54 protein-coding genes and 1 tRNA gene (2 of these 55 only partly in view) are annotated in these 55,934 nt (G+C 68.6%); 23 read left to right on the forward strand and 32 right to left on the reverse strand.

Features of this window, described 5'->3' with window-relative positions; all coding sequences use genetic code 11:
• The 3 genes from ABD255_RS13940 to ABD255_RS13950 all read right to left on the reverse strand — a co-directional run.
• Positions 1–1,038: the 5' portion of an ABC transporter substrate-binding protein gene (locus ABD255_RS13940; RefSeq protein ID WP_344213685.1), read on the reverse strand. 234 nt of this gene lie to the left of the window's left edge; only the first 1,038 of its 1,272 coding nucleotides appear in the window; the start codon lies at positions 1,036–1,038; its stop codon lies off the left edge, out of view.
• On the reverse strand, positions 1,035–1,769 hold the full coding sequence (locus tag ABD255_RS13945; RefSeq protein WP_344213687.1) for a carbohydrate ABC transporter permease: 735 nt from the start codon (positions 1,767–1,769) through the stop codon (positions 1,035–1,037). Before ABD255_RS13945 ends, ABD255_RS13940 begins: the two co-directional genes overlap by 4 nt.
• A gap of 115 nt (positions 1,770–1,884) precedes the next feature.
• Complete coding sequence (locus ABD255_RS13950; RefSeq protein ID WP_344213689.1) at positions 1,885–4,215, reverse strand: WD40/YVTN/BNR-like repeat-containing protein; 2,331 nt, start codon at positions 4,213–4,215, stop codon at positions 1,885–1,887.
• Between the two features lie 156 nt (positions 4,216–4,371).
• On the opposite strand from ABD255_RS13950, the gene ABD255_RS13955 reads away from it, so the two are divergent.
• The 7 genes from ABD255_RS13955 to glpK (ABD255_RS13985) all read left to right on the forward strand — a co-directional run bounded on the left by ABD255_RS13955 (position 4,372) and on the right by glpK (ABD255_RS13985) (position 13,532).
• Positions 4,372–4,851, forward strand: coding sequence for a hypothetical protein (locus ABD255_RS13955; RefSeq protein WP_344213692.1), 480 nt, complete (start codon positions 4,372–4,374; stop codon positions 4,849–4,851).
• Between the two features lie 77 nt (positions 4,852–4,928).
• Complete coding sequence (locus ABD255_RS13960) at positions 4,929–5,816, forward strand: RecB family exonuclease (RefSeq protein ID WP_344213694.1); 888 nt, start codon at positions 4,929–4,931, stop codon at positions 5,814–5,816.
• An 82-nt stretch (positions 5,817–5,898) separates the two neighbouring features.
• A complete protein-coding gene (locus ABD255_RS13965) occupies positions 5,899–7,584 on the forward strand; it encodes a ribonuclease J (RefSeq protein WP_344213696.1) in 1,686 nt (561 codons plus the stop codon).
• A 209-nt stretch (positions 7,585–7,793) separates the two neighbouring features.
• Positions 7,794–8,552, forward strand: coding sequence for an ABC transporter ATP-binding protein (locus tag ABD255_RS13970; protein ID WP_344213698.1), 759 nt, complete (start codon positions 7,794–7,796; stop codon positions 8,550–8,552).
• Positions 8,552–11,083: an ABC transporter permease gene (locus ABD255_RS13975; protein WP_344213700.1), complete on the forward strand. Its 2,532-nt coding sequence runs from the start codon at positions 8,552–8,554 to the stop codon at positions 11,081–11,083. Before ABD255_RS13970 ends, ABD255_RS13975 begins: the two co-directional genes overlap by 1 nt.
• A 39-nt stretch (positions 11,084–11,122) precedes the next feature.
• Positions 11,123–11,881: an IclR family transcriptional regulator gene (locus ABD255_RS13980; RefSeq protein ID WP_344213702.1), complete on the forward strand. Its 759-nt coding sequence runs from the start codon at positions 11,123–11,125 to the stop codon at positions 11,879–11,881.
• 142 nt (positions 11,882–12,023) lie between these two features.
• The gene (gene glpK, locus ABD255_RS13985; RefSeq protein WP_344213704.1) at positions 12,024–13,532 is read left to right on the forward strand and encodes a glycerol kinase GlpK; all 1,509 of its coding nucleotides are present in this window, start codon (positions 12,024–12,026) and stop codon (positions 13,530–13,532) included.
• A 7-nt stretch (positions 13,533–13,539) separates the two neighbouring features.
• Here glpK (ABD255_RS13985) and ABD255_RS13990 read toward each other — a convergent pair whose 3' ends face one another.
• From ABD255_RS13990 to ABD255_RS14005, 4 genes are all read right to left on the reverse strand, one after another.
• Entirely contained in the window at positions 13,540–14,355 is an 816-nt protein-coding gene (locus tag ABD255_RS13990) for a GNAT family N-acetyltransferase (protein WP_344213706.1), read from the reverse strand.
• Positions 14,356–14,479: 124 nt separating this feature from the next.
• Positions 14,480–16,192 carry a glycerol-3-phosphate dehydrogenase/oxidase gene (locus tag ABD255_RS13995; protein WP_344213708.1) on the reverse strand — a complete coding sequence of 571 codons (1,713 nt, stop codon included), beginning with the start codon at positions 16,190–16,192 and terminating at the stop codon, positions 14,480–14,482.
• Between the two features lie 60 nt (positions 16,193–16,252).
• Complete coding sequence (gene glpK / locus ABD255_RS14000) at positions 16,253–17,770, reverse strand: glycerol kinase GlpK (protein WP_344213710.1); 1,518 nt, start codon at positions 17,768–17,770, stop codon at positions 16,253–16,255.
• A 39-nt stretch (positions 17,771–17,809) separates the two neighbouring features.
• Entirely contained in the window at positions 17,810–18,646 is an 837-nt protein-coding gene (locus tag ABD255_RS14005) for an MIP/aquaporin family protein (protein ID WP_344213712.1), read from the reverse strand.
• A gap of 243 nt (positions 18,647–18,889) precedes the next feature.
• On the opposite strand from ABD255_RS14005, the gene ABD255_RS14010 reads away from it, so the two are divergent.
• A complete protein-coding gene (locus ABD255_RS14010; RefSeq protein ID WP_344213714.1) occupies positions 18,890–19,417 on the forward strand; it encodes a SigE family RNA polymerase sigma factor in 528 nt (175 codons plus the stop codon).
• On the forward strand, positions 19,414–20,589 hold the full coding sequence (locus ABD255_RS14015) for a hypothetical protein (RefSeq protein ID WP_344213716.1): 1,176 nt from the start codon (positions 19,414–19,416) through the stop codon (positions 20,587–20,589). Before ABD255_RS14010 ends, ABD255_RS14015 begins: the two co-directional genes overlap by 4 nt.
• 71 nt (positions 20,590–20,660) lie before the next feature.
• Here the strand turns inward: ABD255_RS14015 and ABD255_RS14020 are convergent, their stop codons facing one another.
• From ABD255_RS14020 to ABD255_RS14050, 7 genes are all read right to left on the reverse strand, one after another.
• A complete protein-coding gene (locus ABD255_RS14020; RefSeq protein ID WP_344213718.1) occupies positions 20,661–21,719 on the reverse strand; it encodes an ABC transporter ATP-binding protein in 1,059 nt (352 codons plus the stop codon).
• A 24-nt stretch (positions 21,720–21,743) separates the two neighbouring features.
• On the reverse strand, positions 21,744–22,772 hold the full coding sequence (locus tag ABD255_RS14025; RefSeq protein ID WP_344213720.1) for an ABC transporter ATP-binding protein: 1,029 nt from the start codon (positions 22,770–22,772) through the stop codon (positions 21,744–21,746).
• Positions 22,769–23,782, reverse strand: a complete 1,014-nt coding sequence (locus tag ABD255_RS14030) for an ABC transporter permease (protein ID WP_344213722.1) — start codon at positions 23,780–23,782, stop codon at positions 22,769–22,771. The genes ABD255_RS14025 and ABD255_RS14030 overlap by 4 nt, the downstream gene beginning before the upstream one ends.
• A gap of 103 nt (positions 23,783–23,885) precedes the next feature.
• Positions 23,886–25,649, reverse strand: coding sequence for an ABC transporter substrate-binding protein (locus tag ABD255_RS14035; RefSeq protein ID WP_344213724.1), 1,764 nt, complete (start codon positions 25,647–25,649; stop codon positions 23,886–23,888).
• Positions 25,650–25,699: 50 nt separating this feature from the next.
• Complete coding sequence (locus tag ABD255_RS14040; RefSeq protein ID WP_344213726.1) at positions 25,700–26,695, reverse strand: ABC transporter permease; 996 nt, start codon at positions 26,693–26,695, stop codon at positions 25,700–25,702.
• A 227-nt stretch (positions 26,696–26,922) separates the two neighbouring features.
• Positions 26,923–28,494, reverse strand: coding sequence for an ABC transporter substrate-binding protein (locus tag ABD255_RS14045; RefSeq protein ID WP_344213728.1), 1,572 nt, complete (start codon positions 28,492–28,494; stop codon positions 26,923–26,925).
• Positions 28,495–28,544: 50 nt separating this feature from the next.
• Positions 28,545–29,195, reverse strand: coding sequence for an HAD family hydrolase (locus tag ABD255_RS14050; RefSeq protein WP_344213730.1), 651 nt, complete (start codon positions 29,193–29,195; stop codon positions 28,545–28,547).
• Positions 29,196–29,325: 130 nt separating this feature from the next.
• Between ABD255_RS14050 and ABD255_RS14055 the strand changes: the two genes are divergently transcribed.
• Positions 29,326–30,171, forward strand: a complete 846-nt coding sequence (locus ABD255_RS14055) for a PAC2 family protein (RefSeq protein WP_344213732.1) — start codon at positions 29,326–29,328, stop codon at positions 30,169–30,171.
• A 10-nt stretch (positions 30,172–30,181) separates the two neighbouring features.
• Here ABD255_RS14055 and mshC read toward each other — a convergent pair whose 3' ends face one another.
• Positions 30,182–31,402, reverse strand: coding sequence for a cysteine--1-D-myo-inosityl 2-amino-2-deoxy-alpha-D-glucopyranoside ligase (mshC, locus tag ABD255_RS14060; RefSeq protein WP_344213734.1), 1,221 nt, complete (start codon positions 31,400–31,402; stop codon positions 30,182–30,184).
• An 84-nt stretch (positions 31,403–31,486) separates the two neighbouring features.
• The gene (locus tag ABD255_RS14065) at positions 31,487–32,296 is read right to left on the reverse strand and encodes an NmrA family NAD(P)-binding protein (RefSeq protein WP_344213736.1); all 810 of its coding nucleotides are present in this window, start codon (positions 32,294–32,296) and stop codon (positions 31,487–31,489) included.
• 87 nt (positions 32,297–32,383) lie between these two features.
• On the opposite strand from ABD255_RS14065, the gene ABD255_RS14070 reads away from it, so the two are divergent.
• Positions 32,384–33,262 carry an AraC family transcriptional regulator gene (locus tag ABD255_RS14070; RefSeq protein ID WP_344213738.1) on the forward strand — a complete coding sequence of 293 codons (879 nt, stop codon included), beginning with the start codon at positions 32,384–32,386 and terminating at the stop codon, positions 33,260–33,262.
• Between the two features lie 45 nt (positions 33,263–33,307).
• On the opposite strand, the gene ABD255_RS14075 is transcribed toward ABD255_RS14070, so the two are convergent.
• The 3 genes from ABD255_RS14075 to ABD255_RS14085 are packed head-to-tail and all read right to left on the reverse strand — an operon-like array spanning position 33,308 to position 35,395.
• Positions 33,308–34,099: an SCO1664 family protein gene (locus tag ABD255_RS14075; protein ID WP_344213740.1), complete on the reverse strand. Its 792-nt coding sequence runs from the start codon at positions 34,097–34,099 to the stop codon at positions 33,308–33,310.
• Positions 34,096–34,671 carry a DUF3090 family protein gene (locus ABD255_RS14080; protein WP_344213742.1) on the reverse strand — a complete coding sequence of 192 codons (576 nt, stop codon included), beginning with the start codon at positions 34,669–34,671 and terminating at the stop codon, positions 34,096–34,098. Before ABD255_RS14080 ends, ABD255_RS14075 begins: the two co-directional genes overlap by 4 nt.
• Before the next feature lie 13 nt (positions 34,672–34,684).
• Positions 34,685–35,395 (reverse strand): histidine phosphatase family protein, encoded by a 711-nt coding sequence (locus tag ABD255_RS14085; RefSeq protein WP_344213744.1) that lies wholly within the window; start codon positions 35,393–35,395, stop codon positions 34,685–34,687.
• A gap of 48 nt (positions 35,396–35,443) precedes the next feature.
• Here ABD255_RS14085 and corA point away from each other — a divergent pair, with 48 nt between their 5' ends.
• Positions 35,444–36,418 carry a magnesium/cobalt transporter CorA gene (gene corA / locus ABD255_RS14090; RefSeq protein WP_344213746.1) on the forward strand — a complete coding sequence of 325 codons (975 nt, stop codon included), beginning with the start codon at positions 35,444–35,446 and terminating at the stop codon, positions 36,416–36,418.
• 67 nt (positions 36,419–36,485) lie between these two features.
• Here corA and ABD255_RS14095 read toward each other — a convergent pair whose 3' ends face one another.
• Together ABD255_RS14095 and ABD255_RS14100 are read right to left on the reverse strand one after the other, a co-directional pair.
• Entirely contained in the window at positions 36,486–37,313 is an 828-nt protein-coding gene (locus tag ABD255_RS14095) for an undecaprenyl-diphosphate phosphatase (RefSeq protein WP_344213748.1), read from the reverse strand.
• Positions 37,314–37,319: 6 nt separating this feature from the next.
• Positions 37,320–38,378: an LLM class F420-dependent oxidoreductase gene (locus tag ABD255_RS14100; protein ID WP_344213750.1), complete on the reverse strand. Its 1,059-nt coding sequence runs from the start codon at positions 38,376–38,378 to the stop codon at positions 37,320–37,322.
• Positions 38,379–38,429: 51 nt separating this feature from the next.
• Between ABD255_RS14100 and ABD255_RS14105 the strand changes: the two genes are divergently transcribed.
• Together ABD255_RS14105 and ABD255_RS14110 are read left to right on the forward strand one after the other, a co-directional pair.
• Positions 38,430–39,371 (forward strand): aldo/keto reductase, encoded by a 942-nt coding sequence (locus ABD255_RS14105; protein WP_344213752.1) that lies wholly within the window; start codon positions 38,430–38,432, stop codon positions 39,369–39,371.
• A gap of 35 nt (positions 39,372–39,406) precedes the next feature.
• Positions 39,407–39,592, forward strand: a complete 186-nt coding sequence (locus tag ABD255_RS14110) for a DUF5703 family protein (protein ID WP_130448421.1) — start codon at positions 39,407–39,409, stop codon at positions 39,590–39,592.
• Between the two features lie 11 nt (positions 39,593–39,603).
• Here the strand turns inward: ABD255_RS14110 and ABD255_RS14115 are convergent, their stop codons facing one another.
• From ABD255_RS14115 to ABD255_RS14130, 4 genes are read right to left on the reverse strand one after another with little or no spacing between them, the layout of a single operon-like run.
• A complete protein-coding gene (locus ABD255_RS14115; protein WP_344213754.1) occupies positions 39,604–40,638 on the reverse strand; it encodes a LuxR C-terminal-related transcriptional regulator in 1,035 nt (344 codons plus the stop codon).
• Positions 40,639–40,683: 45 nt separating this feature from the next.
• Positions 40,684–41,127 carry an ester cyclase gene (locus tag ABD255_RS14120; RefSeq protein WP_344213756.1) on the reverse strand — a complete coding sequence of 148 codons (444 nt, stop codon included), beginning with the start codon at positions 41,125–41,127 and terminating at the stop codon, positions 40,684–40,686.
• 55 nt (positions 41,128–41,182) lie between these two features.
• Entirely contained in the window at positions 41,183–41,923 is a 741-nt protein-coding gene (locus ABD255_RS14125) for a GNAT family N-acetyltransferase (RefSeq protein WP_344213758.1), read from the reverse strand.
• The gene (locus tag ABD255_RS14130; RefSeq protein ID WP_344213760.1) at positions 41,883–43,283 is read right to left on the reverse strand and encodes an MFS transporter; all 1,401 of its coding nucleotides are present in this window, start codon (positions 43,281–43,283) and stop codon (positions 41,883–41,885) included. Before ABD255_RS14130 ends, ABD255_RS14125 begins: the two co-directional genes overlap by 41 nt.
• A 73-nt stretch (positions 43,284–43,356) precedes the next feature.
• Here ABD255_RS14130 and ABD255_RS14135 point away from each other — a divergent pair, with 73 nt between their 5' ends.
• Positions 43,357–44,226, forward strand: coding sequence for a LysR family transcriptional regulator (locus ABD255_RS14135; protein WP_344213762.1), 870 nt, complete (start codon positions 43,357–43,359; stop codon positions 44,224–44,226).
• Between the two features lie 91 nt (positions 44,227–44,317).
• Complete coding sequence (locus ABD255_RS14140; RefSeq protein ID WP_344213764.1) at positions 44,318–44,740, forward strand: CHRD domain-containing protein; 423 nt, start codon at positions 44,318–44,320, stop codon at positions 44,738–44,740.
• Positions 44,741–44,780: 40 nt separating this feature from the next.
• Here the strand turns inward: ABD255_RS14140 and ABD255_RS14145 are convergent, their stop codons facing one another.
• Both ABD255_RS14145 and ABD255_RS14150 read right to left on the reverse strand, forming a co-directional pair.
• Positions 44,781–45,542, reverse strand: a complete 762-nt coding sequence (locus ABD255_RS14145) for an SDR family NAD(P)-dependent oxidoreductase (RefSeq protein ID WP_344213766.1) — start codon at positions 45,540–45,542, stop codon at positions 44,781–44,783.
• A 70-nt stretch (positions 45,543–45,612) separates the two neighbouring features.
• Positions 45,613–46,944, reverse strand: a complete 1,332-nt coding sequence (locus ABD255_RS14150) for a M20/M25/M40 family metallo-hydrolase (RefSeq protein WP_344213768.1) — start codon at positions 46,942–46,944, stop codon at positions 45,613–45,615.
• A gap of 90 nt (positions 46,945–47,034) precedes the next feature.
• Here ABD255_RS14150 and ABD255_RS14155 point away from each other — a divergent pair.
• Positions 47,035–47,120: transfer RNA gene (locus tag ABD255_RS14155), tRNA-Leu, on the forward strand.
• A gap of 204 nt (positions 47,121–47,324) precedes the next feature.
• On the opposite strand, the gene ABD255_RS14160 is transcribed toward ABD255_RS14155, so the two are convergent.
• Entirely contained in the window at positions 47,325–48,158 is an 834-nt protein-coding gene (locus ABD255_RS14160; protein ID WP_344213770.1) for an alpha/beta fold hydrolase, read from the reverse strand.
• Between the two features lie 184 nt (positions 48,159–48,342).
• On the opposite strand from ABD255_RS14160, the gene ABD255_RS14165 reads away from it, so the two are divergent.
• A complete protein-coding gene (locus ABD255_RS14165; RefSeq protein WP_344213772.1) occupies positions 48,343–50,409 on the forward strand; it encodes an ATP-binding protein in 2,067 nt (688 codons plus the stop codon).
• Positions 50,410–50,421: 12 nt separating this feature from the next.
• Here the strand turns inward: ABD255_RS14165 and ABD255_RS43675 are convergent, their stop codons facing one another.
• Positions 50,422–50,562 (reverse strand): alpha/beta hydrolase, encoded by a 141-nt coding sequence (locus ABD255_RS43675; RefSeq protein WP_425554411.1) that lies wholly within the window; start codon positions 50,560–50,562, stop codon positions 50,422–50,424.
• 154 nt (positions 50,563–50,716) lie between these two features.
• On the opposite strand from ABD255_RS43675, the gene ABD255_RS14170 reads away from it, so the two are divergent.
• Positions 50,717–51,646: a PLP-dependent cysteine synthase family protein gene (locus tag ABD255_RS14170; RefSeq protein WP_344213775.1), complete on the forward strand. Its 930-nt coding sequence runs from the start codon at positions 50,717–50,719 to the stop codon at positions 51,644–51,646.
• A gap of 115 nt (positions 51,647–51,761) precedes the next feature.
• Here ABD255_RS14170 and ABD255_RS14175 read toward each other — a convergent pair whose 3' ends face one another.
• Entirely contained in the window at positions 51,762–52,439 is a 678-nt protein-coding gene (locus ABD255_RS14175) for a winged helix-turn-helix transcriptional regulator (RefSeq protein ID WP_344213777.1), read from the reverse strand.
• Positions 52,440–52,557: 118 nt separating this feature from the next.
• Here ABD255_RS14175 and ABD255_RS14180 point away from each other — a divergent pair, with 118 nt between their 5' ends.
• Both ABD255_RS14180 and ABD255_RS14185 read left to right on the forward strand, forming a co-directional pair.
• A complete protein-coding gene (locus tag ABD255_RS14180) occupies positions 52,558–53,028 on the forward strand; it encodes an NUDIX hydrolase (RefSeq protein WP_344213778.1) in 471 nt (156 codons plus the stop codon).
• Positions 53,029–53,261: 233 nt separating this feature from the next.
• On the forward strand, positions 53,262–53,471 hold the full coding sequence (locus ABD255_RS14185) for a hypothetical protein (RefSeq protein WP_344213779.1): 210 nt from the start codon (positions 53,262–53,264) through the stop codon (positions 53,469–53,471).
• 12 nt (positions 53,472–53,483) lie between these two features.
• Here the strand turns inward: ABD255_RS14185 and ABD255_RS14190 are convergent, their stop codons facing one another.
• Complete coding sequence (locus ABD255_RS14190; RefSeq protein WP_344213780.1) at positions 53,484–53,846, reverse strand: hypothetical protein; 363 nt, start codon at positions 53,844–53,846, stop codon at positions 53,484–53,486.
• A 344-nt stretch (positions 53,847–54,190) separates the two neighbouring features.
• Positions 54,191–54,694, reverse strand: coding sequence for an NAD-dependent epimerase/dehydratase family protein (locus tag ABD255_RS43680; RefSeq protein WP_425554412.1), 504 nt, complete (start codon positions 54,692–54,694; stop codon positions 54,191–54,193).
• 245 nt (positions 54,695–54,939) lie between these two features.
• On the opposite strand from ABD255_RS43680, the gene ABD255_RS14195 reads away from it, so the two are divergent.
• Complete coding sequence (locus ABD255_RS14195; RefSeq protein ID WP_344213781.1) at positions 54,940–55,215, forward strand: hypothetical protein; 276 nt, start codon at positions 54,940–54,942, stop codon at positions 55,213–55,215.
• Positions 55,216–55,342: 127 nt separating this feature from the next.
• Positions 55,343–55,934, forward strand: partial view of a YncE family protein gene (locus tag ABD255_RS14200; RefSeq protein ID WP_344213783.1) — the 5' portion only. The gene runs 362 nt beyond the window's last position; 592 of the gene's 954 nt are visible here — the first part of the coding sequence; its start codon is at positions 55,343–55,345; its stop codon lies beyond the right edge, outside the window.

Consider the following 55,934-nt stretch of genomic DNA (forward strand, 5'->3'; position numbering starts at 1 on the left):
CAGGGAGGGCACGGTCCGCCCGCCGAGGGCGGTGATGGTCTGGCCCTGCTGACCGACCGCGTAGGCGATGAACTTGGCCGCGGCGTCCTTGTGCTCCGAACTACTCGAAACGCAGTAGGCGTCGGAGTGCAGTACCGAGGCGGGCTTGCCCAGAACAGGCAGGGCGGCGACGTCGAAGTCAAGGCCGCGTTGCTCCCGCAGCGCGGGGACCTCGACCCGCGAGCTCAGGAACATCGCCACCTTCCCGGTCATGAACTGCTCGTCCAGGCCCTGCGCGGCGAGCTGCTTCTTGGTCGGCGTGGTGCCGGTGCCGATCAGGTCGACGACGGCCTGGAGCGCGGCGCGGGCGCCTGGCTCGTGCAGGGTCGTACGGGTCGGAGCCTCGTCGTTGTCGACGATCGAGCCACCGCTACTCCAGATGAACGGCGCCATCCGGGTGATCGACGGGTCGATGCCGACCCCCTTCGTCTTGGCCGTGGTCAAGGCCCGGGCGGTCGCGACGAACTCGGCCCAGGTCCAGCCCGTCTTCGGCGGCGCGACGCCTGCCTGCTTGAACAGTGCGCGGTTCCAGTAGACGACGAGGGAGGAGATGTTCTGCGGCATGCACTGCAGCGCACCGCCATAGCTGAACGCGCGCAGCGGCTCCTCGTAGTACGCGGCTCGGTCGACGCCCTGCTGGTCGAGCAACGGGCCCACCGGGGCAACGGCTCCGCGCTGCACGAAGGGGGCGTACTCGCGGTAGTTGATCAGGAAGGCGTCCGGGGCATCACCCGACGCGAACGCGGTGGACAGCCTGGTCAGGTGGTCCTGACGGCCGACCGCGACGAGGTCGACCTGAGCACCACTCGCCTTCTGGTACGCCGTGACGAGGCTGCGGTAGACCGCCGCCTCCTCTGGATCGGCGCGGACCTGGACGGTGATCTTGGCAGCCGGCGTACTCGACCCGGTGTCGTCGGCTGCGCCCTGTTCTCCCGAGCAGGCGCTCACCGCGAGCAGCGCCGAGACGGCCAGCGCGGCGATCGCTCCCCGGGCGCTCACCCGCGCTCCACGGCGGAGAAGAACGACCGTTGGCCGATGCAGAAGGCGACGAGCGCGGGCGCGGTCACGATGACCGCGGCCGCGAGGTAGATCGGGTACAGAGCTGCCTCCATCTCGCTGAGGCTCCGCAGACCCAGCGCCACCGGCCAGTTGGCAGGCGACGAGACCAGGGTCAGTGGATCCATGAACGTGGACCAGTAGAACAGGCCGGACAGCGCCGCGACCGCCACCACCGCTGGACGCGCCAGTGGAAGCGCGACCTGCCGCCAGACGGCGTACGGGCTCAGGCCCTCGAGCGTGGCGGCTTCGAGCAGCGACGCGGGGATGCGCGAGTACGCGAGCGCGAACAGCAGTACGTAGAAGGGGGTCGTGCCCGCGAGGGCGAGCAGCGCCACCGTGAGCGGGGTGTCGGCGAGGCCCAGGCCGCGCAGCAGGACGACGCGCGGCACCCACAGCGCGGCGGCCGGGATCAGCAGCATGAGCACGGAGATGCCCACGAGCCAGCGGCGCGCACGCCCCCGAGCCGTGACGATCGCGAGCCCGGCCATGGAGGTGACGACGACAGTGACCGGGACCGCGACGACGACGAGCAACAGGGAGTTCAGCAGCAACCGGGCGAGCGGCATGAAGCGCGCTACGGCGGTGTAGTTCGACCACTCGAACGGGTCAGGCCACAGGTCGAGCCCGTCCGGGGGTGGTTGGAGCGGCCGCTGCAGGGAGCCGAGCAGCATGACCACAAGCGGTGCGAGGAAGACGACGCACAGCCCGACCAGCCCGAGGGTCCACCAGGAGGTGGGCCGTCGGGCTGGTCGGCTGAGGCGTTGCAGGGTCAGGATTCAGCTGACTTCAGGAGGCATCCGAGAGCGAGGTCGTCCAGATGCTGCGGCCGTACGTCGCGGCGTAGAGCGTGTCGCTGCCGGCCGGCAGGTCGATGTCGTTGATCGGTACGAGCGGCAGGTTCGCGCCGACCTTGATCCAGGTCGTGCCCAGGTTGGTGGTCCGGAAGACGCCGACGTCGGTCGCGATGAACAGCCACGACTTCTTCGACGGGTGCCGGATGACGTCGTTGATCGGCGCCTGCGGGATGCGTGCGCCGGTGATGTCGGCCCAGTTCCGGCCGCCGTCGCGGGTCATCAGCAGGTGCGGGTACGAGTCACCGGAGCGCCAGCCCGAGAAGCTGGCCCAGGCGATCGCCGGGTCCTGCGGGTCGACCGTGATGCGGGTGACCCAGCGGCCGGGGAAGAGCGGGCTCCGCAGCTTCTCCCAGGTCACCTGGTCGGGGGCTGCCATCGCGTTGCGGCTGACCCAGACCAGACCGCTGTCGGTGCCGGCGTAGACCAGGTTGGGGTCGGCCTTCGTGGTGCCGATCGCGGTGACGGTGCCGAAGCCGGGAGCGCGGGGCTCGGTGCCCTCGGTGAGGTCCGGGCTGATCCGCTGCCACACCCGCTGACCGGCGTCGGTGTTGATCCGGCTGACGTACTCGCTGCCGCCGAACAGGTGCCGCGGGTCGGCGGCGAACTCGAGCGGGGCGACCCAGTTCTTCCGCGCGCCGGGGATCGTCATGGTGAAGCCCGCGCCGTCGACGAAGCCGCGGCAGCCGCCGTTCTGCGAGCAGCCGTAGTACTTGCGGTCGTTGGTCGGGTCGATCCGGTTCATCATCCCGTCGCCGCCGACGAAGCCGAACCAGTCGCCGTTGACGGTGTTGTCGGCCGCCCACGACTTCAGCGAGCCGTTGTCCTGCGAGCCCGCGTTGAGCCTCGAACCGTCCTGGTGCGAGACGTCCATCGCGTAGAACTGCGTCACCGGCAGGCGCGGGGTCTTGGCCCACAGGCCGCGCGCGGCGCCGTTCGCGGTCGACCAGTAGAAGCCGCCGTCGTTGCCGAGGAACACCTTGCCCGGGGTGAAGGGGTCCCACTCGAGGCCGTGCTGGTCGGCGTGCGGGGTCTGCGAGGTCGTCCAGGTGAGACCGCCGTCGCGGCTCTCGGCGAGGCTGACGCCGGCCACGAAGACGTGCTGCGGATCGACCGGGTCGACGTACACGCGGCCGAACCACCAGGCGAACCCGCCGCTGATGGACTGCAGGGTGCCGCCGCTGGTCGGACCGACCGGCGCCCAGGTCGCCCCGGCGTCAGTACTGGTGAAGAAGCCGTTGAAGTTCCCGCCGGCCGTGCTGGAGATGAGGTAGGCGCGGTTCGGGTCGCTGTCGCTGAAGTCGACGCCCATCCGGCCGACGTACGTCGCGGTGACCGGCTGGCCCTCGACGTCGGTGCTCTGCGGCAGCGGCGGCTGCTGGATGTTCGTCCAGGTCTTGCCGGCGTCGGTCGAGCGGTAGAGGAACGAGTTCTTGCCGTAGATGCGCGACTTCTCGTCCCGGATCTTGTCCCAGGTGGTGGCGAGCATGATGTCGGGGTTGTTCTTGTTGATGCTCACGTCGATCGCGCCGGTGGAGGCGCTGTCGGGCACGATGACGCGTTTCCAGCTGATCCCGCCGTCCTCGGTCATGAACAGGCCGCGGGTCGGCTCGGTGTCGTGCAGCGCGCCCATCACCGCGACGAAGACCCGGTCGTCGTCGCGCGGGTCGATGACGATCTGGCCGATCGTGTCGCCGGCCCGCAGGCCGACGTTGGTCCAGTTCGCACCGCCGTCGCCCGACTTGTACACGCCCTTGCCGTAGTACGCCGAGCCGCCGCCGTGGTCCGGCTCGCCGGTGCCGGCCCAGACGATGCCGCGGGAGTCGACCGCGACCGCACCCATTGACTGGGGCAACTGGTCGTCCCACGCGGTGGCGAAGGTGGCGCCACCGTCGTTGGAGCGCCAGAGGCCACCGGTGCCGGTGGCGATGTAGACGACGTCCTTGGTGGTCGGGTCGGCCGCGACGTCGCGGATCCGGCCGCCGATGTTGCTCGGGCCCAGGCCCTTCCAGACCTGGTCGGTGCTCGGCGAGCCCTTGGCGGCGACGCCCATCTGGTTGGACTGCGCGAGCGCGGCCTCGACCGCGGCATCCGGGATGGAGCCGTCGACGGGGTTGGCCCGCTGGAGGTACATCCACTCCTCGGCACCCACCGGATTGGCGGTGGCGATCGACTCCGCGGCCGGCGTGACGCTGCCGGGGTCGGGCCTGCCGGCCGAGACGGCAGCGGCTCCCACCAGCGCGGTGGCGGCCACCGCGGCGATCATCGGAACCAAGGATCTTCTACGCATAGCCACGCGTGCCTCCAGGATCACGGGGGCGCCCCACGCGCCACGATGCGGGGTCACCGTAACACCCGGAAAACATGATTTCACTGGTCTACGACCACCGAATCGAAGGCGGGAGCCTTCTAGAGTGACGCCATGGGCATACGGGCGCTGATCGGTACCTCGGCGGTGACGCTCGCCGTCCTCCTGACGGGGTGTTCGGCCGACGACCCCAAGACCGCGTGCGAGACCCCGGCGTCCGCTCCCCCGGCCGAGACCGCTCTGCTGCCGACGGGGTTGTCCTTGGACGGATTCGCGACCGTCACCCACGTCCAGAAGACGCAGGGACACCTCACGGTCCGGGCGGTCACGGACAAGCCCATCGACGAGGTCACGGTGCTGATCCAGGACGCTGTGACCGGCGCCGGTTACCGGCCCGCGGGGATGGACAACGAAGGGTTCGAGGCGGAGGTGTTCTTCACCTCCGGCTCGTACGCGGCGGGGCAGGCGCTGGTACGCCGAGGCGGGTGCGACGGGCAGTGGGACATCGACCTGGTCCTCATCGATCCCAGCGCCGTGCCCTCGCCGACCGCGAAGCCGGCCCCGACGCCGAGCCCGTCTGCGACCACGGGGTGAACGGGGCTTGGGGCCGTTGTCCACAACGTCGGGCGCCGGGCGCACGAAGTGTCGGCTGTCTCCCATAACCTGGCGGCATGAGCGTCGCAGCGGCAGTCGATGTGCACGGCCACCCGAACGGAGCCCTGTCTCCGTCCCGGGCGGCGGACTTCATGAGCTGCCCGCTCAAGTACCGCTTCCGGGTGATCGACCGGCTGCCGGAGAAGCCGTCCTCCGCGGCCGTCCGCGGCACCGTCGTGCACGCCGTTCTGGAGCGCCTTTTCGACCTGCCGCGCGGCGAGCGCACCCTGGAGCACGCCGCCGAGATGCTCGAGCCGCAGTGGCAACGATTGCTCGAGGAAGAGCCCGAGGTCGCCGAACTGTTCGCCGAGGACGCCGACGGCGCCGAGCTGGCCAAGTGGCTCGCCGAGGCCCACCAACTGCTCGGCAAGTACTTCACCCTCGAAGACCCGAACCTGCTGGAGCCCGCCGAGAGAGAGCTGTACGTCGAGACCGAGCTGGAGTCCGGCCTCACCCTCAGGGGGTACGTCGACCGCCTGGACGTGGCGCCCACCGGCGAGATCCGGGTGGTCGACTACAAGACCGGCCGGTCGCCGTCGGAGTTCTTCGAGGCGAAGGCGCTGTTCCAGATGAAGTTCTACGCGCTGGTGCTCTGGCGGCTCCGCGGGGTCGTACCGGCGATGCTCCAACTGGTGTACCTCGGCAACGGCGAGATCGTCCGCTACGTCCCCGACGAGGCGGACCTGCGCGCCTGCGAGCGCAAGGTCGGCGCCCTGTGGGACGCGATCACCCGGGCGCTGGAGTCCGGCGACTGGCGGCCGAGCCGGGGCCCGCTGTGCGACTGGTGCGACCACAAGGCACTCTGCCCGGCCTGGGGCGGCACTCCCCCGCCGCTGCCGGTCCGATCGGTGGAGGAAGTCGCCCAGGAATCAGCCGGCGTCGACCTGGTCGGAGTGGACGGATGAGTGCCTTGGACGACCGGTTGAGTTCCTGCTCACACCAGGTCGATGCGCAGTACAACCAGTCCTCTCGGATACCGTCCGTACTATGAGCCATCCGCATCCCGACCTCGGTCAACCGCCCCGACTTCACGACAACGCACTCCGCGTGGTCGCTCTCGGCGGCCTCGGTGAGATCGGCCGCAACATGACCGTGTTCGAGCACCGCGGCCGGTTGCTGATCGTGGACTGCGGCGTGCTGTTCCCCGAGGAGCACCAGCCGGGCGTCGACGTGATCCTGCCGGACTTCAGCTGGATCAGGGACCGGCTGGACAAGGTCGAGGCGATCGTCTTGACCCACGGCCACGAGGACCACATCGGCGGTGTGCCGTACCTGCTGAAGGAACGCTCCGACATCCCCGTCGTCGGTTCCAAGCTGACCCTGGCCTTCATCGAGGCCAAGCTGAAGGAACACCGGATCAAGCCGAAGACGATCGAGGTCAAGGAGGCCGACAAGCGCCGCCTCGGCCCGTTCGACTGCGAGTTCCTGGCCGTCAACCACTCGATCCCGGACGGCCTGGCGGTCGCGATCCGGACCAAGGCCGGCCTGGTCCTGCACACCGGTGACTTCAAGATGGACCAGTTCCCGCTGGACCGCCGGCTGACCGACCTGCGCGGCTTCGCCAAGCTCGGCGAGGAGGGCGTGGACCTGTTCCTGACCGACTCCACCAACGCCGACGTGCCCGGTTTCACCACCGCCGAGAAGGACCTCGGCCCGGCGATCGACACCGTCTTCCGGACCGCGCCCGGCCGGATCATCGTGTCCAGCTTCGCCAGCCACGTGCACCGGATCCAGCAGGTGCTGGACGCCGCCAAGCTCGGCGGCCGCAAGGTCGCCTTCGTCGGCCGCTCGATGGTCCGCAACATGGGCATCGCCGGCGACCTGGGCTACCTGAAGATCCCGAAGGGCCTGATCGTCGACCTGAAGGAACTGGAGAAGCTGCCGGACCGCAAGGTCACGCTGATCTGCACCGGTTCCCAGGGCGAGCCGATGGCGGCGCTGGCCCGGATGGCCAACCGCGACCACATGATCCGGATCGGCGACGGCGACACGGTGCTGATGGCCAGTTCGCTGATCCCGGGCAACGAGAACGCGATCTACGGGCTGATCAACGGGCTGATCCGCTGGGGCGCGAACGTCGTCCACAAGGGCAACGCGAAGGTGCACGTCTCCGGCCACGCGAGCGCGGGCGAACTGGTCTACTGCTACAACCTGGTCAAGCCGCGCAACGTGATGCCGGTGCACGGCGAGTTCCGGCACCTGAAGGCGAACGGCGAGCTCGCGGTCAGCACCGGAGTACCGGCGGACCGGGTGATCCTGGCCGAGGACGGCGTGGTGGTCGACCTGGACAAGGGCCGCGCGAGGATCGTCGGCAAGGTCGAGGCGGGCTATGTGTACGTCGACGCGATGACCGTCGGCGGTGTCACCGAGGCGAACCTGAAGGATCGGCGGGCCTTGGCCGAGGAAGGCGTCGTCACCGTCGTGCTCCTGGTCGACGCGAACACCGGCCGGCTGGCCGAGCCGCCGGACTTCCTGGCCCGCGGTTTCGTCCACGACGACACCACCTTCAAGGAGGTCATCCCGATCATCGAGGAGTGCCTCGCGAAGGCCGCGTCAGAGGGCATCGGCGACCCGCACCAACTGGAGCAACTGGTCGGCCGCTCGGTAGGCAACTGGACCTGGCGCCATTGGCGCCGCCGCCCGGTCATCATCCCGGTAGTAATCGACGCCTAACCAGCGGCTGGCGGGGCAGATGCCCGCACCCTGAGCCCCTCCAGACAGACGACCTTTGAAGAAACCTGCGAGCTTGCTCGCGTGCCCGGCCAGGCAAGTCCTGCCCCGCTGGGCTCGCGAGCTCGCAGTTGTTGGTGAGGGGTCTGTTCGAACACCGAGCGGGCCGGGGGTGTGGGGGCGGCGGACCTGGGGGCGGATAGCGTTCTGGCATGACCGTGAATGTCGTCGATCAGGCCGTGGCGATTCGGACGATGGGGCTGGGGAAGAGCTACGGCGCCGGCGAGACCCGGATCGACGCGTTGGCGGACGTGAGTGTGGACTTCGGACGGGCCCGGTTCACGGCGATCATGGGTCCGTCGGGGTCGGGCAAGTCCACCTTGCTGCACTGTCTGGCGGGGCTTGACCGGCCGACTTCAGGTCAGGTGATGCTTGGTGACGTCGAGCTCAGCAGCCTCGGCGAGAAGGCGCTCACGCACCTGCGGCGCGACCGGGTCGGCTTCGTGTTTCAGGCGTTCAACCTGGTCCCGACGCTCACCGCGCTCGAGAACATCACGCTGCCGCTCGACCTGGCCGGTCGCAAGCCCGACGCCGAGTGGCTCGACAAGGTGATCACCACCATCGGCCTAAGGGATCGCCTGAGCCACAAGCCGTCCGAGTTGTCGGGTGGTCAGCAGCAGCGGGTGGCCTGTGCCCGTGCGCTCGCGTCGCGGCCGGACGTGGTGTTCGCGGACGAGCCGACGGGCAACCTCGACTCGCGGTCGTCGGCGGACGTGCTCGGCTTCCTGCACCACTCGGTGCGCGAGTTCGGCCAGACCGTGGTGATGGTGACGCACGACCCGACCGCGGCGGCGTACGCCGACCGGGTGCTCTTCCTCGCCGACGGCCGGCTGCGGTCCGAACTGCTGGACCCGACCGCCGAGTCCGTCCTCGACACGATGAAGCGGCTCGACACCCGCGAGGACGGCTGATGCTCAAGCTCGGCCTGCGGTCGGTGCTCGCGCATCGGCTCCGGTTCGTCCTGTGCACGGTGGCCGTCCTGCTCGGGGTCGCCTTCGTGAGCGGTGCGCTGATCTTCACCGACACCCTGTCGGCCGCCCTGAAGAAGAACTTCGCCGGGAGTACTGCGGACATCACCGTCACCCCGGTCTCCACCCTGTCGACGAATACCGACCCGGCCGCCGGACGTCCCCCGACGCTCTCCTCGAACCTCGCGAACCAGGTGGCCGGCGTACCGGGGGTCGCCTCGGCCGATGGGCAGTTGCTCGTCGCCGGCAGCCAGATCCTCGGCTCGGACGGGCAACCGATCGAGACGTACGGCCTGCCCACGTTCGCTGCCAGTTGGCCGCACGGTCAGCGAACCTCGCCGTTCAGGCTGCTCGACGGCGATCCTCCCGCAGGTCAGAGACAACTCGGCCTCGACCAGTCCAGCGCGAAACGCGCGGGCTACGAGATCGGCGACGAGGTGAAGGTCGTCACCCCGACCAGAGCCGTGACGGCGACCCTGACCGCGATCACGACTCCTGTCCTGGCGGGAAGATCGGCCGGCGCGCCGCTCGTCACGTTCGACTCGGCGACCGCGCAACTCCTGCTGCTCGGCCAGACCGGCTGGACCTCCATCGCCGTCTCCCTCGAACCCGGCCAGGACGCCGCGGCGGTCAGCAAGGCGATCGCCGCGATCGCCGGCGGTGACGTCAGTGTCCGCACCGCCGCCCAGGTCGCGGCCGACGGCGAGAACGCGCTCGACGAGACGTTCGGCGGTTTCAGCGCGGTGCTGCTGATGTTCGCGGGCCTGGCCCTGTTCGTGGGCGCGTTCCTGATCGTCAACACCTTCGCGATGCTCGTCGCCCAGCGCTCGCGCGAGCTCGGGATGCTGCGGGCGATCGGCGCCTCACGCGGCCAGGTGACCGGGACGGTGCTCGCCGAGGCCCTCGTGATCGGCGCGATCGGCTCGACCCTGGGCTTCGGCCTTGGTGCCGGCGTGGCCGCGGGTATCCGGGCGCTCTATCAGGGCATCGAGCTGGCCATTCCGACCGCGAGCCTCCAGATCAATGCCTCGACGGTCATCGCCTGCTATGTCGTGGGGGTCGGCGTCACGCTCGCCGCCGCCTATCCCGCCGCCCGCCGCGCCGGCAAGCTGCCGCCCGTCGCCGCGATGCGCGAGGACGCGGCGCTGCCGGAGCGGTCGATGCTGCTCCGGGGCATCATCGGCGGGTTCATGGTGCTGATGGCAGCCACCCTCTACGCGATCGCCCTCACCCTCTCCGGCCTGCCCGGCGCGATCCTGCTCGGCTTCGGCGCCGGGATCGCCCTGCTCGGCATGGTGATGACGAGCCCCCTCATCAGCCGGTACGCCGTACGCGGGCTGATGTCGCCGTTCGGCCGCACCGCGCCCGTCACCTTGGGCCGCCGGAACGCCGAGCGCAACCCCCGCCGGACCTCCGCGACCGCCTCCGCGCTGATGATTTCGCTCGCGCTGATCAGCGGCCTGGTGGTGATCGCGGCCTCGGCCAAGGCTTCCATCGAGCAGGGCATCAAGGACGCGGTCGGCACCTCCGAGCTCCTGGTCACCGGCGACGACGGCAGCGCCTTCAGCAGCCAGGTCGGCGACCGGATCGCCGCGGTACCGGGGATCTCGGCGGTGCATCGGCTCCGGCAGTTGCCGGGCGAGGTCGACGATCGGGCGGTCACCGTCTCCGGGGTGGCCGACGGCACGCTCGACGGACCGATCACCACCAAGTTCGAGGCGGGTTCGGCCGACGGGCTGAAGACCGGACAAGCGGTCCTCCCCCGGAACCTGGCGAAGGCCCTCAAGCTGTCGGTCGGCGAGACGTTCACCCTGACCACCCTCACCGGCGACCACGAACTGACGCTGGCCGGCGTGATCGCGCCGAACCGGCAACTGAACGCGGTGGTCCTCGCGCTGCCCGCCTTCACCGCGGTCGGCGGCGCCGGCACCGACTCGGTCCTGTACGTCGAAGTTGCCGACGGCACCGATATCGCCCAGGCGGGCCAGGCCGTGGCCGGGCAGCTGAAGGACTACCCGACCGTCGCGGTGCGCGACCAGGCCGCGTACGCCGACGGCGCGCGCGGGCCGGTCGACACCGTCCTCGGCGTGGTCGGGATGCTGCTCACCCTGGCGGTCCTGATCGCCGTGCTCGGCATCGTGAACACGCTGGCGCTGAGCGTGGTCGAGCGGACCCGCGAGATCGGCCTGCTGCGCGCGATCGGGATGGACCGTCCGCAGCTGCGGCGGATGCTGCAGGTCGAGGCGATCGCGATCGCGCTGCTGGGCGCGGTGCTGGGGGTCGCGATCGGCGTGCTGTTCGGTGCGTCGGTGCAGAAGGTGATGGTGGACGACGGCCTCGGCGTGCTGGACGTCCCGGTGCTCCAACTGGTGATCGCGCTGGTCGTGGCGGCAGCGGTCGGCGTACTGGCCGCAGTGTGGCCGTCACGCCGCGCAGCGAAGCTCGACGTACTACGCGCAATCGCAACCGAGTGAGCAGCAGCCAGGACATCCATTCACGGGTAGCCTGCCGTTGTGCCGGGCAGCGTGCAGTCCATCGAGCGGGCCGCCGCAGTACTGCGGCTCCTCGCCGCCGCCCCGAACGGGTTGGGCGTGGCGGAGCTCGGCAACGCGCTGGGGCTGGCCAAGACGACCGTGCACGGCATCCTCAAGACCCTGCATCAGGTGGGTTTCGTCGAGCAGGAGGCCAGCGGCGCGCACTACCGGCTCAGTGATGCCTTCGGCCGGCTCGGAGAGACCTATCTGGACCCGAACGAGCTCCGCAGCCGGGCGATCAACTGGGCCGACTCGCTGGCGTCCCGCAGCGGCGAGGTGGTCCGGGTCGGGCGGCTGGTCGAGGGCAAGGTGATGGTCGTCCACCACGTCTTCCGGCCGGATGACAGCGATCAGGACCTGGACGTCGGTACTACGTTGCCGCCGCACGCGTGCGCTCTCGGCAAGGCGGTGCTCGCCTTCGACGCCAGTGGAGCCGCCAGGCCCGCCAAGCTCGACGCGTACACCACTCGGACGATCGTCGACCCGACCCGGTTGGCCGAGGAGTTGATCGCGGTCCGGGCGAAGGGCTGGGCCGCGGAGTTCGAGGAGCACACCGTCGAGTTGGCCGGCATCGCGGCGCCGATTCGCGGGCTGGGCGGGCTCGTCGTCGGGGCGGTCGGCCTCACCGGCCGGATCGAACGCATCTGCGACAGCAGGCTGCGGCACCGGACCGACCTGGTCACGATGGTCCGCGCCACCGCCGAAGCCATCGGCCGGGACCTCCGAGAGGACCGCTGATGCCCGGGCTCACCGTCACTCGTCCCCTCCGCCCCGCCCTTGATCACCCTCACCTCGCCCGTCGGCATCGCCTTCACCCTCAGCCTCGGGTTACCCTCAAGCTCGCCTTGAGCTTCAAGGCACCACAGCCGGAGGGTTGCTGATGGCTGAGCAGTATGTGGCGGCTGTTGACCAAGGCACCAACTCGACCAGATGCATCCTGTTCGACCGCCGCGGCCGGCTGGTGTCGGTCGCGCAGCGGGAGCACAAGCAGCACTTCCCGAGGCCCGGCTGGGTCGAGCACGACGCCGCCGAGATCTGGCGCAACGTCACCCGGGTGGTCCCGTCGGCGATCCGCCAGATCGGCGCCGAGCCCTCGCAGATCGTTGCCATCGGCATCACCAACCAGCGGGAGACCAGCTTGCTCTGGGACCGCAGCACCGGCCGGCCGATCGGTCACGCGGTGGTCTGGCAGGACACCCGCACCGACCGCCTGATCACCGAACTCGCCGGCGACCAGGGCGCGGACCGGTTCGCCGACCTGTGCGGCCTGCCCTTGACCACCTACTTCTCCGCGCCCCGCCTGCGTTGGATGCTGGACCACACCCCCGGCCTGCGGGCTCGGGCGGAACGTGGCGAGGTGCTCTTCGGCACGATGGAGACCTGGCTGATCTGGAACTTCACCGGCGGCCCGAACGGCGGGTTGCACGCCACCGACGTGACGAACGCCAGTCGCACGATGCTGATGAACATCGAGACGCTGGAGTGGGACGACCAGTTGCTGGCCGCGTTCGACGTACCGCGGAGCCTGCTGCCGGAGATCCGGCCGTCGTCGGGGGTGTTCGCGACGGCCACGGACGTGGTTCCCGGAGTACGGATCGGTGCGGCGCTCGGGGATCAGCAGGCGGCGCTGTTCGGCCAGACGTGCTTCAGTCCGGGTGAGGCGAAGTGCACGTACGGCACCGGGTCGTTCCTGTTGCTGCACACGGGCAAGGAGATCGTCCGGTCGACCCACGGCATGCTGACGACGGTGGCTTACCAGATCGGCTCGGAGCCGGCGGCGTACGCGCTGGAAGGGTCGATGGCCGTCACCGGGTCGCTGGTCCAGTGGTTTCGCGACGGGCTCGGCCTGATCCACACGGCCGCCGAGATCGAGACGCTGGCGCGAACCGTCGACGACAACGGCGGCGCCTACATCGTGCCCGCGTTCTCCGGCCTGTTCGCGCCGCACTGGCGCAGCGAGGCGCGCGGTGTGATCGCGGGCCTGACGTCCTACATCACCAAGGGGCATCTGGCCCGGGCCGTCCTCGAGGCGACCGGCTTCCAGACCCTCGAGGTGGTCGACGCGATGAACGCCGACTCCGGGATCGCGCTGACGGCGCTGAAGGTGGACGGCGGGATGACGGCGAACAACCTGCTGATGCAGTTCCTCGCCGACCTGCTCGACGTACCAGTGGTCCGCCCGATGGTGACCGAGACGGTCTCGCTCGGCGCCGCGTACGCCGCCGGCCTAGCTGTCGGCTACTGGCCGGACCTCGAGGGCCTGCGCAGCAACTGGCACCGGGCCGGCCAGTGGCTCCCCCACATGGACCCCGAGCGGCGCGCCACGGAGTACGCGAACTGGCAAGCCGCCGTTCAACGCACCTTCGGCTGGATCCGCCCAGACCAGTAGGCCTCAGTCAGGGGCGCCAGATCCAGTTCTCGCGTTCGTAGCGGATCTCGAAGCCGGTGCGGAGCATGTTGTTCAGCGAACGGTTCTGCTCACCCTCAGCCGGCTTGCCGGTCTCCCCGCTCAGCCACTTCACGCCCGCCGCGGCCGCATGCCGTGCTCGGGCGGCCAGCAGTGCGGACTGGGCACCGCGACCGCGATGGCTGGGCAGCGTCGAAGCGCCGGCGAACTCGGCCACCTCGCCCTTGATCACCACGGACGCAGCGGCGATCATCTGGTCGCCGTCCCAGGCCGCGTACGCCGACCAGTCGGGCCGCTCCACGACGCCCTGCACCATCGGGGCGAAGTGCTCCTCCGGCATCCCGAAGCCGCGGGTCAGCACCGAGGCCCACTGCGCGGCATCCTCGGGACCGACCACGTCGATCCGCAGATCGGTCTCGGCCGACTCGACCAGTCCGGCAAGCCTCGCCAGTTTCAGCCAGCGACTGCCTTCGGTGATGCCCTCTTTCTCCCGGATCGCGTCCCAGTCCGCCGGGAGCGCGGCCGGCGCGAACTGCAGGGTCGCCAACCGCACGCCCTGCTCGCGGTAGAACGCGGTGATCTCACCGACCAGGTCAGCCGTCACCGGCTCGCTGAAGCCGAAACCGAGCGCCTTGCTCCAGTAGTCCGTGACGTCGTTGCGCACCGCCAGCACGACACCGCCGCCGATCCGCGTCGACGCCATTCCCAACGTCTCCACGATCTCGGGCGGCGCCACGCTCTCGTACCCCCAGAGCGCCTCGGCCTCGGCCAGTTCGAGCAGTTCGGCGATCCGGTCCAACGACATACGGGCATCCTCCGGGCAACGGGCGTGAACTCCACTGCCGACTGTAGGCCGCGGACCGGAACTACCCAATGAACTCCGCTCGCCGAAAGCGTGCCGTAAGCAACAACACGGCCGTGCTCACTGCTCAGGCCGGCGAGACGATGTCCGGAGCCTCGAGGCGGACCTTGTCGGCGGACTCGTCGTCGGGCTGGTCCTGGGAGTCGCGTTCGGACCGGACCCGCTGCTGGTAGAAGGAGACCTCGCGTTCGACCGTCTGCTCGTCCCAGCCGAGCACCGGCGCCATCAGCCGGGCGGCCGCCTCCGCCGCCTCGACACCGCGGTCCCAGGCCTCGATCGAGATCCTGGTCCGCCGAGCCAGTACGTCGTCCAGGTGCCGGGCGCCCTCGTTCGTGGCGCCGTACACGATCTCGGCCTTCAGGTAGTCCTGCGTGCCGGGCAGTTGCTCACCCAGCGACGGGTCCTTCTCGACCAGTTCGAGCACCTCGTTGATCAGCGCGCCGTACCGGTTGAGCAGGTGCTCGATCCGGGCCACGTGTAGCCCCGAGCGCTGCGCGATCAGGTGCCGCTGGTTCCACATCGCGTGGTAGCCGTCGGCGCCGACCAGCGGGGTGTTCTTGGTCACCGACTTCGGCACCCGGCCGTCGAGCGCGTTGGCGGCCGCGTCGATGGCGTCCTTGGCCATCACCCGGTACGTCGTGTACTTGCCGCCGGCAACAACCACGAGACCGGGCGCCGCGTGCGCCACCACGTGCTCGCGGGACAGCTTCGACGTGCTCTCCGACTCCCCCGCCAGAAGGGGTCGGAGGCCCGCGTACACGCCCTCCACGTCCTCCCGCGTCAACGGCGTGGTGAGCACGGCGTTGACGTGGTCGAGCAGATACTCGATGTCCTTGCTGGTCGCGGCCGGGTGGGCCTTGTCCAGGTTCCAGTCGGTGTCGGTGGTGCCGATCAGCCAGTGCCGGCCCCACGGGATGATGAAGAGCACGGACTTCTCGGTCCGCAGGATCATCCCGGTGCTCGACTGGATCCGGTCCTTCGGCACCACCAGGTGGATGCCCTTCGACGCGCGCACGTGGTACTGCCCGCGCTCGCCGACCATCGCCTGGGTGTCGTCGGTCCAGACGCCGGTCGCGTTGACGACCTGCTTGGCCCGTACTTCGAACTCCCGCCCGCTCTCCAGGTCCTTCGCCTGCACCCCGGTGACCCGCTCGCCCTGCCGCAGGAACCCGGTCACCTTGACCCGGTTGGCGACATGCGCGCCGTACGAGGCCGCAGTACGGGACAGCTCCATCGTGTGACGGGCGTCGTCGACCTGGGCGTCGTAGTACTGGAGTGCGCCGACCAGGGCGGACTTCTTCAGGCTCGGGACCAGCCGCATCGCGCCACGGCGGGTCAGGTGCTTGTGGATGGGCAGGCCTGCGCCGAGACCCGCGGTGTGCGCCATCGCGTCGTACAGCGCGACGCCGGCGCCCGCGTAGTACCGCTCCCACCACCGGTGCTGCAGGGGGTAGAGGAACGGCACCGGCTTGACCAGGTGGGGCGCAAGGCGCTGCAGGAGCAGACCACGCTCATGCAGCGCCTCGTGCACCAATCGGAAGTCCAGCATCTCCAGGTAGCGCAAGCCGCCGTGCACCAACTTGCTCGACCGGCTGGAGGTACCGCTCGCGAAGTCGCGAGCCTCCAGCAGTCCGGTGGTCAGGCCCCGGGTGGCGGCGTCGAGGGCCGCTCCGCCGCCGACCACCCCGCCACCGATCACCAGGATGTCGAGCTCCCGGCCGTCCGCCATCGCCTCGATGGCCTCGGTCCTCGCTTGCGGTGACAGTGCCACTGCGCCCACTGTGCTGTTCCTTCCGTCTATCGCTTGGTACTGCGTACTACCTGCCGGTGCCCCGGCGGATCAGTCGACGTCGACCCAGTCGAGCGTGCGCTGGACGGCCTTCTCCCAGCCCTTGTACCCATCGGCACGCTGTTCGTCGTTCCACTCCGGGGTCCAGCGCTTGTCCTCGTTCCAGTTCTGGACCAGCTCGTCGGTGTTGTTCCAGAAGCCCACCGCCAGGCCGGCCGCGTACGCCGCCCCGAGCGCGGTGGTCTCCGCGACGACCGGCTTGCTCACCGGTACGCCGAGGATGTCCGCCTGCATCTGCATGCACAGCTCGTTCGCGGTCACGCCACCGTCCACCTTGAGGACCTCGAGCTTCACGCCGGAGTCCTTCTCCATCGCGTCGGCGACGTCCTTGCTCTGGTAGCAGATCGCTTCCAGTGTCGCTCGGGCCAGGTGAGCGTTGGTGTTGAACCGGGACAGGCCGACGATCGCGCCCCGCGCGTCGGACCGCCAGTACGGCGCGAACAGGCCGGAGAACGCCGGGACGAAGTACACGCCGCCGTTGTCCTCGACCTGCCGGGCCAGCGTCTCGGTCTCACTCGCGCCCGAGATGATGCCGAGCTGGTCCCGCAGCCACTGGACGGCCGATCCGGTGACGGCGATCGATCCCTCCAGCGCGTACACCGGGGCCTCGTCGCCGAACTTGTAGCACATCGTGCTGAGCAGACCCGCCTTGGAGCGGACCAGCTCGGTGCCGGTGTTCAGCAGCATGAAGTTGCCGGTGCCGTAGGTGTTCTTGGCCTCGCCCGGGTTGAAGCAGACCTGGCCGACGGTCGCGGCCTGCTGGTCCCCGAGGTCACCCGTCAGCGGTACGACGCCGCCGAGCGGGCCGTTCGCCAGCGTCTCGCCGTACTTGTTCGGGTCCGACGACGGACGGATCTCCGGCAGCATCTGCCGGGGGATGTCGAAGAACGAGATCAGCTCGTCGTCCCAGTCGAGCGTCTCCAGGTTCATCAGCATCGTGCGGCTGGCGTTGGTGACGTCGGTGATGTGGACACCGCCGTCGGTCCCGCCGGTCAGGTTCCACAGCAGCCAGGTGTCGGTGTTGCCGAACACGGCGTCACCGGCCTCGGCGGCCTCGCGGACCCCGTCGACGTTCTCCAGGATCCACTGGACCTTGCCGGCCGAGAAGTACGTCGCCGGCGGCAGGCCGGCCTTCTGCCGGATCACGTCGCCCTTGCCCTCGCGCTCGAGCGCCGAGGCGATCCGGTCGGTCCGGGTGTCCTGCCAGACGATCGCGTTGTAGTACGGCCGGCCGGTCTTGCGGTTCCAGACCACGGCCGTCTCGCGCTGGTTGGTGATGCCGAGTGCCGCCAGGTCACCGGCCTGGAGACCCTGCGCGTTCATCGCGGTCCGGACCACCGAACTGGTGCGTTCCCAGATCTCGACCGGGTTGTGCTCGACCCAGCCGGCCTGCGGCAGGATCTGCTTGTGCTCCAGCTGGTGGATGCCCACCTCGTTGCCGGAGTGGTCGAAGATCATGAAGCGGGTGCTCGTGGTGCCCTGGTCGACGGCACCTACGAAGTCAGCCATGGAATTTCCTCTCCTCACACAGCGTGGTCGTTGCGTTGCTCATGCGCGGGTCTCGGTCTCGGGGATGCGGCCCGGTTCCTCGTCCTCGTCCGCGATCGGCAGGTTGCGCCCGACCAGCAGGTCGTACAGGAACGCGCCGACCAGCGCGCCGAGGATCGGTGCCACGATCGGCACCCAGAAATACAGATCCCCGAACTGATCTTTGAACGCTCCCCCGTAGCCGGTGAAGAAGGACGCCAGCCGCGGCCCGAAGTCACGCGCCGGGTTGATCGCGTACCCCGCGTTGGTGCCCCACGCCATCCCGATGCCGACGACCACCAGGCCGACGATCAACGGCGCCAGGTTGGCGGCCGGCGAGGTGTTCCGCATGTCCACGATCGCGAGGATCAGGAACATCAGGATCGCCGTACCGATGATCTGGTCCCGGAAACCGCCCCACATGCCGACGCCGAGGTCCAGGCTGCCGTTGCCCGGCAGGGTGGAGAACACGCCCTGGCTCTTGATCGTGAGGCCGGGATCGAACTTGTTGAGTGCCTCGGTGTAGTTCCAGCGAACCACGAGCGCCGCCAGGAACGCTCCGAGGAACTGTGCCACCGAGTACGGCAGCACCTTCTTCCAGCTGAACCCGCGGAACGTCGCCAGCGCGATCGTCACCGCCGGATTCAGGTGCGCGCCGGTCATCCGGCCCGCCGTGTAGATGCCCAGGGTCACTCCAAGCCCCCAGGCCCATGCGATGGAGTCGTGATTGCCGATCCCCGCCGCCACCACCTGGGCGACGACACCACAGCCGAACAGGATCAGGATGAACGTGCCGGCAAGCTCGGCGGAGCACTCCCCCAGAAGGGTCTTCGCCTTGACCGCCTCGGTCGTAGCCATGCTTGATCTCCCTTCCACCCCGTGACGACCACGGAGAACTGGAATGTAGGAGCGTTAGCGAGGCGGCACAACGCCACTCGTTCGACATTGTCGAACGCCACGGTACCGTCGGCCGGTTGCGACACTCGGGGGCCTGTTCGGGACGACAATCGGACCAGAACCAACCATTCCGGGCCCTCATCTCGTCAGGGTGGTCAGAAGCGGACGGGAGCCTCCAGGCGCCTGCCGGCAGGAGGGAGTCGGATGAGCGGGCGAGATCCCGGAGCGTTCGCGGAGTTCGCGACCAGCAAACACGGAGCGTTGTACCGCTACGCCTATCTGCTGGCCGGCGAGCAGGGCCTGGCCGAGGACCTGGTACAGGAGGCACTGACCAAGACCTACGTCGCCTGGGGACGGCTCCGCGACCCGGCCAACGCCGAGGCTTACACCCGCAAGGCGATCACCTCCATCGCGATCAGTTGGTGGCGCCGGAAGGCCTGGCGGGCCGAGCGACCTCGCGACGACGTACCGGACCGGCCGCTGGAGGCCCGCGCCGACGAGGTGACCGCCCGGATCTGGCTGTGGCAGGAGTTGCGCCGGCTGCCGCCCAGACAACGCGCGGCGCTGGTCCTGCGGTACTACGAGGACCTCACCATCGTCCAGACGGCCGAGATCCTCGGTTGCTCGGAAGGCACCGTGAAGAGCCAGGTCTCGGACGCACTCGTGAAACTCCGCGCCCGGCTCGGTGGCGACGTCGTACTGATCATGGAGAAGGCGGGGATGGCGGAATGACCGACTTGCTGAGAGACACCCTCACCGACCAGGCGAACAGCACCGAACCACCGGGCCTCGACCTGGAGCGGATCATCTCGGCCGGGGACCGCCGGCGGCGCCGCCGCCGTACGGTCGCTGTCGCGGGTACCGCGATGATCACCCTGGCCGTCATCGCCACCGGGCTCGCCGTGGTCGGGGTGACGGACCGCGAGCCGGCGCCGGCAGCCCTGCCGTTCACCGAGCGCCGCGCCACCTACGCGGCCGGGACCGAGATCCACTACGGCAAGGACGTCATCTCGGTGGCGCCGAACAAGATCAGCGCCTTCGTCCAGACCGACGCCGGCTTCGTGTTCGTCACCGAACCGGGTGGCGTCTTCGTCGCCGACGGCCGGGAGGTCCGCCGGATCAGGCCCGACAACACCACCTCGGCGCTGGCCGCGGACAACCGCGGCACGCTGGCCGGTTGGGTCCAGGACAACAGCGACGGCAGCAGCGACTCGGTGGTCTACGACGTGGCGGCCGACCGCGAACTCGTCAGCACCCCGACCGGAAACGAGGAATCGCTCGGGTCGCGGGTCCAGGCGCCGCGCATCATCGCGATCGACGGCAACTCCGCGTACTTCGGCACGCTCCGCGGCGTGTATCGCTGGGACGTGACGGCGAACAAGGGCGAGTTTCTCGCCACCGCCCTGCCGAACGCGGTCCGTACCGCGTCGTCCGGGCTGCTGGTGTACCAAAGGCCGCTGCAGCAGCCGAAGCCCGGCCTCCGGCTGGCGGCCGGACCCACGCCGAGCGATTCCGGCGGCCGTGAGTTCGTCGGCCAGCAGGCCTTCCTCTCCCCCACCGCCAAGTACCTGCTGACCAGCCCGGACGATCTCGTCTCCGTCGAACCGAGTTGGGCCGGCCTTCAACTGTTCGAGGTCGCCACCGGCCGGAAACTCCCCTTGCCCTGGGCCGACCACTCCCGGCTGATCTTCAGCCAGTGGATCGACGACAACACCTTCATCGCCGTCGGCGAACGCCGGAACTCCCCTTCTTCCGAGGTGGACCTCCTCACCTGCTCCACCCAATCCCTCACCTGCCAGGTCACCACTCCGGCCTTCTCCACCTTCACCTTCACCAAGACCCCGCCCCGCACCCCGCCGTTCGTCCTTCCCCTCGGCACCCCCATGTACTGGCTGTTCAAGTAGCCCGGACAGCACAACGTCCGAAGAGCCTGAGGCTTGTGACCTGGGTTCTTCGGACGTCGGGGTGTGGCTGGTCAGTCGGCGGTGGTGGCCTTCGCGGTGGTGGCTGCGGGGAGGTTCTCCGGGAAGTGGCAGGCCGCCTGGTGGCCGGGGGCCAGTTCCAGCAACGGCGGTTCGACCGTCTTGCAGATGTCCTGCGCCTTCCAGCAGCGGGTGTGGAAGCGGCAGGCGGGCGGGGGGTTGATCGGGCTGGGGACGTCACCCTGGAGCCGGATGCGTTCCCGCTTGCCCTTCCGCTTGGTGTCCGGGATCGGTACCGCGGACAGCAGCGCCACCGTGTACGGGTGCATCGGCTTCTCGTACAGGCTGACCCGGTCGGCGATCTCCACGATCTTGCCGAGGTACATCACCGCCACCCGGTCCGACACGTGCCGGACGACGGACAGGTCGTGCGCGATCATCACGTAGGTGAGGTCGAACTCCTCCTGCAGGTCCTCCAGCAGGTTGACCACCTGGGCCTGGATCGACACGTCGAGCGCGGACACCGGCTCGTCGGCGACGATCAACTTCGGCCGCAGCGCCAGGGTCCGGGCGATCCCGATCCGCTGCCGCTGACCACCCGAGAACTCGTGCGGGTAGCGGTTGTAGTGCTCCGGGCTCAGGCCGACCAGTTCGAGCAACTCCTGAACGGCCTTCTTGGTGCCGTTCTCGGTCTTGACGTTCTGGAGCTTGAATGGCGCACCGACGATCTTGCCGACCGTGTGGCGCGGGTTCAGCGAGCCGTACGGGTCCTGGAAGATCATCTGGACGTCCTTGCGGAGCGGCCGCATCTTGCCCTCGGACAGGTGACTGATGTCCCGGCCCTCGAAGATGATCTTGCCGTCCGTCGGCGCCAGCAACCGGGTCAGCAACCGGCCGGTGGTGGTCTTGCCGCAGCCCGACTCCCCCACCAGCGACAGCGTCTCGCCCTTGGTGACGGTGAAGTCCAGCCCGTCCACCGCCTGGACCGCGCCCACCTGGCGCTGCAGCAGGCCCTGCCGGATCGGGAAGTGCTTGGTCAGCTTCGACACCGACAGCAGTTCCTCGCCGAGCGGCTTGGCCGGCGCGGCTGGTTCGGTTTCAGCAGAGGTCACAGTGGCTCCGTCGTTCCGTCGATATCACAGCTTCGGCTCGATCTCGGTCTCCCAGATCTCCTGGCGCTGGGCCGTCGACAGGTGGCAGGCCACCTTGTGTCCGGCGCCGACGTCCAGCAGTTCCGGCCGCTCGGTCTCGCTCGCGCCGCCGTTGAGGTGCGCGTAGGTGCAGCGCGGGTTGAAGGCACACCCCGGCGGCACGTTGATGAGGCTCGGCGGGGTCCCCTTGATCGGGATCAGTCGTTCGGTGCGCTCCCGGTCGATCCGCGGCATCGAGCCGAGCAGGCCCCAGGTGTAGGGGTGCTGCGGCCGGTCGAAGATGTCCTCCGCGGTGCTGTACTCGATCGCGCGGCCGGCGTACATCACCTGGATGTCGTCAGCCAGTTCGGCGACCACGCCGAGGTCGTGGGTGATGATGATGACGGCGGAGTTGAACTCCCGCTGCAGGTCCCGGATCAGGTCCAGGATCTGCGCCTGCACGGTCACGTCGAGCGCCGTGGTCGGCTCGTCCGCGATCAGCAGGTCGGGGTCGCAGGACAGCGCCATCGCGATCATCGCCCGCTGCCGCATGCCACCGGAGAACTGGTGCGGGTACGCGTCCACCCGCTTGTCCGGCTGCGGGATGCCGACCCGGTCGAGCATGTCGATGGCGTGCTTGCGGGCGACCGCCTTGGTCACCTGGTTGTGCACCCGGTAGGCCTCGACGATCTGGTGGCCGACCGTGTAGTACGGGTGCATCGCCGACAGCGGGTCCTGGAAGATCATCGCCATCCGCTTGCCGCGCAGCAGCCGGACCTCTTCCGCGCTCGAGCTGACCAGGTCCTGGCCGTCGAGCAGTACCTCGCCGCTGATCCTGGCCGAGCCGCCCTTGTGCAGGCCCATGATCGACAGGCTGGTGACGCTCTTGCCGGAACCGGACTCGCCCACGATGCCGAGCGTCTTGCCCCGGTCCAGGTCGAACGACAGCCCGTCGACGGATTTGACCAGGCCGTCGTCGGTCGGGAAGTGCACCCGCAGGTCGCGGACCGAGAGGAATGCGTTGCTGTTGGTCATTTGGCGCGCACCCTCGGGTCGACGACGGCGTACAGGAGGTCGACGATCAGGTTCGCGAGCACGATGAAAACGGCCGCGACCAGCGTCACGCCGAGGATCTTCGGCAGGTCGTTGGCGACGATGCCGTCGACCGCGTACTTGCCCAGCCCCGGCAGGGAGAACGTCTTCTCGGTCAGTACGGCGCCGCCGAGCAGCAGGCCGACGTCCAGACCGAAGATGGTGAGGATCGGCGTCAGCGCACCACGGAGTCCGTGCTGGACCACGACCGTCCGCTCCGGCAGACCCTTGGCCCGGGCGGTCCGGATGAAGTCCTCGTTCATCGTCTCCAGCATGCCCGCCCGGGTGAGCCGGGCGTACTGCGCGGAGAAGAGGAACGCGAGCGTGACCCAGGGCAGGATCAGCGCCTGCGCCCACAGGAACGGATTGTCGGTGATGGCCACATAGGTTCCGCCGGGTTTCGTCCAGCCCAGTTGATAGCTGAAGAAGGCCAGCGAGACCAGACCGGTGAAGAAGATCGGCAGCGACACTCCGGCCAGGGCGACCGTCATCGCCGCCCGGTCGAAGATCGAGCCGCGTTTCAGTGCCGACAGCACACCGGTCGCGACGCCCAGGAGCAACCAGAGCAACGACGCCCCGGCGGCCAGTGACAGTGTCACGGGTATTCGGTCCAGCAGGTCGGGCCACACCGGCTGCTTGGTGATGAACGAGTAACCCAGGCACGGCGCCGGGCAGCGCTCGATGCCGGCGCCGTAGTCGTACTCGGCGCCGACGACGACACCCTTGGCCCAGTTCCAGTACTGCACTGCGATCGGGTCGTACAGACCGAGCCGCTCAGCCGTCAGCTTGACGGTCTCCTCGGTCGCCGCACGGCCGACGTAACGGGTCGCCAGAGTCTCGGGCGTCGCACCGGCCCACCGCGGGACCAGATAGAAGATCGAGAACGTGACGGCGCTCACGATGATGAGCAGCCCGAACGCCGCCACGATGCGCCTGATGATGTATGTGATCACAGTGCCCGGCACCAGTGCCCGGTCCGGGAGATCATCCCGGACCGGGCACCTGCAGCCTTCACCTACCTAACTTGAGAACCTGACAGCGGGCAGAACTGACTGCTTACTTCACACCCAGAGTCAGGTAGTCGTACATGTTGAACGCGTCGCTGACGAAGACGTTGGTGAGGTTCTTCGGCCGCAGCAACAGGCTCTTCGCGTACACGCCCGGGTAGATCACGGCCTCTTCCATCACGCGCTTGTCGATCGGCGACCACAGCTTCTCGCGCTTGGCGGTGTCCGTCTCGGCGAGCGCGGCGTCCAGCATCTTGTCGACGTCGGGAAGACGGACGGAGGTGTTGGACGAACCACCCGTCGCCCGGATTACCCGGCTGTCCACGATCTGCGACAGGAAGCCGAAGCCGTCGTTCCAGTCGGCACCCCAACCGTTGGTGGCCAGACCGATCTTGTTCGCGACGACGAACGGCGGGTTGCCGGCGTACTGCGAGAAGTAGTCGCCGGACGGGTAGCCCTTCAGGGTCAGGTTGATCCCGACCCGCTTGAGCGCCTGCTGGAACGCCTCGGCGGTGGCCTTCTCACGCGGCCGGTCGGAGCGGTAGGCCATGTTGGTGGCGAAACCGTTCGGCTGACCGCACTTGGTCAGCGACTCCTTGGCCTTGTCCAGGTCGCCCTTGCTGTCCGGACCCGCCGGGTACAGGTCGAACTTCTCGTAGCCCGGGACCAGCGGCGGCATGACCGTCGTCGCCAGGTCGCCACCGGAGAACGGGCCTCCGTAGGCGGTCTGGTAGCTGGTCTTGTCCATCGCGTACTGGATGGCCCGGCGGCACTCGACGTTGTTCAGCGGCGGAACCGTCGGGTTGACCGAGGTGTACCACAGGCGCGCGAGGGTCGCGTTGTCCGCCTGGGCCTTCAGCGCCGGGTCGGTCAGCACCTTGCTCAACGAGGCCGGTTGGACACCGGTGCCCGAGACGTCGATGTCGAGGTCGCCGGAGATGACCCGGTTGTCGATGTCGTCGGCGTTGACCTTCAGCGCGACCTCGTACTTGTCCGGCAGCGCCTTGCGGTTCGGGTCGGTCGCCTGGTCCCACTGGTCGTTGCGGACCAGCTCGAACGACTTGTCGGGCTGCAGGTTCGCGAACTTGTACGGGCCGCTCGAGACGATCGTGTTGCGGTACTTGGCGCCGGTGTCCTTGGCCTCCGGGACCGGCATCGTCTGGGCCAGCTGAGCCAGGTAGTCGAAGCCACCGAAGCCGTTCTTCAGGTGGAAGACGATGGTGTAGTCGTCCGGGGTGCTGATCGCCGAGTCCGTGTTGACGCCCTTGGACTTGTACGGGCCCTTGTAGCCGGCCGGCAGGTTCAGGAACGCCTCGAAGTACGCCGGACCGTTCGGGAAGGTCTCCTTGTCGGTCGAGCGCAGAACGGCGTACTTGACGTCCTTCGCCTTGACCTCGGTGCCGTCCTCGAACTTGACGCCCTTGCGGATCTTGTAGGTCCAGGTCTTGCCGCCGTCGGTGGGCACGCCCAGGCCTTCGGCCAGGTCGGGAACCAGTTCGTTGGCCGCCTTGCCGGGAGCCGGCTTGAACATCAGCAACGACCGGCCGTACAACCGGGCGAAGTTCCACGCGTAGCCGTAGTAGGTCTCACCCGGGTCCAGGCTGTCCCAGGTGTCCGAGTGCCCCATCTTGACGGTTCCACCCTTCTTGTCAGAAGGGTTCACCACCTCGGTCAGCGCCGCGTTGAACTCGTTCTTCGCGCCGCCCCCGGTCCCGTTCGCATTGTCGTCGCCGCCGTTGCCGCCACAGGCGGACAGCGCCAGAGCGACGACCGCCGACAACGCGGCAACCGTTCTCAGTCGTTTGATGCTCATCGTGGTGGTGCACCCCTTCTTGTCAGAACCACTGGTGGTGAAAGTCGAATTCATCGCGACCGCGGGTCGAGTGCGTCCCGCAGTCCGTCGCCGAACAGGTTGAAGGCCAGCACCGTGATGAAGATGGCCAGGCCGGGCCACAGCATGAAGTGCGGCATCGTGTAGAAGGTCACCGCGTCCGACAACATGCCGCCCCAGGTGGCCGTGGGGGCCCGGACACCGACGCCGAGGAACGACAGCGCCGCCTCGAACAGGATGTTGGTCGGGATCAGCAGCGTCGCGTACACCAGGATCGGTGCGATCAGGTTCGGCAGCAGTTCGGTGAAGAGGATGTACGGCCGCCGGGCGCCCAGGCTGCGGGCGGCGTCGACGAACTCGCGTTCTCGCAGGGAGATCGTCTGACCGCGCACGATCCGCCCGATGTAGGGCCAGTTGAAGAACCCGATGATGAAGATCAGCAGCACGATCCGCAGCGAGTCGCCCTGCAGCCCGAACGCGTCGTCCGGGACGACGCCGGCCAGCGCGATCGCGAAGACCAGCAGCGGGAAGGCCAGGAAGACGTCCATCAAACGGCTGATCAGCGCGTCGACCCAGCCGCCGAAGAAGCCCGCCACGATACCCATCGTGGTGCCGATGGCGACCGACAGCAGGGTGGCGAAGAACGCGATCAGCAGCGAGATCCGGGATCCGTAGATGACCCGGCTCATGATGTCGCGGCCGTTCACCGGCTCCACCCCGAACGGGTGGTCCCAGCTCATCCCGCCGAACTTGCCGAGCGGGGCGAGGGTGCCGCCCGCGGTGTCGATCAGGTCCTGGTTGAACTCGTTCGGCGGGTGCCCGATCAGCTTGATGATCAGGTTCGCGAAGACCGCCATCAGGATCAGCAGGACGATGACCACGAATCCGGCGATCGCGACCTTGTCCCGCTTGAGCCGCATCCACGCGATCTGACCGAGCGAGCGTCCCTCGATCTTGCCCATTCCTTTGAGGACGGCTTCAGGATCTGCCGCCTGCGCTCCGGGCTCGACCTCGAGTGGTGTCGTCACGCGATGTGTTCCCCTGCCTGATGTCGTGGATCCGGTATAGCTGCCGCCTTAACCTGCCGCCATTACTGCCCGGAGTCAAACGCGGAAAGTGCTGCGTTGCCCGATCGTGATGCGTAGGAAATCGTCCCGTATCGTGGGACAACTCGCAGTAAAGCATGCACCTACGGGGGGTCGCGAGAGCCTCGCTGTCCGTGACGCGCTCGGACCGCGCGGTAGCCGGAGGGTTCTTACTTCCGCAGCGGCGAGAAGTATAGGAAAGACAGCGGATTGAGCGCCTCGTCGATGTTCTCGACGGCCTTGCCCGCCACTACCGGAGTACGGCCCTGCCAGGCCGGGACGACCGGAACGTCCTGGGCGATCAGGGTCTGCACGTTCTGTAGCGTCTTCTCCCGGTCGAGCTGGTTCTGCTCGGCGATCTCCTGGTCCAGCAACTTGTTCGCCGCGGCGCTCCGGTAGCCATTCTGGTATACCCCGCCGTCGCGGAGGAACGGCTCCAGATAGTCGCCGCCGTCAAGGTAATCCGGCAGGAAACCGGCGTGGTAAAGGTCATAGCTCCCGGCCCGGGCCAGCTGCAGGTATTTCGGCCACTCGGCACTCTTCAGCGCCACCCGGAACAGCCCCGACGCCTCCAGTTGCCGCTTGAGCTCGATCACCTCGGCCTTCGCGCCGGCGCCGTACTGGATCGGGGTCCAGCCGACCGTGAGTGTCACCGGCGTGGTGATCCCGGCTTCCTTGAGGATCGTGGCCGCCGCGGCCTTGTTCGGATCCTTGTACTGCGTCCGGAACGCGTCGGCCTGACCGGTGAGCCCCGGCGGGATCACCGAGTACAGCGGCGTCACCCGGTCGCCGTACGCCTTCTTCGCGATCGCGGGCCGGTCGATCAACTGCGCCACCGCCCGCCGTACCGCGGGGCGCCGGGAGACGAGCGACCTCATGTGGAAGGAGTAGAACCGGATCTCCGCGGAGCCGGCGTCGACCACCTGCAGGTCGTCCGAGGCGCGCAGCTTCTCCAGCGTGCTCGGCCCGAATCCATGGAAGCCCAGATCCGCCTTGCCGTCGGTCAACGCCGAAGCCAGCGCGGCACCGTCGGGCAGCAGGCTGACCTCCACCCCGTCGTTCAGCGCGCCGCGGACCCCGCGGTACTTCTTGAACTTCGCGAGCACCGCCTTCGAGCCAGGCTGGTACGACGTCAACTGGTACGGCCCGCTGCCCATCGCCTTGTCGTTCAGCAGCTTCGCGGCCGGGTAGAACTCCTCGTCCACGATGGAGGCGGCGGTCGTGGTCAGCAGGTACGGCAACCGGGCGTCCGGCTTCTTCAGCGTGAACACCGCGGTCAGGTCGTCGGGAGTGGTCACCGAGGCGACCGAGCCGAACAGTGCGGCCGGGCCGCCCGCGACCTTGAGCCGCAGCATCCGCTCGAAGCTGAACTTCACGTCGGACGAGGTCAGCTGATGCCCGTTCGGGAAGGTCATCTCGTTCTTCAGGCTGCAGGTGTACGTCGTCGGTGCGTCGTACTGGCAGTCGGCGGCGTCCGGCACCGGGGTCGGCTTGCCCGGGGTCATCGTCAGCAGCGTCTGGAACAGGTTCGACTGCAGCGTGCGCGAGCCCGTCTCGTACGGTCCGGCTGGGTCGAGAGAGGTGACGGAGTCGGTCGTCGCGACCTTCAGGACCATCGCCTTCGGCGTCGGCTCGCCCTGGTTGGGATTGTCCGCGTCCGGCTTGCCGCAGGCCGCGAGGGACCCGGCCAGCACGCCGGCCGCCGCCACCAACGCGGCACGGCGTTTGAACACAGTCACCATTCCAACCTTCCCCCAGAACACCCCCGCAGGCACCTCAAGAAGGTAACCCCTCAACGGAGCAGGTCGCGCAGCGCGTCCGGGGTGAGCGATTCGAGTGACGTCAGCACGAGCCGCCGCGGCGCCTCGGCGATCGTCACCCACTGCGGTACCGCGACCACGAAGGCGCCGGCCGCAGTCCCGGAGGCGGTGCCGCCCGGCGAGTCCTCGACCACGATGCAATCGGCCGGGTCGACGTCCAGCTCGCGTGCCGCGGTCAGGTAGGGCTCGGGGTGCGGCTTGCCGTGCTGGACCTCGTCACCGGCGACGATCACGTCGAACAGGTCGGGCGGCAGGTGCGACATCACCGCGTCGATCATCACCCGGTACGACGCCGACACCAGCGCGCACGGGATGCCGTCGGCCGTCAGGGCCTGGAGCAGTTCGACCGCGCCCGGCCGGAAGACCACACCCTCCTTCAGCGAGCGGACCACCTCGCCGTACATCCGGTCGGCCAGTTCGTCGGCCTCGATCGCGCCCTCGGGAATCCGCGACATCCACACCTTCACCGCGTCACCGAGATCACTGCCGACCAGCCCGACGCAGTCCTCGAGCGTCCAGGTCGCGCCGAGCCCGGTGAGCAGGTCGATCTGCACCCGCGCCCAGACCGGCTCGGAGTCCACCAGCGTGCCGTCCATGTCCCAAAGGACCGCTTGAAGGGTCATGGCAGTCGATCCTAGTGCCCGGTGCCGACACATTCCGCTGGGTGTGAAACCGCCGCCGACGACGGGGGTATGCACGTAGGCTGGGCCATCCGGACAGCCACAGACAGACGACTAGGACAGGGGGTGGCGAGTGGTAGATCTCGCGAACCTGAGGGATCCGGTCGTGATCGCCGCGTTCGAGGGCTGGAACGACGCGGCGGAGGCGGCCACCGGAGCGGTCGACCACCTGATCGAGGAGTGGAACGCCGAGCTCGTCACCGCGATCGACCCCGAGGACTACTACGACTTCCAGGTGAACCGCCCGCAGGTCGGCTTCGACGACGAAGGCGTCCGGCGGCTGACCTGGCCGACCACCCGGGTCTTCCTGGCCCGGCCGCAGAACACCGACCGCGACGTCCTGCTGATCCGCGGCATCGAGCCGAACATGCGCTGGCGGGGCTTCTGCCGCGAGCTGCTGGAGCTCGTCGACGACTCGAACGCCCAACTCGTCGTAGTGCTCGGCGCCCTGCTCGCCGATTCGCCGCACACTCGCCCGATTCCGGTCAGCGCCTCCTCCTCCGACCCCGGTCTGACCTCGTCGTGGAGCCTGGAGCCGTCGACGTACGAAGGCCCGACCGGTATCACCGGCGTCTTCGCCGACCTCTGCGGCACCCTCGGCGTACCGGCGGTGTCGATCTGGTCGGCCATCCCCCACTACATCGCCGGTACTCCGTGCCCGAAGGCGTCCCTGGCTCTGCTCAGCAAGGTCGAGGCACTGCTCGACCTGCCCATCCCCGAGGGCGACCTGCCGGAGATGGCACGTGCCTGGCAACGCGGCGCCGACGAACTCTCGGAGGAGGACCCGGAGGTCGCCGAGTACGTCGCCTCGCTCGAGGAGCAGCGCGACACGACGGACCTCCCGGAGGCCAGCGGAGACGCGATCGCCGCCGAGTTCGAGCGCTACCTCAAGCGCCGGAACACGGACCGCCCGGAGTAGTTCGTACGGGCTAGAGCTTGATGCCGAGGAGGGCGTCGACGGCCTGAGCCACCAAGGCCGGGGCCGAGGTGTCGTCCCCGTTGGTCTCGGCCCACTGGTCGACCGCTGCCAGCGCCGCCACCGTGTCCAGGTCGTTCGTCAGCGCGGCCCGCACGGCATCGACCGCGGCGGCGCCGTCCGGCCCCGACCCCCGGGTGATCGCGCCGCGCCAGACGTCCAGCCGCTCCTGCGCGTCCAGCAGTTCCGACTCGGTCCAGAACCAGTCGGTCCGGTAGTGGTGGGCCAGCAGGGCGAGCCGGATCGCCATCGGATCGGACCCGGCCAGCCGCTCCTTCGAGACCAGCACCAGGTTGCCCTTGGACTTCGACATCTTCTCGCCGTCCAGGCCGACCATCGCCTGGTGCACGTAGGCCCGGGCGAACGGGTGCTCCCCCGTCGCCACCTGGGCCCCGCTGGCCGACATCTCGTGGTGCGGGAAGATCAGGTCGCTGCCGCCGCCCTGGACGTCGAAGGTCATCCCGAGATACCTCAGCGCGATCGCCGAGCACTCCACGTGCCAGCCCGGCCGGCCCGGTCCGAACGGCGAGTCCCAGGCGGGCTCCCCCGGACGCTCGTGCCGCCACAGCAGGCTGTCCAGCGGGTCGCGCTTGCCCTCGCGGTCAGGGTCACCGCCGCGCTCGGCGAAGAGCGCGCGCATCGTCTCGACGTCGTAGCCGGAGACGCTGCCGAAGGTCGGGTCGGCCTTCACCGCGAAGTACAGGTCGCCGTCCACGTCGTAGACGGCGCCGGCCCGCTGCAGGTCGCCGACCGCGTCGGCGACCAGGTCGATCGACTCGACCACACCGACGTAGTCCTGCGGCGGGATCACCCGCAGCGCGGTCATGTCGTCGCGGAACAACTGGATCTCGCTCAGCGCCAACTCGGTCCAGTCGACCCCGGTCGCGGCGGCGCGCTCCAGCAGCGGGTCGTCGACGTCGGTGATGTTCTGGGTGTACGCCACCTCGTAGCCGGCGTCGCGCCAGAGCCGGTTGATCAGGTCGAAGGTGACGTACGTCGCGGCGTGGCCCATGTGGGTCGCGTCGTACGGGGTGATCCCGCAGACGTACATCCGGGCCGGGCCGTCGGCCGCGGGCGGCACCTCGACCAGCCCCGCGGACGCGGTGTCGTAGAGGCGAAGACGCCGGGCCGGCCCGGGTACGACCGGGATTTCTGGTTTCGTCCACGCCTGCATGGGAGGGAGCCTATCCAGTCAGCGAATTCGCGACACGACATGGTTCCACTCCCCGGATCGGCCGGCCCGCGCCCCCACCCTCGGCTAGCCTGCCCGCCACACCCTCGCCACGTAGTCGGCGAAAGGCGTCGCCGTCCTGCCGAGCACCTGTTCCACGCCGTCGGCGGGCTTGCCCAGGTCCGCATCGCGGAGCACGTCGAACATCGCGCTCAACTCGGCGGCGACCTCCGGCGGCCAGCCCTCGGCGACCAGGTCGGCCTCGTACTCGGCCGGCGACACGTCGACGTACGAGATGGACCTGCCGGACGCGGCCGCGATCGCCTCGACGGCGTCGCCGAAGGTCAGCACGTCGGGTCCGGCGACCTCGTGGATCCTGCCTTCGTGACCGGGTTCGGTGAGCAGCACCGCGGCGACCTCGGCGACGTCCTCCAGATCGACGAACCGCTCCACGACTCCCGCCGCCGGCAGCGCCAACCGCCCGGCCAGCAAGGGCGCGTGCCACAGGTCCTCGTCGAAGTTCTGGTCGAAGTTGGCCGCCTGAATGATCGTCCAAGTCACGCCGGCCGCCTGCACCGCGCGCTCAGCCTCGGCCATCCCGGCCCCGAACCGCCCGTCCGCGTGCTCCATCCCGCGCCCCGACAGAACCACGAACCTTCGGACGCCGGCCGCGACCGCCTGCTCGACGAACCCAGCGATCGGCGCGGGATCATCCGGCGCCACCAGATACACGGCCTCCACTCCCCGTACTGCGTCCGCCCAGCTCGCCGGATCCTCCCAGTCGAACCTCGTCTCCGCTGTTCGTGAGGCCGCCCTGGTCTCGACCCCACTGTCGCGGAGCCGCCGCAGTACTCGCCGTCCTGTCTTACCTGTTGCCCCAAGCACCAAAATCGTCATACCCACAAGCCAAGTCGATCGCGGCCGGGTTGCCCATGTGTGAGAGTTCGCGGTGCATGCTCGTCCGTCCCAACTATCTTGGGCGGCATGGATCCGCTCGACGACCTGCTCCGCGGCGTACGCGCCGAAGGTGCCTTGCTCGGCACGCCCGTACTCACTCCGCCGTACGCGCTGCGCTTCGTCGACGGCGCGGCCCTGACCCTGGTGGCGCCGCTTCGTGGCGAGGGCTGGATCGTCGCGGGTGACACGCCCGCGCAACGGGTCGGGCCGGGTGACACGGCGATCGTCCTCGGCCCGGAGCCGTTCCTGTTCAGCGACGCACCGGACCGTCTCGCAGCACCGGTGGACGTCCGCTGTGACGGGAGTCTGGAAGCGAAGCCGACCGAGGACGGCACCACCCTCCTGGCCGGTGCGTACAACGTCCGGCTGACCCTGCCACAGCGCCTTCTCGCCGAGCTGCCACCCGCGCTCGTGGTCACCGCCGACCACGACTGCTCGAGCCTGCGCGACTATCTCGAGCAGCGGATCGCCGCCGGGGCGCTGGGGCGTCACCAGACGCTGGACCGCTTGCTCGACTGGCTGATGATCTGCACGCTGCGCGACTGGTTCGAGCTCAACCCACCGGCTTGGTACCAGGCCCTTGGCGACAACCTCCTCGGCCCGGTGCTGCGAGCCATGCATCGCTCCCCCGAAGCGCCCTGGACCCTGCCGGCCCTCGCCAATCTCGCGGGTATCTCGAGGACGACCCTGTCGCGACGCTTCACCGACCTGACCGGCGAATCACCTCTTGCCTACCTGACCGACCTTCGGATGACGCTCGCCGCCGAACTGCTGAGCGACACGGACGCGACCGTCGCCTCGGTGGCCCGCCGCGTGGGCTACGCGGACGCCTTCAGCTTCAGCGCCGCCTTCAAACGGGAACGGGGAACCAGCCCCAGCAGCTACACAGCCGCCGCCGGCGCCTAGCAGGCGCTGGTCCGTGGGGGCCTGGCTCGCAGCGGCCGCAGGACGCTAGAACGCGGGCCAGGGAATGGCGGGCCAGTCGTCGCTGGGGAGCGGGAAGGTGCCGGTCTTCAGCAACGTGGCGCACCGCTCCCGCGTGGCGGTGAGTTCAACGCTCGTGATCAGCTCACAAAGCTCGGCGCCGAGCTGACCCGCGAGCCCGTCCGCCAGCTTGCGGATGTCCTCCAGCAGGTCGGGGGGCACCGGCGTACCGGCCCAGCCCCAGAGCACCGTGCGCAGCTTGTCGTCGGCGTTGAAGGTGACGCCGTGGTCGACGCCGAAGATCCGGCCGTCGCCCGGGTCGAGCACGTGACCGCCCTTGCGGTCGGCATTGTTGACCACGGCATCGAACACCGCCATCCGCTGCAGTGCTTCGTTGTCGGCGTGCACCAGTGTCACCGAGTTGTGCCGGCCGTCGAGAGCGTCGAGCACGCCGATCCAGCCCTTCGGCACCCGGCCCTGCGGCACGATGTCGACCAACTCGGTCTGGCCCGGCGGCAGCTCCACCTCGTCGATCCAGAGCTGGACCATGCCCTCACCGAGCGGCCCGTCCCGCAGCAACGTCGGCGGTACGACGTCCCAGCCGAGCGCCTCGGACACGACGTACGCCGCGTACTCGCGCTGCGCGAGCGTCCCGTCCGGGAAGTCCCACAGCGGGCGCTCGCCCTCGACCGGCTTGTAGACCACGGTCGCGCTCTCGCCGTCCGCGCTGACCGAGCCCTGGAAGGTGCCGTTGGAAGCGGCCACGAGCCGTCCGTGTAGGGACAGCTCCCCGCTGCGGAGCAGGTCGAGATCGGTCATTCGCGGACGTGCCTGCGATAGCCGTTGGCGCGCGGGCAGATGTGCCCCTCCGGGTCGATCGGGCGGCCGCAGAACGGGCAGCTCGGCCGGCCGGAGGCGACCAGCGCCACCGCCCGGCGGGCGAACGCGCGGGCCTGCTCCTCGCTGATCCGGACGATGAAGACCTCGGCCTCGTCTGATTCCATCGCCGCCGTGACCGGGTCGGTCTCCTCCAGCTCGACCTGCTCGCCGGCCACCACCGCGAAGACCTCGATCACCACCTTCTCGGCGTCGGCCTCCCAGGCCAGCGTCATGGTGCCGGCCCGGAACTCCTCCTCGATCGGCTGCTCCAGCGGGTCGGTGTCGTCCAGCCCGAGCTGGGCGGCCGGTTCCCGGTCGAACCGCCGGGCCACCTCGTCCAGCATCACGTCCAGCCGCTCCGCGAGCGCCATCACCTGTTCCTTCTCACAGGCCACCGAGGTCAGCCGGTTGCCCGCCCTGGCCTGCAGGAAGAAGGTCCGGGCACCGGGTTCACCGACGGTGCCGGCGACGAACCGATCCGGATCCTCATACGAATGCACTACGCGCGCCATGTCGGAAACCCTATTACCGTCCGCCGACTACGGCGTCGGAGGATTGCTTCGTGGGCTTTCTCCGGCGGCCCTTGGCGGGCTCTGCCGGCTTGGGAATGAGTGAGGCGAGCTCACTTCCGGAGTCGTTCAGGCGGACCAGGAACGGCCTCGTCTGGGTGTAGGTGATGATCGTCGTCGAGGCGGTGTCGACGACGATCCGCTGGAAGGTGTCCAGATGCTGGGCAAGGGCGTCGGCGACGATCGCCTTGATCACGTCGGCATGCGAGACCGCCACCCAGAGCGCCCCCGGCCCGTGCGACTCGGCCAACGCCGCGTCGTGCGCGCGGACCGCGTCCACCGCCCGTTGCTGCATGCCGCGCATCGACTCGCCGTTCGGAAAGGTGACGGCGGACGGATGCTGCTGGACCACCGGCCAGAGCGGTTCCTTCATCAGCGCGGACAGCTTCTTGCCGGTCCAGTCGCCGTAGCCGCACTCGGTCAGCCGGCGATCCGTTGCCGGACGCAACTCCTGGTGGTACTTCGCGATCGCGGCCGCCGTCTGCTTGCAGCGGTCCAGCGGCGACGTGACGATCGCCGCCAGCGGCAGCTCGGCCAGCCGCTCGGCCACCGCCGCGGCCTGCTGCAAGCCGGTCTCGTCGAGCTTCACCCCGGGGGTTCGCCCGGCCAGCACGCCGGAAGTGTTGGCACTGCTGCGACCGTGCCGGACCAGAATCACCGTGGGCATAGACCGCACGTTATCCGGTCGGGACAAGTCCGGTGCGATAGTGGTCGGGTGATCGTCGACTGCGGGGTTTACACCGAGGGAGAGCGGCAGGACCTGCCCAAGGATCCCGAGACGGTGGCCGACGCCATCGGCGTCGACGGCCAGACGTTCGGCTGGGTCGGCCTGCACGAGCCGACCCCCGCCGAGATGCGCCGGGTGCAGCAGTTGTTCGGCCTGCACGAACTGGCCGTCGAGGACGCCCTCAAGGCCCACCAACGCCCTAAGGTCGAGCGGTACGGCGACTCCGTCGTGGTCGTGCTGCGCACCCTCTGGTACGTCGACGAGGAGGACGCCGTCGAGACCGGCCAGGTCAGCGTCTTCGTCGGCAAGCGGTACGTCGTGACGGTCCGGCACGGCGAGGGTGCTCCGCTGACCACCGCCCGGCAGGAACTCGAGGAGCGCGCCTCCGTGCTCGGCCACGGCCCGGCCGCCGTGCTCTGGGCGATCTGCGACTCGGTCGTCGACGGCTACGAGTCGGTCGCCAACTCGGTCGAGATGGACGTCGACGAGGTGGAGGCCTCGGTCTTCTCCCCCGACCGCACCAGCGACGCCGAGCGGATCTACAGCCTCAAACGCGAGGTGCTGGAGATGCGGCGCGCGATCACCCCGCTGCGCGAACCGATGGAAGCCTTCGCCAACGGCAAGGTGCCCGGCATCAGCCGCGAGGCCGCGCCCTACTTCCGCGACGTCGCGGACCACGTCATCCGGGTCTCCGACCAGACCGAGGGGCTGGACGCACTGCTCAGCTCGGCGCTCGGCGCCCACCTGGCCCGCGTCTCGGTCCAGCAGAACGACGACATGCGCAAGATCTCCGCCTGGGTCGCGATCGCCGCTGTCCCGACCACGATCGCGGCCGTCTACGGGATGAACTTCGACAACATGCCCGAACTGCGCTGGTACTACGGCTACTTCGCCTGCGTCGCCGTGATGGCCTTGGCCTGCACCACCCTGTACGCCGCCTTCCGCCGCGCCGGCTGGCTCTGAGCTTGCTCTGGCTCTGAGCTGCTCTGGCTCTGAGCCCGGCCGGCGGGGCGTCCGCAGTACCGGGGGGTCAGGTGGCGGTGATCGTGCTGGTCGCCAGCAGGATCAGGATCACCACGCCGATCAGGATCCGGTAGAAGGCGAAGATCTCGGTGGAGTGCTTGGCGACGAAGCGGATCAGCCAGGCGACCGAGGCGTACCCCACGACGAAGCTCACCACCGTGCCGACCAGCACCGGGACGAGGCCGACGGAGCCGTCGAGCGCGTGCGGCAACTCGAAGACCGCCGCACCGACCAGGGCGGGGATGCCCAACAGGAAGGCCATCCGGGTGGCCGCCACCCGGTCCAGGCCGAGGAACAGTCCGGCCGTGATGGTGGCGCCCGAGCGCGAGACGCCCGGGATCAGTGCCAGGCACTGCAGCGCGCCCATCACGATCGAGTCGACCAGGGTGATCCTGGTCAGCGGGCGCTTCTGGCTGCCGAGCCGCTCGGCCGCGACCATGAAGAAGGACCAGCCGATCAGGGACCCGGCGACCCACCACATGCTGCGCAGCGGCCCGGAGATGATGTCGCGGGCCAGGAACCCGACGACGCAGATCGGCAGCGAGCCGACGATCACGAACCAGCCCATCCGGTGGTCGAACTCGCCCCGGTGCTCGGGGTGGCGCAGGCCGCGGAACCAGGCGACGGCGTACCGGCTGATGTCCTTCCACATGAACAGCACCACGGCCGCGATCGCGCCGAACTGGATCACCGCGGTGAACGCGGTGACCGACGGGTCGTCGATCTTCAGGCCGAGCCACTTGGAGGCGATGGTGAGGTGGCCCGTGCTGGACACGGGCAGGAATTCGGTCAGACCCTCGACGATGCCGAGGATGATGGCGTCCCAGATGGTCATCGGACTTCAGTCACCGATCCCGGCGAGTTCCAGCGCCTCGGCGACCGTGCGCAGGGTGGCGATCCGCTGCTCGACAGTCGGCTCGAACGGGGTCAGCGAGACCGTCGTGGCGCCGGCCTCGGCGTACGCGGTGAGCTTCTCGGCGATCCGCTCCTTGCCGCCGAGCAGCGCGATCGAGTCGATGAAGCCCTGCGGTACGGCGGCCATCGCCTCCCGGTGCTTCTTGTCCAGGTAGAGGTCCTGGATCTCCTTGGCCTCCTTGGCGTAGCCCATCCGGACCGCCAGGTCGTTGTAGAAGTTCTTCTTCCGGCTGCCCATCCCACCGAGGTACAACGCGGTGTACCCCCGGATCGGGTCGGCGCCGACGGCGAGGTCGTCCCCGACCACGACCGGGACCGACGCCACCACGTCGAAGCCGTCCAGGCCGAGATCGGGCTGACGGGCCGCGCGGCCCGCCTTGATGTGGTTCAACTGCTCTCCCAGATACGAGGGGTCGTTGAAGATGCCGAGCCAGCCGTCGGCGATCTCGCCGGCCAGTTCGAGGTTCTTGGGGCCGATCGCGGCCAGGTAGACCGGTACGTGGTCGCGGACCGGCCGGATCGACAGCTTGAGCGCCTTGCCGGGCCCGTCGGGCAGCGGCAGGGTGAAGTGCGTTCCCTCGAACGCCACCGTCTCACGGCGCAGGGCGGAATTCACGATGGCAACGTACTCGCGGGTGCGGGCCAGCGGCCGGTCGTACCGGACCCCGTGCCACCCCTCGGACACCTGCGGCCCGGACACGCCCAGACCGAGCCGGAACCGGCCGTTGCTCAGCCGGTCCAGGGTGGCCGCCGTCATCGCGGTCATCGCCGGCGTGCGGGCCGGGATCTGGAAGACGGCGGCGCCGACGTCGATGGTCGAGGTCTGCGCGGCGATCCAGGTCAGCAGCGTGGCGGCGTCCGAACCGTACGCCTCCGCGGCCCAGGTGACCGAGAATCCGAGCGCCTCGGCCTCCTTCACCAGCCTCAGATGATCCAGATGGTCGTCGCCACCGAAGAGGAAGCCGATGTTGAGTCCGAGTCGCATGACAGGCGAGCCTAACGAGCCGTTGTCGGCGCCCCGCAATAGGCTCGGCACATGCAGCAGCGCTATCTCGGTCACAGTGGCCTCACGGTGAGCAGGCTCGGCCTGGGGACCATGTCCTGGGGCCGCGACACCGACGAGCACGAGGCCCGCGAGCAACTGGCCGCGTTCGTGGCGGCCGGCGGCACCCTGATCGACACCGCGGCCGCCTACGGCGACGGCGACAGCGAGCGGCTGATCGGGTCGCTGCTCGGCGACGTCGTCGAGCGGGACGACCTGGTGATCGCGACCAAGGCCGGCTTCAGCGTCCGGCGCGGCGAGCGGATCACCGACACGTCGCGCGGCGCGCTGCTGCGCGACCTGGAGGGCTCGCTGCGGCGGCTGAACGTCGACCACATCGACCTGTGGCAGTTGCACACCTGGTCCGACGACGTGCCGCTCGAGGAGACCCTGTCGGCGCTGGACCACGCGGTGAGCTCCGGCAAGGTCCGGTACGTCGGCGTCTCGAACTACGCGGGCTGGAAGTCGGCCCGGGCGGTCACCTGGCAGCAGGCGTGGCCCGGGCGCGCAGTACCGGTCTCGAACCAGGTGGAGTACTCGCTGCTCGCCCGGGACGCGGAGGCGGACGCCATTCGAGCGGCGGGCGGGCTCGGCATCGGCGTACTGGCGTGGTCGCCGCTTGGGCGGGGTGTGTTGACTGGGAAGTACCGGACGGGCATCCCGGCCGACTCGCGGGCGGCGTCTCAGCATCTGTCCAGATTCGTCGACCCCTACCTCGACGGGCGAGGTTCGGGCATCGTGGAAGCGGTAGCCCGGGCCGCTGACGGCCTCGGCTGGACTCCGCTCGAGGTGGCACTCACCTGGGTCAGGGACCGGCCGGGGGTGACAGCGGCCATCGTCGGGGCCAGGACCGCGATGCAGCTCAAGTCGGTCCTGGGTGTGGAAGAACTCACTCTGCCGCCGGCCATCGTGGCGGCGCTGGAGGATGTTTCGTGAGGTAGAGCTGGTTTCCGGAAGGTTCGGAGGTGCGGATGGCCGAATACGAGTTGCAGCAGTTCGAGGTGTCGAGGACGGAGTCGCGCGGTGCGGTCCGGCGCTTGCTCACCGAGCACGCCGAGTACGGCGGCTGGGAGCTCGCCCGGCTCAGGCGGTACCCCGACGGCACTCGGCGAGTCTGGCTCCGCCGCCGCATCATCCGGGTGATGCGAACCCTCTGACACCCAGCCGGTCACTGCCCACCCAGCAAGGCGGCGATGAGTTCGCGGCGGCTGCCGACGCCGACCTTGTCGTACGCGGCGTGGACGTGCTCCTGGACGGTATGCGGCGACAAGTGCAACTCCTCGACGATCTGCCGAGTCGAGCGGCCGCGGAGTACGAGGGCCGTTACCCGCTGCTGGGCCGGAGTCAGGCCGTGCACGTCGAGCAGCAAGGCGCCCAGCTGCGCGGGTCGGGCCGGCTCGATCACCACGGCTGTTCGCTCGTCCGGGCCGGACAGGATCGAGGCATGGACCGCGAGCCAGCGCCCGCCGCGGCCACGCAGCTTCACTCCCGATGACCCCTCTGGCAGATCCTGCAGCCGTCGCAGCTGGGCCGCGGCCGCCCGTACGGCGACTGGCACCTCGCTCGTGTGGGACCAGTCCAGCTCAGCGAGCCAGTACTCCGCCTCCGGGCTGATCGAGACGACGGCCAACTGCTCGTCCAGGATGATCACACCCGGCCCTACCTGCGTCGGCGGGCTCTCACCACCGACCAGCAGACTGCGCCGCAACCCCTCGGCCAGATGAGGTCCCAGCCTCCGGATCACTTGCAAATCTTGCTCACCGAAGCCGGTGGCGGCGTCCTCTCGGTGGAGACAGATGACACCCCAGCAGCGGCCGCCGGAGACCAGGGCAGCGCGTAACTCGTCGCCCAGGCCCAGCGGAGTCATCAGCTCGACCGAGCGCGAACTCATCGTCCTGTCGCCGCGCGTGGCGTGATCGAGCGATTCGACGGGATCGGCCGAGCTTGCGAGCGTCGTGAACTTGTTGACGTCGGGCCGGCCGAACTCGTTGGCGAGGAACTCCCCCGTCACCTCGCGCAGCGGCTCGTCGGCCGTCGCCGAGGTGAACAGCAGGGTGGCCGGATCCACGGTGGCGAAGAAGGCGGCGTCGATGGTGAGGATGCCGCGCAGCCGGTGGAGCACCTCGGCCCGCAGTACATCGGTCTCCAGTCCTGCGTAACAGCGACGGATCAGCACATCCAGACGGTCCGCGGACGCGGCCATGGTTTTGATGCTACGCCGGGCTCTCGAGCGGCCTCGGGCCTCGGGTTACGCCGGGGCGAGGCCGAGTTGGCGGAGCAGACCGAGGTCGTCCAGGCGGCCCCAGCGCTCGACGATCTGACCGTCGCGCAGCCGGAAGATGTTGATCCCGGGCAGGCTGACCGCCCGCCCTGTCGGCGCGACCCCCATCACCTCGCCGCGCTGCGTACCGCTCGCGGTGAAGCGCTCGACCACGATGTCGCCCTCGGCAACCAGTTGATGCACCTCGCTGTGCCAGTCCGGGAAGCCCGCTCGCATCATCGCGCCGGCGGCGCGCATTCCCTCGCGGTCGGCCGAAACCCCGAACGGCGGATCGTGGTTGACGAAGTCCTCGGCGAGATAGGTGTCGATCACTCCCAGGTCGCCCCTGCTGAACAGCCCGTCGATGAACTCCCGGACGATGTTCTTGTTCTGCTCGATGCTGTGCGCTGTGTCCTGCCGTGTGGTTGTCATGCGTTGATGCTCCGGCGCCGCGCCCTCGGCCGGTACCCCGATTAGTTGGGGTATGTCAGAGGTCGTGCCGCACCCAGACGTTCGGCTCGACGTACACGGCGTGGTCGTGCTCGACATCGCAGTGCACCGGGACCAGCGCCTTCGGCACGATCACATCGCCGGTCCGGTCGAACGGCAGGCCGGTCCACTCCCGCCAGGCGTCAAGCGAGCCCGCCATCACCATCGAGGTCGGCGCGACCTTGACGATCCTGCCGCCGGCCTTGACGTGGACCCGCAGCCACGGATCCACCGGAAGGCCGTCCTCGCGGACCTGCTCGATGTACTCCGTCATCGGTTGCTCTGCGTCCTGCTTGCCGTTCGGGCGGACCGGCGCGAAGAGGGTCTTGTGCCCCTTCGCCGCAACGGCCTCGCGCATCGCCCGCAGCATCTGGTGAGACAGGCCGCGGCCGAGATGGGTGTCCTTGATCACGATCTCGAGGGCGCTGGAGACGTTCGCAGTACGGGCGTTGCGGTGGTCCGCGATGCCCCACTGCAGCACCCTGTCCCAGCCGTCGGCCGGCAGTTCGGTGCGGTACTCGTCGGGGAACACGAAGGGGATGCTGCGGCCGTGCGCGACCACTTCGCCGTCCTCGGTCGCGACCAGGCACTGGTCGGGGAACAACTCGTTCACCCGGCCCAGCAGCGAGTTGCCGATCGGGTCATGGAGCATGAACTCCGGCCAGCCGCCGTCGAACTCACGGATCGGGTCGAGGTACTCAGGCCGCTCGGCGAGCGTCGTGATCACGAGATCGGACATGCCCCGCAGTGTCGCAGGGAGGGCTCTCCCGCGCAGCCCGATTCCGCTGCAGGAGCACGCCGAGAGCGACCACGCTGGTCAGCGCCCCGGCTCCGATCAGCGTGTACTCGGCGCCGGCCGCCGCGATCACCGGCCCGCCGATCAGCAGACCGGCCGAACTGCTCGCGTTCACGACCACCGACTGCCCGGAGAGCAACGCCCGCCGCTCCGCGCCCGCCGACGACCGCGTGATCAGCATCGAGATCGCGCCGATCCCCATCACCACGGTCACCCCGGACAGCGCCCCCAGTACGGCGATCGCGGCCGGCGTGGTCCAGACACCCATCCCGATCCAGCACAACCCCATCAGCGTCCAGGAGATCGCCGCCAGCGGCACCGGCGACACCCGCCGGATCACCGCCAGGGACGCCATCGTGCCGACCACCGAACCGACGCCGTACCCGGACATCCCGGCGGCGAGATACACGCCCGGTTGGCCTCGTTCGGCGCCGATCACCGATAGCCCGAGCGTGAACGAGAACCAGGTCAGACAGCCCGTACCACGCGCGATCCAGCCGTAGAGCACGTCTTTCCGGCCGACCAGGCTGCCTCTGATGGACGGCGTCTCAGTGGTCGTCGTCGACCGCTCGCCGATGATCCCGACAGCGAGCATTCCGGCCGCCAGTACTGCCGCGGCTTCTACCCACAACAAGGCGTTTGTCCACGCGGCCGCTACCGCCAACGCCCCGATCGGCGGTCCGACCACCATCCCCACCCGTCTGATCCCGTCCTGCCATGTCAGCAGCACGACCGCGTGATCCCGTCTCTCGGCTCGCCGCCCGCCCCCTTCCCGCTCCTCGCCTCGCCGCCGGCCGCCTTCCCGCTCCTCGCCTCGCCGCCCGCCGCCTTCCCGCTCCTCGCCTCGCCGCCCACCGCCGGCCGGCGTGGCCTTGCCGCCGCCCGGCTCCCGGCGAGCGCCTGCCTCGAGATCCCACCGGTCCCCGGTGTCGGCGAGCAGAGCGCTTCGACCGGGATTCGACAACGCGTCCCCACACCCCAGCAGCAGCCCGCTCGCGATCAGCACCCCAGCGTGCAGCCATCCAAGAGCAGCAGCCATCGGCACCATCGCCAAAGCCACCGCCTGCACGGCCGCCACCACAGCCAATCGGCTCCCGGAGTCAACCCACTGCCGAGCCTTCCTGGCCCACCAAGGCGACAGCACGACCGGGATTCCCGCGGCACCACCGGCCAACCCGGTCGCCGCCACCGATCCCGTCTCCTGCAACACCACCAACGGCAGCGCGACCTGCGCGATCCGGAACGCCAGATCCGCCGCACCACCACCTGCCAGCAGAAACAGCGCATCCCGACGAGACTTCACACCCTCGATCGTCGGTCCAACTCCGTTCAGCCGGTAGCCGGCAGCAACTAACCGCAACCCATAGGCTGTACCTATGGTCTCATCACCATCGGTCGAGGATCTCCGCCTGGTCCTGGCCATCAGCAGAACCGGCTCGGTCGGCACCGCGGCCCGCGAACTGCGGATCTCCCAGCCCTCGGCCTCCCAACGCCTGGCCCGGCTCGAACGCAGCTGCGACACCCGACTGTTCTCCCGCGACACCCGCGGCGCCCGCCCGACACCCGCCGGCCAGGAACTGGCCCGCCGCGCCGAGCACATCCTCAGCCACCTCGACGAGGTGTACGACGCAGCCCGGGCCGCCGCCGCCGGAAAGCGTCTCGTGGTCGGCACCTTCGTCAGCCTCGCCCCGATCCTGTTCCCGGTGCTCGACGCGGAGCTCTCCGACGTCGACATCGAGCAACACGTCGACCACGGCGAACAGCTGGCAGCACTGGTTGCCGAGGGCACCATGGACGCCGCCTTCATCGCGATCGCCGACCAGATGGTGCTTCCCCGCGGTACCGTCGCCCGCCCGGTCGGCCGGGACGAACTGGTCCTTTTCGTACCGGCCGGCGTCGAACCACCCGGCAGCGGCAAGTTCCCGCTCAGAGAGCGCGATCTCCCGTTCTCGACCTACGACCGCGGCGCCGACGAGATCCGCGCCCGGCTGATCGCCCTCGGCGCCAACGCCCGCCGCGGCGTCACCCTCGGTACCACCGTCGCCATGGCCCGCCGTCGGTCCCAGCTCGCCCTGATCCCCCGGAGCGCGCTCTCTCACGAACTCGCGCCGGGCGAACGGCTGATTCCGGCGCCGTTCCGCTACCGGCTCACGCTCAGCCTGGTCACCGGAACCACCCCGCCCACCCGCCTCGTGGACCTGCTCCCCCAGCTCCGCCAGACGCTGAACCTGACTCGCCCCAGATGACCGGTTCTTGATTTGGTTGAGAACTCAGCCATGGCGCTGAGGGCCTGCGCGGCGTAGAACAGCGAGTACAGCTACTTCATCGGGAGGGATCATGTACAGGCGTTCCACTGCCATGGCGGCAAGCGTCTTTCTGGGCATCTCCGCCTTCGCCGTGCCGGCCGCGTCCGCGGCGCCGGCCATTCCGTTGAGCGGCGGCCAGGAGACCGCGGCCGCCGACGATGACGGCCACGGCTTCTTCACGTACACGCTCGAGGGGACGACGTTCTGCTGGACTCTCAGTTGGCAGGACATCGTGACGCCCACCGCCGCGCACATCCACGTCGGCGCACGGAACGTCGCCGGGCCGATCGTCATTTCACTGGACGTAGACGGTGTGCCGGGGCCGGACACCTCGGGCTGCACCACGATCAGCACCGCGCTGGCCTCGGCGATCAGCGCGAACCCGAAGGCGTACTACGTCAACGTGCACAACGCCCCGTTCCCGGCAGGCGCCATTCGTGGCCAGCTGAAGTAGGTACGGCGAACGACCTCGGCCCGGCGTACCGCAGTACGGGCTAGAGCTGGACGCCCCGGGTGAGCGCGCCATCGACCACGAGGTTGGCGCCGGTGACGAAGCTCGCCGCGGGGCTGGCCAGGAAGACCGCGGCGCGGGCGATCTCCTCGGGGCGCGCCATCCTGCCCGTCGGGTTGAGCGCGAGCGCGTCCTGGAAGAGCGCGGGGTTGTTCTGCTCGATGTTCTCCCAGACGCCGCCGGGGAAATAGGTGTTGCCGGGCGAGATCGAGTTGGCCCGGATGCCCTTGTCCGCAAGCTGAAACGCGAGGCCCTGGGTGTAGTGCACGATGGCGGCCTTGAAGGTCCCGTAGGCGCCGGCGGCGAAGTCGATCTCCCGTCCGGAGACGCTGGAGACCGTCAGGATCGACGGGGCCTGGCTCTGCTCGAGGAACGGCATCGCCGCGGTGACCAGGCGGACCGCGCCCATCATGTCCACCTGGAAGCTCTGCTGCCAGAACTCCTCGCTGTCGCCGATCGCGAGCGCACTGACGTTCGACACGACGATGTCCACGCCACCGAGCTCGGCCGCGCTGTCCGTCACCCACTGCGTCAGCGCGTCCCCGTCGCCGACATCGAGGGCTCTCCCGCTGGCCGTCGCCCCGTCGGCCCGCAGCTTGTCGACCGCGGCCGTCACGTCAGCCTCGGTCCGAGCGCAGAACGCCACCGCGGCACCCTCCGCCGCCAGCGCCTCCACGATCGCGTGACCGATCCCCTTGGTCCCGCCCGTCACCAGCGCCCGAAGCCCAGCCAGTTGAAGATCCATGATTCCATCTTCAACTTCCTGCCTGTCCCGCCGCAAGGGAAGTCTCGCGGCGGGCGGGCCGGAGTACGGGTCAGGCCTGGTCGAAGAAGCGGTCCAGGACGCGGGAGCCGAACTCCAGCGAGGCGGTGGGGACGCGCTCGTCGATGCCGTGGAACATGCCCATGAAGTCCAGGTCCGGCGGGAGTTGCAGCGGCACGAAGCCGAAGCAGCGCACGCCGAGGCGGGACCAGGACTTCGCGTCGGTGCCACCCGACATCAGCAACGGCGCAGTACGGCTTTGGGGGTCTTCCGCCGCCAGGCAGGCCTTCATCGCCTCGACCAGATCACCGCTGTACTCGGTCTCGAGCGCGATGTCCTCGATCACCGTCTCGCGCTGCACCTTGTCGCCGAGCAACTCGTCGATGGTGGCGAAGAACTCGTCCTCGTAGCCGGGCAGGAACCGCCCGTCGACGTGCGCCTCGGCGTCGCCGGGGATCACGTTCACCTTGTAGCCGGCGTTCAGCATCGTCGGGTTCGCGGTGTTGCGGATCGTCGCCCCGAACATCCGGCTGAAGCTGCCCAGCTTGCCCAGCGTCTGCGTCATGTCGTCGGGGTCGAGCTCGGTGCCGAGCACGTCCTCGAGGGTCTTGAGGAACTCTCGCACGGTCGGTGTCACCCGCAGCGGCCACTCGTGGTTCCCGATCCGGGTGACCGCCTCGACCAGGTTCGTCACCGCGTTGTCGTTGTTGACCATCGACCCGTGACCCGCCGTACCGCGGGCCTTCAGGCGCATCCAGTTCATGCCCTTCTCGGCCGTCTCGATCAGGTAGAGCCGCAGATCGTCCTTGACCGTGAGCGAGAACCCGCCGACCTCACCGATCCCCTCGGTGCAGTCGGCCACCGTCTCCGGGTGGTTCTTGATCAGCCACTGGGCGCCGTACAGGCCGCCGGCCTCCTCGTCGGCTGTGAACACCAGCCGCACCGGCCGCCGCGGCTTCACCCCCGCCCGCTGCCGGGCCCGGACCACCGACAGCACCATCGCGTCGAAGTCCTTCATGTCCACCGCGCCGCGACCCCAGACACACCCGTCGAAGATCTCCCCCGCGAACGGATCGACCTTCCAGTCCTTCGGATCCGCCGGCACCACGTCAAGATGCCCGTGCACCAGCAACGGGCCAGCTTCCTCGTCTTCACCTTCCCAGTGGGCGACGAGACTCGCGCGCCCCGGCTCCGACTCGTAGATCGTCGACTCGATCCCGACCTCGTCCAGCTTCGCCGCCACGTACTCCGCGGCGCCCCGCTCCCCGTTGCTCTTCCCGTTGCCGTAGTTGGTGGTGTCGAACCGGATCAACTCACTACAAAGCTCCACCACCTCCCGATCAGCTCCGTAGTCCGGGCGGTCACTGACAGTCGCAGAAGTCATTACCCCATCCTCTCCCGCCCCGATGTGAATTTCACCCGTGGGGTTTGCTACTGTTCTCCGGTCGGCGCCACCAGGGGCCAGACACCACTCGTCCGGGTGGCGGAATAGGCAGACGCGCTAGCTTGAGGTGCTAGTGCCCTTTACGGGGCGTGGGGGTTCAAGTCCCCCCTCGGACACTGAAACGAATGCTTCAGACGAAGGCGGCACGAGCGATCGTGTCGCCTTTTGCGTGTGCGCGTACTGGCATGGCTTGTGCCGGCCAGCATGTTGCTACCGACAACAATATGATCACGGTACTGGGATGCCGAGATCGCGCGGATGCGGCCTGACCGGACTGAATCTCTCGTTGGCGCCGAGCTGACAGATGACGTAGGGAGTTGTCATTCGGCCAGGAACTCAACCACCAACTGGTTGAAGTCGTCCGGCCGCTCCAGCGGCAGCAGATGCGATGAACCGTCGCCGTTGACGATCTCGAGCCGGGCTCGGGGGATCCTGTCGGCCACCTCGCGCGCGACCCACGGCGGCGTCAGCAGATCCTGCTCACCGACGATCACCAGAGTGGGGGCCTTGATGCCGCCGAGTCGATCGAGGGCGTCGAACTGGAGGTAGGCCTGAGCCTGGCGATCGTAGGCCTTGGGCTCGACCGGGTTCGGATTGCTCGCCAGCATCGCCATCGTCTCCTGCACCGCCTGCTGGTTGCGGAGGAAGGCCGAGGAGAACAGCCAGCTGAACTGCTGACCGCCGAACACCTCTCCGGTGGAGTCGTTGGCCTTGACCCAGTTCCAGATCGAGATCGGGTCGACGGCGCTCCGAGCGGGCGCCGCATTCGGACCTGCGAGCACCAGCCGGTCCAGGCGAGCCGCATGCCGCAGCGCGAACTCCACTCCGATCATGCTTCCCATCGACAAGCCCAGCAGGTGAGTGCGGTGGATGGCGAGAGCGTCGAGCAGACCGGCCAGGTCGTCAGCCATGTCCGCGACGGTGTACGGGTGATCGGCTCGGGCGCTGCGGCCGGCGTCGCGGTTGTCGACGAGGACGACCCGGAACTGGGTGGAGAGAGCGGGGACTTGTTGAAGCGTCCACAGCGATGAGTCGTATCCGATCCCCATCAGCAGGATGAGTGGGGGGCCGTCTCCATGAATCTCGTAGTACAGCTCCTGCCCGTTCGTGCGAACGGTTCCCGATCGCGGGACGTCCTTGATGTTCACGGACATGGGTTCCTCTTTCGAAGTGGCGGTAGCGTTGCTCATGAGTCCTCCTCGTTTGCCGCGTTGGCTCGGGGCTCGTGGTCCCCACCCTGGATGCGTGAGCAAGACGGTTACGGCGGTAACCCTCACGGTTACGATCGGCGCTGGCTGACCCGGAACTCCGACCGGCCACGAATTCGGGAGGCGTGCGATGACCGACGGTGCTGGTCCCGGTCTCATCGAACGCGCTCGTGACGCGAAAGCCAGGGGCGATTGGCAGGAGGCCTTCTCCCTGCTCGTGGAGGCGGACGCGGACGGCCTCCTGGCGCCCGCCGATCTACCGGTGCTTGGCGAGGTCGCCTATGCGGCCGGCCATCTCGATGTGACTATCGAGGCGTGGGAGCGCGCCCACGCGGCCTGCATGCAGGCGGATGACCGCGTCGCGGCCGCAGCTGCGGCCGTTCGCGTCGCGATGCACCTACTCTTCGACACCGCGCTCATGGCGCCGGTGCGCGGCTGGTTGGCACGAGCGGAGCGGCTTCTCGAAGGTCGCGAGGAGACGCCGGCGCACGCGTGGTATGCGGTCGTCCGCAGCTATGAGCGGATGCTCACTGGTGACATCTCCGGCGCTCGGCAGTGGGCCCTGGTCGCCATCGACGTCGGTTCGAAGTGTGACCCGGCGGCACTTGCCATCGGGCGAGTGGCAGAGGCACGGGGGCTCATCTTGAACGGCGACGTCCGGCAAGGACTGGCGCTGCTCGACGAAGCCGGGGTGGCGACGGTCTCTGGGGACCTCGATCCGTTCTCGACCGGCGTCGTGTACTGCGAACTCGTCTGCGCGCTGCAGGGCGTCGCGCAGTTCGACGCGGCCGAGGAGTGGACCGAGGCGATGGAGCGGTGGTGCGAGACGAACGCCATCGGGAGCCTTCACGGTCGCTGCCGGGTCCACCGCGCCGAGATCCTCAGGTTGCGCGGGTCGTGCAACGAGGCTGAGAGTCAGGCACTTGTGGCCTGCGAGGAACTTCGCCCCTACCTGCGGCGCGAGCTGGGGTGGCCACTGAACGAGCTCGGACGGATCCGACTTCACAGGCGAGACATTGTGGGCGCGGAGGAAGCCCTGCTGGCCGCTCATCGCGCCGGATGGGACCCTCAACCGGAACTCGCGCTGGTGCGTCTGGCCCAAGGCGACGTGGCCACGGCGGCGGCCGCCATCCGAGACGCTCTCGAGCACCCGTTGCGAGTGCCGTCGAAGGAGCGACCACCGAATACCGATCTGCAGCGCGCGCCGCTACTCGAGGCGCAGGTCGAGATCGAGATCGCAGCCGGAGACCACGAACGGGCTCGATCGGCCGCCGACGAACTGGAACTCGTCGCCGGCCGATTCGAGAGTAAGGCGCTGGCCGCCGGCGCCGCCCTCGCTCGAGGAAGGGTGCGGCTCGCCGACGGCGACGCGACGGGCGCGAAGCAGTCCTTCTCCGAAGCCTTGCGACTCTGGAACGAAGTCGGCGCCCCCTACGAGGCGGCGGTCGCGCGCATCGGCCTGGCCGAAGCCCATCGCGCCAGCGGAAGCGAGCACCGGGCCGTCTTGGAGCACCAAGCGGCGCGCACGATCCTCGAAGGAATCGAAGCCGCCCCCACGGTGCTCCCAGCAGATGACACCGCGCACCACGACGCACCCGACGAGCCGACCGGGAGCATCAACGTCTTTCGTCGCGAAGGTGACTACTGGACGGTGGTCTTCGACGCGGAGACCGTCCGCCTGCGCGACCTCAAGGGCATGCAATACCTCGCACGGCTCCTCGCCGACCCCGGCCGGGAATACCACGTGCTGGATCTCGTCGGCGCCAATACCCAAAGCGGCGCACAGCTCGACAGCAGCCAAGGGGCCCGCATGCCGCGCCAGGCACTCGGCGACGCGGGCGAGATGCTGGACGCACGAGCAAGGGACGCCTACCGCCGACGCCTCGTCGAGATCGACGAAGACCTCGAACAGGCGCGCACCATCGGGGACACCGAGCAGGCCGCGCAGGCAGAGGTCGAGCGCGACTTCCTCCTTCGAGAACTCGCACGCGCGTTTGGTTTGGGTGGTCGTGATCGACGAGCATCATCCGCGTCCGAGCGCGCTCGAGCCGGCGTGACACGCGCCATCCGCCAGACGATCACCAGAATCACTGAGCACCATCCCCAGCTCGGCGAGCATCTCAGCCGCACCATCCGCACCGGCACGTATTGCGGCTACCACCCCGACCCTCGGGCCCCCGCCCTGTGGAGGTCCTAACACCGGCAGAGGCTAGGTGGTGCAGACAGGGGCCGGCGGGGACTTGGTGAGCAGGAATTGATCGCTCGCGTTCCGTGCACAGTCCGAGGTGTAGTACGAGGTGTGTCCGCCACCGATACGAGACAGCACGCTGCTCCCCCGGTTCGCCAGCACCTGGCCGGACCCACTGCGGTAGACACCGACGGCGTATGTGGCGACGACTCGTCCTGCGGCTGTTCGTGACCCTGTCCGCGATCACAGGAAGCAGGTAGGTCTGCTTCAGACTTTGAACTATTGGGTTCCTGCTCACAGGTCGAAACTTGCGGGCATGGACATGCCAACTGCTGTGCCTCGTACTGTTCTGGATCGGATCGGCAACACCGCGTTGGTGCCGCTGCGACGGCTCGGACCGCGAAACGGGTCTCGGATCCTGCTCAAGCTGGAGGACGGCAATCCAACCGGAAGCATCAAGGATCGGATGGCGCTGGCAATGATCGAGGCCGCGGAAGCCGATGGCCGGCTGCAGCCCGGTGGCCGCGTGGTCGAGTACACCGGTGGCAGCGCCGGTGTCTCATTGGCTCTGATCTGCGCTGTCAAGGGATACCGCCTCGACATCGTCAGCTCGGACGCGTTCGCGGCCGAGAAGCTCGCCCACATGCGGGCGCTCGGGGCCGAGGTGCATGCGATCGCCAGCGATCAGGGCCGCATGACGGAGCAGCTCACGCGTGACATGATCGAAGCCGCCAGGGTCCTCGCCGATAACAACGGCGGCTTCTGGACCGACCAGCTCAACAACACCGACCAACTGCGTGCATACCACGCAATGGCCGACGAGATCTGGGCCCAGGCTGACGGCGAGCTGGATGCGTTCGTTCAGATCGTCGGCACCGCGGCCTCACTGCGGGGCAACGCCGAGAGGTTGCGGAAGTACGACGACTCGATCGCCATGGTCGCGATCGAACCAGCCGAGTCCGCAGTACTGTCCGGGCGCCCGACCGGCGCGCACAAGATCGACGGCGTCGGTGCCGGCTTCGTCGTACCGCTGTGGTACGACGAAGTGGCCGATGCGATCGAACTGGTGTCCACATCGGAGGCGAAGGCGATGGCGGTGCGGCTCGCCCATGAGGAAGGGCTGTTCGCGGGCACGTCGACGGGAGCCAACGTCCTCGTCGCCCTGCGCCTGGCCGAACGGCTTCCCCCGAACTCGACGATCGTCACGGTCATGTGTGACTCCGGCACGAAGTACCTGAGCAAGTGAGCGCGAATGCCGCGACGGCAGACCACGCCGACGTCTCGATCCTCGCCGTGGACATATTCGGCACCACTGTCGACTGGACAAGTTCAATACGTGAACCGCTCGCCACTTAGCTCTGCTAAGCAGATGGCGACGGCGCGAGAGCGCTACGGGCGAACGCGTACCGACGGAACCACCGATGCATCTGACGTTGTAGGGCGCGGTTGCCGTGGACAATGACTTCAGGGTGCTGCTCTAACTGTGACCAGGTCAGGTCGCCGAGCCACCAATGGGTGACCTCGGCGGTCGGCGCCGTGAGCCAGAGATCCACCGGTGCCCCGGTGTCCTGTCGGCACAGGTTGACATTCGTCTTGGACAGATGCAGCCAGAAGTATCTGTCGCTCGGCGGTCGGTCGGTGAACTCGAACTCGAGGACCACAGTCGCCTCGGGCAGGGCATCGACATCGACTCTGCGTTGCATGTCCCAGGTGAGCGCCACGGTGTCGAGGTCGTCTTCGGACAAGGCGGCGCTCTCGGTCGTCATGCCCCACCGGGCGAGTTCACGGACGACCAGAGCGAGGCTCAGCCCGGAGTCGGTGAGCTGGTAGCGCCGATCGGAAACGACGACGAGGCCGGCGGCGCGGAGGGTGCGCAATCTGGTGCTCAGCGTGGCCGGTGGGATGCGCGGGATGCCGCGACGGATGTCGCCGAACGTGACCGGCCCTGAAAGCATTTCGCGCACGATCAGCAGGGTCCACCGCTCACCGACCACGTCCAGTGCTCGTGCGACCGCACAGAACTGCCCATACCCGCTCATCGGGCCAGATTAGCTGCCGTCTGCTTCAAATCGTGAAGTTGAAAATGAACACGCCCGGCTGTCGACTGGCAGTCTGATGAAGATTCCAAGTGACTTGCCCTTGGTCGAGCGTAGTGCTGTGCGTGTCGTAGTTCTCGACGCCGATGGCCGGATTCTGCTGCTGAGGGTTCACGAGCCGATGCATCCTGAGCAGGGCATGTGCTGGGAGTTGCCCGGTGGTGGGATCGACCCTGGCGAGACATACTTCGATGCTGCGATCCGAGAACTCCGTGAAGAGACCGGCCTCGCCGTCGCGAGGCGAGACATCGGACCACCCACATGGCGCCGGCGCTGCACGTTCCAGCACGCCGGCGCACGCCGTCTCCAGGACGAAGTAGTGGTTACCGCGCAGTTGCACGAGCGGGCACCCGCGGTGCAAGAACTGGACCAACTTACGGACGAACGAGAAACTTTTCGTGGCTTCCGGTGGTGGACGGTCTCAGACGTCGAGACCAGCATGCAGCGCTTCTTTCCGGGCAGGCTTCCCCGTCTGCTTCGCAAGTACCTCGAAGGCGAGCGGATCGACGAACCCTTCGAGTTCTTCTCGTAGACCTCGACGACGCCCTGCCGAACTTGGTCGATCCAGCGGGAGCTGTTGCTCATTTACGCTAACGGTCAGAAGACCGTCCACGAGGCCCCGGCTCCTGTGCCGCCACCTCCAAAGGGAAGCATGTAATCGGTGACGGCATTCGGCTTCGTGCTTACAGCCGCGCTCCCCCGACAGCTGCACGACGTTGTCGCACGCCTATGTCTCTCATCGCTGCGTAGAGACCCGGCATTTCTTTGAACCCGGCCCGAGCTCGCCGACCGGCGTCGCGGCAGGTCCTCGTCGAGGTGCGGCAGATCGGCGGCCACCGGCTGCCGAGCTTCACGTTCGCTGCGGACGACTACGTCCACGCCTACGACGGGCCCACCCTCGCGCGCCTGCGCAGCGCGATCCGCGCCTACGACCCACACGGCGTGATGGCCATCGGGCACGTGCTCGGCGCCTGACCGCGGTCAAAGTTAGGCAACAGGTGGAGGAGCATCGCGTCCTTGCCGGCTGCCGGAGTAGGCGCGTTCGCGGAGTTCGCGCAGCCAGCTCGGCGCCGGGACGGCGTCGTGAGGGTGATTCAGGACTGGGTCGAAGACGAGTCCGCTGTCGTCGAGGCGTTTGTGCAGTCCCAGCCGGCCGATCTGGTGCCAGTCGGCAGTTTCGTCGCTGATGTGCAGGGTGAAGCTGGGCGGCGCGGAGTTCTCCAGTTCGTGGATTGATGCGTGCCCAACGGGAGGACTGGACGGTGTCAGCATCAGCCACCACCAACGGCCGGCTGATTCGTACGGGGCCAGAGTCCCGTAGCGGGTGGTGCCCCAATCCCCGGCGGGCATAGGAATCCAACGAGTCCAGGGACCATCGCCGGCACTGGAGAACAAGAAGTCACATTGTCCGGCCGGCTCCTGCAGATGGAATCGCAGGGCCAGGCCGAGGACGTCGGGCCATCGGCCTGGTGTTCCGGCGCCTTTCGACAGTCTCACCGTCGTGACGTAGTCGCCCTGAGGAATCAAGCGAGTCGGGTGGTCGACCATGAGTCGTGCGGCGAAGGTGACGCCGCGCGGATGCACTGCGGGGGCATGCCGCACCTGCGCCAGTGAGCGGAAGGCCAACGCGAACCCGCGGGCCGGCGCGTTCGTGAGCCATCGGACTGCGCCCGCCAGGCTCGTTGTTTCCCGGTTCATGGTTGGCGCCGGTGACTCACGGGACCTCGGCTGAGCAACGCGGACGACTTACTCGTCACGGTACGTCGCCGCAGTACGGCGGTGGAGCCGGCCGAGGCGTGGCTCATCCCTTCGATGGTTTCCCGCAAGACGTCGCGTTCGGGTGAGTAGGCTCCGACCGATGACGTGTGCACCACCTGCCCGACACCCGTCGAAGTGCACGCGTCAAGGACCCGTTGCGTCCCACCGACACCGACGGCCTCAAGGTAACGCACTTGATGCGAGGGCTGGAATGCCCAGGCCAGATGCACCTCCGCGTCCGCGCCACGGACAACCTGTCTTAACTGGTTCTCGCAGTCGCGGCTGGACAGATCGATCGACACCCACCGGGACCTACCCATCGCGGCTTGGTCGGGTACCCGCCGTGCCACCGCGATGATGTCGTACTCCCCGGCCGCTCGCAGGCGACGGGTCAAGGCGCTACCAACATTGCCACTAGCGCCGGTGATGACAACTCGCATAGTGCTCCCAGTGCTCCTCGTGGCCCCCTCGCGGGAAGCACGGCGCTCTGCGCTGGAGTTCGTTGCCGACCCACCTCCAGCGCCTTCACTGATGGAGTGGTGCCAGGGTCCAGGACAGCTCCCAGAGCACAGCTATCCGCCCCTCAGCAGACGGCTGCTTCCGCACCGTCGGTACCCGGGTCAGGCACCGGCAAACGACTGCTGACACCTGCACGGCCTAGTCACGGGTGATCACAGACGGCTCCATGGCCGGAGCGATCACGCAGAATCCGGTCGGCATCGGCGAGCAGACCGTGGCCGCGGCGATGAAGGTGATCCGCGGCGAGAGCGTGCCGAAGGTCATCGACACGGGCTTGTTCTGGTACGACAAGACCAACATCGACGACCCGAAGATTGCCGCCGTCCTCTACCAGCGACCCGGCACAGCTCCGCAGCAGGGAGCTTCGCCGGGCCGTAGCTGGGCGCCCGGTCGACGGTTGGCTCCTACTCCTCGTGCGGTGGTCGACGAAGTCGACGCGTAGGGGGCGGGTTCACCGGAAGAGATAGCCCGCCAGGTCACTGCCCGACCGAGTGGTCTGAACTGCGCCAACACCCTCGACCGGGTCGTCGCTGACCAGACGGGTCCGGAATGACGACTATGCTGGCTGGATGCGCAGGCTGAGCGGGATTCCCGCAATGCTCTGCACGGTTGCAGCGCTGACCGCCGCCGGGTGCTCAGGTCCTGCCTCGGACCCATCCTCGGCGCCCGGTTCTACTGCTCCCACCAGCGGCGCCGGGACCTCCCCCGCGACGGCATCCGCGAGTACGCCGATGCCGAGCGTCACCCGACCGTCGCCGACTCCGACGGTCCCACCCAGCACTCGGTTCAAGGACCCGGTCGGCCAGTTGGTCCGCTCCGTCAACCGCTACACCACCGGGCGCGCGCCCAAGCAGGTCGCATTCACGCCCGACGGCAAGGAACTCTGGGTGACGCTGCTCGGCGGCGACGGCGTCGCCGTGCACAACGCCGTATCCGGCGCCAAGTTGGCAGACATCCGGCTCGGCCGCCACGGCGGCGCAGTCGAAGTGATCTTCACCCGCGACGGCAAGACCGCGTACGTGTCGCAGATGGAGACGGGCACCGTCTGGCAGGTTGACGTCGCCTCCCGGAGAGTGCGGCGCAGCGTGGATGCCGAAGGCAACTGGACGAAAGTACTGTCACTGTCGCCGGACGAACGCACACTGTATGCCGCGAACTGGA

The organism is Kribbella sancticallisti, assembly GCF_039530625.1.
GTDB classification, from domain to species: domain Bacteria; phylum Actinomycetota; class Actinomycetes; order Propionibacteriales; family Kribbellaceae; genus Kribbella; species Kribbella sancticallisti.

Coding starts and splice junctions, on each gene's coding strand:
- ABD255_RS13990 (WP_344213706.1), bottom strand. CDS start 14,355: ATGTCGTTGGACCGGATCGCCGAACTGCTCGAACTGGCCGAGGCCGAG.
- ABD255_RS13955 (WP_344213692.1), top strand. CDS start 4,372: ATGGGCATACGGGCGCTGATCGGTACCTCGGCGGTGACGCTCGCCGTC.
- ABD255_RS13965 (WP_344213696.1), top strand. CDS start 5,899: ATGAGCCATCCGCATCCCGACCTCGGTCAACCGCCCCGACTTCACGAC.
- ABD255_RS14085 (WP_344213744.1), bottom strand. CDS start 35,395: ATGCCCACGGTGATTCTGGTCCGGCACGGTCGCAGCAGTGCCAACACT.
- ABD255_RS14190 (WP_344213780.1), bottom strand. CDS start 53,846: ATGCCCGCCGGGGATTGGGGCACCACCCGCTACGGGACTCTGGCCCCG.
- glpK (WP_344213710.1), bottom strand. CDS start 17,770: ATGGCTGACTTCGTAGGTGCCGTCGACCAGGGCACCACGAGCACCCGC.
- ABD255_RS14100 (WP_344213750.1), bottom strand. CDS start 38,378: ATGCGACTCGGACTCAACATCGGCTTCCTCTTCGGTGGCGACGACCAT.
- ABD255_RS14080 (WP_344213742.1), bottom strand. CDS start 34,671: ATGGCGCGCGTAGTGCATTCGTATGAGGATCCGGATCGGTTCGTCGCC.
- ABD255_RS13970 (WP_344213698.1), top strand. CDS start 7,794: ATGACCGTGAATGTCGTCGATCAGGCCGTGGCGATTCGGACGATGGGG.
- glpK (WP_344213704.1), top strand. CDS start 12,024: ATGGCTGAGCAGTATGTGGCGGCTGTTGACCAAGGCACCAACTCGACC.
- ABD255_RS13960 (WP_344213694.1), top strand. CDS start 4,929: ATGAGCGTCGCAGCGGCAGTCGATGTGCACGGCCACCCGAACGGAGCC.
- ABD255_RS14065 (WP_344213736.1), bottom strand. CDS start 32,296: ATGACGATTTTGGTGCTTGGGGCAACAGGTAAGACAGGACGGCGAGTA.
- ABD255_RS13975 (WP_344213700.1), top strand. CDS start 8,552: ATGCTCAAGCTCGGCCTGCGGTCGGTGCTCGCGCATCGGCTCCGGTTC.
- ABD255_RS43680 (WP_425554412.1), bottom strand. CDS start 54,694: ATGCGAGTTGTCATCACCGGCGCTAGTGGCAATGTTGGTAGCGCCTTG.
- ABD255_RS14175 (WP_344213777.1), bottom strand. CDS start 52,439: ATGAGCGGGTATGGGCAGTTCTGTGCGGTCGCACGAGCACTGGACGTG.
- ABD255_RS14120 (WP_344213756.1), bottom strand. CDS start 41,127: ATGACAACCACACGGCAGGACACAGCGCACAGCATCGAGCAGAACAAG.
- ABD255_RS14045 (WP_344213728.1), bottom strand. CDS start 28,494: ATGGTGACTGTGTTCAAACGCCGTGCCGCGTTGGTGGCGGCGGCCGGC.
- ABD255_RS14035 (WP_344213724.1), bottom strand. CDS start 25,649: ATGAGCATCAAACGACTGAGAACGGTTGCCGCGTTGTCGGCGGTCGTC.
- ABD255_RS14105 (WP_344213752.1), top strand. CDS start 38,430: ATGCAGCAGCGCTATCTCGGTCACAGTGGCCTCACGGTGAGCAGGCTC.
- ABD255_RS14135 (WP_344213762.1), top strand. CDS start 43,357: ATGGTCTCATCACCATCGGTCGAGGATCTCCGCCTGGTCCTGGCCATC.
- ABD255_RS14145 (WP_344213766.1), bottom strand. CDS start 45,542: ATGGATCTTCAACTGGCTGGGCTTCGGGCGCTGGTGACGGGCGGGACC.
- ABD255_RS14010 (WP_344213714.1), top strand. CDS start 18,890: ATGAGCGGGCGAGATCCCGGAGCGTTCGCGGAGTTCGCGACCAGCAAA.
- ABD255_RS14115 (WP_344213754.1), bottom strand. CDS start 40,638: ATGGCCGCGTCCGCGGACCGTCTGGATGTGCTGATCCGTCGCTGTTAC.
- ABD255_RS14005 (WP_344213712.1), bottom strand. CDS start 18,646: ATGGCTACGACCGAGGCGGTCAAGGCGAAGACCCTTCTGGGGGAGTGC.
- ABD255_RS14195 (WP_344213781.1), top strand. CDS start 54,940: ATGGCCGGAGCGATCACGCAGAATCCGGTCGGCATCGGCGAGCAGACC.
- ABD255_RS14070 (WP_344213738.1), top strand. CDS start 32,384: ATGGATCCGCTCGACGACCTGCTCCGCGGCGTACGCGCCGAAGGTGCC.
- ABD255_RS14050 (WP_344213730.1), bottom strand. CDS start 29,195: ATGACCCTTCAAGCGGTCCTTTGGGACATGGACGGCACGCTGGTGGAC.
- ABD255_RS14150 (WP_344213768.1), bottom strand. CDS start 46,944: ATGACTTCTGCGACTGTCAGTGACCGCCCGGACTACGGAGCTGATCGG.
- ABD255_RS14140 (WP_344213764.1), top strand. CDS start 44,318: ATGTACAGGCGTTCCACTGCCATGGCGGCAAGCGTCTTTCTGGGCATC.
- ABD255_RS14165 (WP_344213772.1), top strand. CDS start 48,343: ATGACCGACGGTGCTGGTCCCGGTCTCATCGAACGCGCTCGTGACGCG.
- ABD255_RS14170 (WP_344213775.1), top strand. CDS start 50,717: ATGGACATGCCAACTGCTGTGCCTCGTACTGTTCTGGATCGGATCGGC.
- mshC (WP_344213734.1), bottom strand. CDS start 31,402: ATGCAGGCGTGGACGAAACCAGAAATCCCGGTCGTACCCGGGCCGGCC.
- ABD255_RS14160 (WP_344213770.1), bottom strand. CDS start 48,158: ATGTCCGTGAACATCAAGGACGTCCCGCGATCGGGAACCGTTCGCACG.
- ABD255_RS14125 (WP_344213758.1), bottom strand. CDS start 41,923: ATGTCCGATCTCGTGATCACGACGCTCGCCGAGCGGCCTGAGTACCTC.
- ABD255_RS14095 (WP_344213748.1), bottom strand. CDS start 37,313: ATGACCATCTGGGACGCCATCATCCTCGGCATCGTCGAGGGTCTGACC.
- ABD255_RS14015 (WP_344213716.1), top strand. CDS start 19,414: ATGACCGACTTGCTGAGAGACACCCTCACCGACCAGGCGAACAGCACC.
- ABD255_RS14075 (WP_344213740.1), bottom strand. CDS start 34,099: ATGACCGATCTCGACCTGCTCCGCAGCGGGGAGCTGTCCCTACACGGA.
- ABD255_RS14110 (WP_130448421.1), top strand. CDS start 39,407: ATGGCCGAATACGAGTTGCAGCAGTTCGAGGTGTCGAGGACGGAGTCG.
- ABD255_RS13950 (WP_344213689.1), bottom strand. CDS start 4,215: ATGATCGCCGCGGTGGCCGCCACCGCGCTGGTGGGAGCCGCTGCCGTC.
- ABD255_RS14025 (WP_344213720.1), bottom strand. CDS start 22,772: ATGACCAACAGCAACGCATTCCTCTCGGTCCGCGACCTGCGGGTGCAC.
- ABD255_RS13945 (WP_344213687.1), bottom strand. CDS start 1,769: ATGCTGCTCGGCTCCCTGCAGCGGCCGCTCCAACCACCCCCGGACGGG.